Annotated in this window: 60 protein-coding genes and 1 tRNA gene (2 of these 61 running past the window's edge); 31 read left to right on the top strand and 30 right to left on the bottom strand. The window is 63.4% G+C overall.

The genetic code is table 11. The features are described 5' to 3' along the window. The 5 genes in view from ACS0VV_RS11565 to ACS0VV_RS11585 are tightly spaced (at most 18 nt apart) and all read right to left on the bottom strand, a layout consistent with a single transcriptional unit that may run on beyond the window. Positions 1-520 carry the beginning of an NAD(P)/FAD-dependent oxidoreductase gene (locus ACS0VV_RS11565; protein ID WP_483532848.1) on the bottom strand. 704 nt of this gene lie to the left of the window's left edge, so 520 of the gene's 1224 nt are visible here — the first part of the coding sequence; the start codon lies at positions 518-520; its stop codon lies off the left edge, out of view. A gap of 18 nt (positions 521-538) precedes the next feature. After that, a complete protein-coding gene (locus ACS0VV_RS11570) occupies positions 539-949 on the bottom strand; it encodes a protein tyrosine phosphatase family protein (RefSeq protein WP_483532849.1) in 411 nt (136 codons plus the stop codon). Further along, positions 949-1368 (bottom strand): DUF6691 family protein, encoded by a 420-nt coding sequence (locus ACS0VV_RS11575; protein WP_483532850.1) that lies wholly within the window; start codon positions 1366-1368, stop codon positions 949-951. Before ACS0VV_RS11575 ends, ACS0VV_RS11570 begins: the two co-directional genes overlap by 1 nt. Continuing rightward, on the bottom strand, positions 1365-1814 hold the full coding sequence (locus tag ACS0VV_RS11580) for a YeeE/YedE family protein (RefSeq protein ID WP_483532851.1): 450 nt from the start codon (positions 1812-1814) through the stop codon (positions 1365-1367). Before ACS0VV_RS11580 ends, ACS0VV_RS11575 begins: the two co-directional genes overlap by 4 nt. Beyond that, entirely contained in the window at positions 1811-2743 is a 933-nt protein-coding gene (locus tag ACS0VV_RS11585; protein ID WP_483532852.1) for an MBL fold metallo-hydrolase, read from the bottom strand. Before ACS0VV_RS11585 ends, ACS0VV_RS11580 begins: the two co-directional genes overlap by 4 nt. A 75-nt stretch (positions 2744-2818) precedes the next feature. Here ACS0VV_RS11585 and ACS0VV_RS11590 point away from each other — a divergent pair, with 75 nt between their 5' ends. Both ACS0VV_RS11590 and ACS0VV_RS11595 read left to right on the top strand, forming a co-directional pair. Continuing rightward, positions 2819-3478: a peroxiredoxin gene (locus ACS0VV_RS11590; RefSeq protein ID WP_483532853.1), complete on the top strand. Its 660-nt coding sequence runs from the start codon at positions 2819-2821 to the stop codon at positions 3476-3478. Then, positions 3475-3810 (top strand): ArsR/SmtB family transcription factor, encoded by a 336-nt coding sequence (locus tag ACS0VV_RS11595; protein WP_483532854.1) that lies wholly within the window; start codon positions 3475-3477, stop codon positions 3808-3810. Before ACS0VV_RS11590 ends, ACS0VV_RS11595 begins: the two co-directional genes overlap by 4 nt. Positions 3811-3817: 7 nt before the next feature. On the opposite strand, the gene glpD is transcribed toward ACS0VV_RS11595, so the two are convergent. Genes glpD through ACS0VV_RS11620 form a run of 5 tightly spaced genes read right to left on the bottom strand, consistent with a single transcriptional unit; the run spans position 3818 to position 9102 of the window. Further along, positions 3818-5323, bottom strand: a complete 1506-nt coding sequence (gene glpD / locus ACS0VV_RS11600; RefSeq protein WP_483532855.1) for a glycerol-3-phosphate dehydrogenase — start codon at positions 5321-5323, stop codon at positions 3818-3820. A gap of 28 nt (positions 5324-5351) precedes the next feature. Next, positions 5352-5999, bottom strand: a complete 648-nt coding sequence (locus ACS0VV_RS11605; RefSeq protein ID WP_483532856.1) for an ATP-binding cassette domain-containing protein — start codon at positions 5997-5999, stop codon at positions 5352-5354. Continuing rightward, positions 5996-6685, bottom strand: coding sequence for a molybdate ABC transporter permease subunit (gene modB / locus ACS0VV_RS11610; RefSeq protein ID WP_483532857.1), 690 nt, complete (start codon positions 6683-6685; stop codon positions 5996-5998). The genes ACS0VV_RS11605 and modB overlap by 4 nt, the downstream gene beginning before the upstream one ends. Then, positions 6682-7449 (bottom strand): molybdate ABC transporter substrate-binding protein, encoded by a 768-nt coding sequence (modA, locus tag ACS0VV_RS11615; protein WP_483532858.1) that lies wholly within the window; start codon positions 7447-7449, stop codon positions 6682-6684. The genes modB and modA overlap by 4 nt, the downstream gene beginning before the upstream one ends. 42 nt (positions 7450-7491) lie before the next feature. Then, positions 7492-9102 (bottom strand): CHASE domain-containing protein, encoded by a 1611-nt coding sequence (locus ACS0VV_RS11620; protein WP_483532859.1) that lies wholly within the window; start codon positions 9100-9102, stop codon positions 7492-7494. Between the two features lie 271 nt (positions 9103-9373). Between ACS0VV_RS11620 and ACS0VV_RS11625 the strand changes: the two genes are divergently transcribed. From ACS0VV_RS11625 to ACS0VV_RS11635, 3 genes are all read left to right on the top strand, one after another. Then, on the top strand, positions 9374-9556 hold the full coding sequence (locus ACS0VV_RS11625) for a NepR family anti-sigma factor (RefSeq protein WP_483532860.1): 183 nt from the start codon (positions 9374-9376) through the stop codon (positions 9554-9556). After that, the gene (locus ACS0VV_RS11630; RefSeq protein ID WP_483532861.1) at positions 9553-10191 is read left to right on the top strand and encodes a sigma-70 family RNA polymerase sigma factor; all 639 of its coding nucleotides are present in this window, start codon (positions 9553-9555) and stop codon (positions 10189-10191) included. The genes ACS0VV_RS11625 and ACS0VV_RS11630 overlap by 4 nt, the downstream gene beginning before the upstream one ends. A gap of 70 nt (positions 10192-10261) precedes the next feature. Then, positions 10262-11419 carry an AI-2E family transporter gene (locus ACS0VV_RS11635; RefSeq protein ID WP_483532862.1) on the top strand — a complete coding sequence of 386 codons (1158 nt, stop codon included), beginning with the start codon at positions 10262-10264 and terminating at the stop codon, positions 11417-11419. A gap of 80 nt (positions 11420-11499) precedes the next feature. On the opposite strand, the gene ACS0VV_RS11640 is transcribed toward ACS0VV_RS11635, so the two are convergent. Next, complete coding sequence (locus tag ACS0VV_RS11640; protein ID WP_483532863.1) at positions 11500-12111, bottom strand: superoxide dismutase; 612 nt, start codon at positions 12109-12111, stop codon at positions 11500-11502. A 179-nt stretch (positions 12112-12290) separates the two neighbouring features. On the opposite strand from ACS0VV_RS11640, the gene glmM reads away from it, so the two are divergent. Further along, on the top strand, positions 12291-13628 hold the full coding sequence (gene glmM / locus ACS0VV_RS11645; RefSeq protein ID WP_483532864.1) for a phosphoglucosamine mutase: 1338 nt from the start codon (positions 12291-12293) through the stop codon (positions 13626-13628). A 134-nt stretch (positions 13629-13762) separates the two neighbouring features. After that, positions 13763-14530 carry a bifunctional hydroxymethylpyrimidine kinase/phosphomethylpyrimidine kinase gene (gene thiD, locus ACS0VV_RS11650; protein WP_483532865.1) on the top strand — a complete coding sequence of 256 codons (768 nt, stop codon included), beginning with the start codon at positions 13763-13765 and terminating at the stop codon, positions 14528-14530. On the opposite strand, the gene ACS0VV_RS11655 is transcribed toward thiD, so the two are convergent. The 9 genes from ACS0VV_RS11655 to ACS0VV_RS11695 all read right to left on the bottom strand — a co-directional run bounded on the left by ACS0VV_RS11655 (position 14527) and on the right by ACS0VV_RS11695 (position 20881). Then, positions 14527-14730: a hypothetical protein gene (locus ACS0VV_RS11655; RefSeq protein WP_483532866.1), complete on the bottom strand. Its 204-nt coding sequence runs from the start codon at positions 14728-14730 to the stop codon at positions 14527-14529. The two genes, thiD and ACS0VV_RS11655, sit on opposite strands and share 4 nt — an antisense overlap. Before the next feature lies 1 nt (position 14731). Further along, positions 14732-14932, bottom strand: a complete 201-nt coding sequence (locus ACS0VV_RS11660; protein WP_483532867.1) for a hypothetical protein — start codon at positions 14930-14932, stop codon at positions 14732-14734. 73 nt (positions 14933-15005) lie between these two features. Next, on the bottom strand, positions 15006-15260 hold the full coding sequence (locus ACS0VV_RS11665) for a cold-shock protein (protein WP_483532868.1): 255 nt from the start codon (positions 15258-15260) through the stop codon (positions 15006-15008). A 654-nt stretch (positions 15261-15914) separates the two neighbouring features. After that, positions 15915-16916, bottom strand: coding sequence for a hypothetical protein (locus ACS0VV_RS11670; RefSeq protein ID WP_483532869.1), 1002 nt, complete (start codon positions 16914-16916; stop codon positions 15915-15917). 13 nt (positions 16917-16929) lie between these two features. After that, on the bottom strand, positions 16930-17814 hold the full coding sequence (locus ACS0VV_RS11675; protein WP_483532870.1) for an LOG family protein: 885 nt from the start codon (positions 17812-17814) through the stop codon (positions 16930-16932). A gap of 59 nt (positions 17815-17873) precedes the next feature. Beyond that, positions 17874-17947: transfer RNA gene (locus ACS0VV_RS11680), tRNA-Gln, on the bottom strand. A gap of 58 nt (positions 17948-18005) precedes the next feature. Beyond that, positions 18006-18425 (bottom strand): DUF2147 domain-containing protein, encoded by a 420-nt coding sequence (locus tag ACS0VV_RS11685; protein ID WP_483532871.1) that lies wholly within the window; start codon positions 18423-18425, stop codon positions 18006-18008. A 37-nt stretch (positions 18426-18462) separates the two neighbouring features. Further along, positions 18463-19446 (bottom strand): radical SAM protein, encoded by a 984-nt coding sequence (locus ACS0VV_RS11690; protein WP_483532872.1) that lies wholly within the window; start codon positions 19444-19446, stop codon positions 18463-18465. Positions 19447-19462: 16 nt separating this feature from the next. Further along, complete coding sequence (locus tag ACS0VV_RS11695; protein ID WP_483532873.1) at positions 19463-20881, bottom strand: dihydrolipoyl dehydrogenase family protein; 1419 nt, start codon at positions 20879-20881, stop codon at positions 19463-19465. Positions 20882-20971: 90 nt separating this feature from the next. On the opposite strand from ACS0VV_RS11695, the gene ACS0VV_RS11700 reads away from it, so the two are divergent. Beyond that, entirely contained in the window at positions 20972-22021 is a 1050-nt protein-coding gene (locus ACS0VV_RS11700; protein WP_483532874.1) for a methyltransferase domain-containing protein, read from the top strand. Continuing rightward, positions 22021-23016, top strand: coding sequence for an SDR family oxidoreductase (locus tag ACS0VV_RS11705; protein WP_483532875.1), 996 nt, complete (start codon positions 22021-22023; stop codon positions 23014-23016). The genes ACS0VV_RS11700 and ACS0VV_RS11705 overlap by 1 nt, the downstream gene beginning before the upstream one ends. A gap of 211 nt (positions 23017-23227) precedes the next feature. Here ACS0VV_RS11705 and ACS0VV_RS11710 read toward each other — a convergent pair whose 3' ends face one another. After that, on the bottom strand, positions 23228-23950 hold the full coding sequence (locus ACS0VV_RS11710; RefSeq protein WP_483532876.1) for a glycosyltransferase: 723 nt from the start codon (positions 23948-23950) through the stop codon (positions 23228-23230). Beyond that, positions 23947-24531 (bottom strand): TIGR04282 family arsenosugar biosynthesis glycosyltransferase, encoded by a 585-nt coding sequence (locus ACS0VV_RS11715; RefSeq protein WP_483532877.1) that lies wholly within the window; start codon positions 24529-24531, stop codon positions 23947-23949. The genes ACS0VV_RS11710 and ACS0VV_RS11715 overlap by 4 nt, the downstream gene beginning before the upstream one ends. 126 nt (positions 24532-24657) lie before the next feature. Between ACS0VV_RS11715 and ACS0VV_RS11720 the strand changes: the two genes are divergently transcribed. Together ACS0VV_RS11720 and ACS0VV_RS11725 are read left to right on the top strand one after the other, a co-directional pair. Beyond that, complete coding sequence (locus ACS0VV_RS11720) at positions 24658-25896, top strand: Ppx/GppA phosphatase family protein (protein ID WP_483532878.1); 1239 nt, start codon at positions 24658-24660, stop codon at positions 25894-25896. After that, positions 25893-26558 carry an RlmE family RNA methyltransferase gene (locus ACS0VV_RS11725; RefSeq protein WP_483532879.1) on the top strand — a complete coding sequence of 222 codons (666 nt, stop codon included), beginning with the start codon at positions 25893-25895 and terminating at the stop codon, positions 26556-26558. Before ACS0VV_RS11720 ends, ACS0VV_RS11725 begins: the two co-directional genes overlap by 4 nt. Positions 26559-26627: 69 nt before the next feature. Here the strand turns inward: ACS0VV_RS11725 and ACS0VV_RS11730 are convergent, their stop codons facing one another. Then, a complete protein-coding gene (locus ACS0VV_RS11730) occupies positions 26628-27269 on the bottom strand; it encodes a c-type cytochrome (protein WP_483532880.1) in 642 nt (213 codons plus the stop codon). 163 nt (positions 27270-27432) lie between these two features. On the opposite strand from ACS0VV_RS11730, the gene ACS0VV_RS11735 reads away from it, so the two are divergent. The 10 genes from ACS0VV_RS11735 (at position 27433) to ACS0VV_RS11780 (ending at position 37286) form a co-directional block, all read left to right on the top strand. Further along, the gene (locus ACS0VV_RS11735; protein ID WP_483532881.1) at positions 27433-28332 is read left to right on the top strand and encodes a prephenate dehydratase; all 900 of its coding nucleotides are present in this window, start codon (positions 27433-27435) and stop codon (positions 28330-28332) included. A 2-nt stretch (positions 28333-28334) separates the two neighbouring features. Then, the gene (locus ACS0VV_RS11740) at positions 28335-28832 is read left to right on the top strand and encodes a GNAT family N-acetyltransferase (RefSeq protein WP_483532882.1); all 498 of its coding nucleotides are present in this window, start codon (positions 28335-28337) and stop codon (positions 28830-28832) included. Positions 28833-28898: 66 nt separating this feature from the next. Continuing rightward, entirely contained in the window at positions 28899-29573 is a 675-nt protein-coding gene (locus ACS0VV_RS11745; protein ID WP_483532883.1) for a hypothetical protein, read from the top strand. Continuing rightward, positions 29570-30874, top strand: a complete 1305-nt coding sequence (locus ACS0VV_RS11750; RefSeq protein WP_483532884.1) for a DUF4350 domain-containing protein — start codon at positions 29570-29572, stop codon at positions 30872-30874. Before ACS0VV_RS11745 ends, ACS0VV_RS11750 begins: the two co-directional genes overlap by 4 nt. Before the next feature lie 2 nt (positions 30875-30876). Next, positions 30877-31833, top strand: coding sequence for an AAA family ATPase (locus tag ACS0VV_RS11755; protein WP_483533542.1), 957 nt, complete (start codon positions 30877-30879; stop codon positions 31831-31833). 158 nt (positions 31834-31991) lie between these two features. Next, positions 31992-33347, top strand: coding sequence for a DUF58 domain-containing protein (locus tag ACS0VV_RS11760; protein WP_483532885.1), 1356 nt, complete (start codon positions 31992-31994; stop codon positions 33345-33347). A gap of 166 nt (positions 33348-33513) precedes the next feature. Then, the gene (locus tag ACS0VV_RS11765; RefSeq protein WP_483532886.1) at positions 33514-34566 is read left to right on the top strand and encodes a stage II sporulation protein M; all 1053 of its coding nucleotides are present in this window, start codon (positions 33514-33516) and stop codon (positions 34564-34566) included. Then, positions 34563-35450 (top strand): RDD family protein, encoded by an 888-nt coding sequence (locus ACS0VV_RS11770; RefSeq protein ID WP_483532887.1) that lies wholly within the window; start codon positions 34563-34565, stop codon positions 35448-35450. Before ACS0VV_RS11765 ends, ACS0VV_RS11770 begins: the two co-directional genes overlap by 4 nt. A gap of 2 nt (positions 35451-35452) precedes the next feature. Continuing rightward, positions 35453-35971: an N-acetyltransferase family protein gene (locus ACS0VV_RS11775; RefSeq protein WP_483532888.1), complete on the top strand. Its 519-nt coding sequence runs from the start codon at positions 35453-35455 to the stop codon at positions 35969-35971. Between the two features lie 64 nt (positions 35972-36035). Then, positions 36036-37286 carry an EAL domain-containing protein gene (locus tag ACS0VV_RS11780; RefSeq protein WP_483532889.1) on the top strand — a complete coding sequence of 417 codons (1251 nt, stop codon included), beginning with the start codon at positions 36036-36038 and terminating at the stop codon, positions 37284-37286. On the opposite strand, the gene ACS0VV_RS11785 is transcribed toward ACS0VV_RS11780, so the two are convergent. After that, a complete protein-coding gene (locus ACS0VV_RS11785; RefSeq protein WP_483532890.1) occupies positions 37283-39040 on the bottom strand; it encodes a cation:proton antiporter domain-containing protein in 1758 nt (585 codons plus the stop codon). The two genes, ACS0VV_RS11780 and ACS0VV_RS11785, sit on opposite strands and share 4 nt — an antisense overlap. 120 nt (positions 39041-39160) lie before the next feature. Between ACS0VV_RS11785 and ispG the strand changes: the two genes are divergently transcribed. The 6 genes from ispG (at position 39161) to ACS0VV_RS11815 (ending at position 44330) form a co-directional block, all read left to right on the top strand. Beyond that, positions 39161-40312 carry a flavodoxin-dependent (E)-4-hydroxy-3-methylbut-2-enyl-diphosphate synthase gene (gene ispG, locus ACS0VV_RS11790; protein ID WP_483533543.1) on the top strand — a complete coding sequence of 384 codons (1152 nt, stop codon included), beginning with the start codon at positions 39161-39163 and terminating at the stop codon, positions 40310-40312. A 126-nt stretch (positions 40313-40438) separates the two neighbouring features. Beyond that, the gene (locus ACS0VV_RS11795) at positions 40439-41047 is read left to right on the top strand and encodes a thioredoxin family protein (protein WP_483532891.1); all 609 of its coding nucleotides are present in this window, start codon (positions 40439-40441) and stop codon (positions 41045-41047) included. Positions 41048-41063: 16 nt separating this feature from the next. Next, positions 41064-42005 carry a histone deacetylase family protein gene (locus tag ACS0VV_RS11800; RefSeq protein ID WP_483532892.1) on the top strand — a complete coding sequence of 314 codons (942 nt, stop codon included), beginning with the start codon at positions 41064-41066 and terminating at the stop codon, positions 42003-42005. Positions 42006-42029: 24 nt separating this feature from the next. Then, complete coding sequence (locus ACS0VV_RS11805; RefSeq protein WP_483532893.1) at positions 42030-42569, top strand: retropepsin-like aspartic protease family protein; 540 nt, start codon at positions 42030-42032, stop codon at positions 42567-42569. Positions 42570-42574: 5 nt separating this feature from the next. Further along, on the top strand, positions 42575-43519 hold the full coding sequence (locus tag ACS0VV_RS11810) for a hypothetical protein (protein WP_483532894.1): 945 nt from the start codon (positions 42575-42577) through the stop codon (positions 43517-43519). Between the two features lie 43 nt (positions 43520-43562). Next, the gene (locus tag ACS0VV_RS11815; protein WP_483532895.1) at positions 43563-44330 is read left to right on the top strand and encodes a murein L,D-transpeptidase catalytic domain-containing protein; all 768 of its coding nucleotides are present in this window, start codon (positions 43563-43565) and stop codon (positions 44328-44330) included. Between the two features lie 11 nt (positions 44331-44341). On the opposite strand, the gene ACS0VV_RS11820 is transcribed toward ACS0VV_RS11815, so the two are convergent. Further along, entirely contained in the window at positions 44342-45727 is a 1386-nt protein-coding gene (locus tag ACS0VV_RS11820; protein ID WP_483532896.1) for a L,D-transpeptidase family protein, read from the bottom strand. Between the two features lie 130 nt (positions 45728-45857). Between ACS0VV_RS11820 and ACS0VV_RS11825 the strand changes: the two genes are divergently transcribed. Continuing rightward, positions 45858-46751: a DMT family transporter gene (locus ACS0VV_RS11825; protein ID WP_483532897.1), complete on the top strand. Its 894-nt coding sequence runs from the start codon at positions 45858-45860 to the stop codon at positions 46749-46751. Here the strand turns inward: ACS0VV_RS11825 and ACS0VV_RS11830 are convergent. After that, complete coding sequence (locus ACS0VV_RS11830; protein WP_483532898.1) at positions 46748-46924, bottom strand: hypothetical protein; 177 nt, start codon at positions 46922-46924, stop codon at positions 46748-46750. The two genes, ACS0VV_RS11825 and ACS0VV_RS11830, sit on opposite strands and share 4 nt — an antisense overlap. A 165-nt stretch (positions 46925-47089) precedes the next feature. Between ACS0VV_RS11830 and acnA the strand changes: the two genes are divergently transcribed. Next, a complete protein-coding gene (gene acnA / locus ACS0VV_RS11835; protein ID WP_483532899.1) occupies positions 47090-49762 on the top strand; it encodes an aconitate hydratase AcnA in 2673 nt (890 codons plus the stop codon). After that, the gene (locus ACS0VV_RS11840) at positions 49762-50187 is read left to right on the top strand and encodes a rhodanese-like domain-containing protein (protein ID WP_483532900.1); all 426 of its coding nucleotides are present in this window, start codon (positions 49762-49764) and stop codon (positions 50185-50187) included. The genes acnA and ACS0VV_RS11840 overlap by 1 nt, the downstream gene beginning before the upstream one ends. Positions 50188-50263: 76 nt before the next feature. Here the strand turns inward: ACS0VV_RS11840 and ACS0VV_RS11845 are convergent, their stop codons facing one another. Continuing rightward, positions 50264-50425, bottom strand: a complete 162-nt coding sequence (locus ACS0VV_RS11845; RefSeq protein ID WP_483532901.1) for a PEP-CTERM sorting domain-containing protein — start codon at positions 50423-50425, stop codon at positions 50264-50266. Here ACS0VV_RS11845 and ACS0VV_RS11850 point away from each other — a divergent pair. Next, the gene (locus ACS0VV_RS11850) at positions 50376-51719 is read left to right on the top strand and encodes a hypothetical protein (protein WP_483533569.1); all 1344 of its coding nucleotides are present in this window, start codon (positions 50376-50378) and stop codon (positions 51717-51719) included. The two genes, ACS0VV_RS11845 and ACS0VV_RS11850, sit on opposite strands and share 50 nt — an antisense overlap. 443 nt (positions 51720-52162) lie before the next feature. Here the strand turns inward: ACS0VV_RS11850 and ruvB are convergent, their stop codons facing one another. The 3 genes in view from ruvB to ACS0VV_RS11865 are tightly spaced (each overlapping or abutting the next) and all read right to left on the bottom strand, a layout consistent with a single transcriptional unit that may run on beyond the window. Then, on the bottom strand, positions 52163-53203 hold the full coding sequence (gene ruvB / locus ACS0VV_RS11855; protein ID WP_483532902.1) for a Holliday junction branch migration DNA helicase RuvB: 1041 nt from the start codon (positions 53201-53203) through the stop codon (positions 52163-52165). Then, positions 53200-53586, bottom strand: coding sequence for an NUDIX hydrolase (locus tag ACS0VV_RS11860; RefSeq protein ID WP_483532903.1), 387 nt, complete (start codon positions 53584-53586; stop codon positions 53200-53202). Before ACS0VV_RS11860 ends, ruvB begins: the two co-directional genes overlap by 4 nt. After that, positions 53583-54002 carry the 3' portion of a DsrE family protein gene (locus ACS0VV_RS11865; RefSeq protein ID WP_483532904.1) on the bottom strand. It continues 141 nt past the right edge of the window, so the window shows 420 of its 561 coding nt (coding positions 142-561); the start codon falls outside the window, past its right edge; it ends in the stop codon at positions 53583-53585. The genes ACS0VV_RS11860 and ACS0VV_RS11865 overlap by 4 nt, the downstream gene beginning before the upstream one ends.

The raw sequence follows: 54002 nt of genomic DNA on the forward strand, positions 1-54002 counted from the left end.
AGGAGAGATACATCGCCTTTTGCGGCGCGCCCGCACATTTGATCGGCATGGGCGGCTGGGTGAAAATGGCGCGGCCCTGCTTCAGTTTCTGCACAAGTTCCCATGTGTAGGGTGCAAGGTCGTAGCGGTAATTCGAGGTAACGCCGTTCTTGCCGAGGGTTGTTTCCAGACCGTCGATCTTCTCCCACGCAAGGCGTATCCCGGGCGCGACAACCAGCGCATCATAGGTCACCGTCGCACCGCCTTCCAAAGTCACCTGATTGTTGTCCGGCTGGAAGCCTTTCGCCGCTTCCCTGATCCAGGTGACGCCTTTGGGAATGACGCTTGCCATGCTGCGGCGGGTGGTTGCGATATCGAAGATGCCACCGCCCACCATTGTCCAGCCGGGCTGATAGGCGTGCGTTTCCGCCGGATCGATGATCGCGATATCGAGGCCGGGGCGGCGCTTCAGCAGCGAGGCTGCGGTGGCGACACCAGCAGCGCCGCCGCCGACAATCACGACGGTATGGGTGTTGGGCATTCTCTATCTCCGGCGGGTTCAGGCGAGTTGTTCGCGCATATGGGTAAGGTCGTATCCGGCATTGGCAGCGCGTTCGATCCGTGCCTCCGCGCCCAGCCCGTCCGGATTGGCGAGCGTATCGAGCGTGATCGAGCGCGTGCCGGTGCGGCAATAGGCCAGCACCGGCCCGTCTGCGGACTCCCGCACGGATCGAAACGCAGCGACTGCTTCGTCGGGAACGGCGCCGCCCGATACGGGGATATGATGGAAGGCGAGCCCATGCGCCTTGGCCGCCGCCGCGATTTCCGCGACGCTTGGCTGGTCGCATTCCTCGCCGTCAGGGCGATTGCACACCAGAGTGGCGAAGCCCTGCGCAGCGATTGCGGCGACCTCTTCGGGCAGGATTTGCGGTGCGACCGCGAAGGTCTCGGTAACGCGGCGGATTTCCATTACGCATCCTTCTCGAAAAGCCGCACCACCAGCATTCCGGCGAGCATGGCGGCGACAAAGATCGCTGCCGAGAGTGGCTCGATCACCAGCGCGGCAATACCGGGGCCGGGGCACAGGCCAGCCACGCCCCAACCGATGCCGAACAGCGCCGAACCGCCGATCAGCTTGGGCGTCAGATCGGTGCGGTCGGGAATGGCGAATTTGAGGCCAAACAGCGGATGCGCCATGCGCGGCTGGATGCGCCAGGCAATCGCCATCACCAGTACCGCGCCGCCCATGACGAAAGCGAGCGTCGGATCCCAATTGCCGAACAGGTCGAGAAATCCGCGAACGCGCGCCGGATCGGTCATCCCGCCCAGCGCAAGGCCCGCGCCGAACAGGCTGCCCGACAGCAGCGGCGGAAGATATTGCTTGATCATGGCAGCACCACGATGCCTGCGGCATTCATCACCGCGACGGTGGCAATGCCGGTCGCCATGAAAGTGATCGTTGCAACAAGCGAGCGCGCCGACAGACGGCTCACCCCGCACACGCCGTGCCCGCTGGTGCATCCGCTGCCCAGCCGCGTGCCGATGCCGACGAGCAGGCCGGCGATGCCGAGCACGAGCGGGCTGGCGAAACTCGCCTCCAGCCCGCCAGTCAACATGGCGACGACAAACGCGCCGAGCGGCAGGCCAAGGAGGAACATCCACGCGCTCGAAAGCGACATCCCGCTATCGCTGATGCCGGTCGCGCGGGCGGTGATGCCGGAAACACCGGCAATCCGTCCCGCGCCCAGCAGCATCAGCGCCGCCGCCAGACCGATCAGCACGCCGCCGATAAGCCCCTCAAGCGGGGCCGCGTCAGGAAATCCGGGCAGCATCATACGGCGTTCACCGGGATCTTGAGGTAGCGGATGCCGTTGTCCTCGGGGTCGGGCAGATGCCCGCCGCGGATATTCACCTGCACTGAGGGCATGATGAGCGTGGGCATGGCCAAAGTCGCGTCACGCGTCGTGCGCATCGCATAGAATTCGTCCTCGCTCACCCCGTCGCGCACATGGACATTGCCGTCGCGCTGCGCCTTGACCGTGGTTTCCCAAGCATAGGTATCGCGGCCCGGCGCCTTGTAATCGTGGCACATGAACAGCCGCGTATCGTCGGGCAGTTCGAGCAGGCGGTGGATCGAGCGGAACAGTTGCCGCGCGTCGCCGCCCGGGAAGTCTGCACGCGCCGTGCCGAAATCGGGCATGAAGATGGTGTCGCCCACAAAGGCCGCATCGCCGATAATGAAGGCCATATCAGCGGGCGTGTGGCCGGGCACGTGGAGCGCGATGCCCTCGATCGAACCGAGGTGGAACGTCTCGCCATCGCTGAACAGGTGATCGAATTGGGAGCCGTCGCGTTCGAACTCGGTGCCGGCATTGAACAGTTTGCCGAACACTTCCTGCACCCGCACAATCTGCGCGCCGATGGCAAGATTGCCGCCGAGCTTTTCCTGCAGATAGGGCGCTGCCGAGAGGTGATCGGCATGGGCGTGCGTCTCGATCAGCCACGTCACTTTCAGATTCTGCGAAGTGACATAGGCAATAATCGCGTCCGCCGAAGCGAAGGACGTCCGCCCCGCTGCCGGATCATAATCGAGCACCGAGTCGATAATCGCCGCCTCCAGCGTCGCCGGATCGTGCACGACGTAGCTTGCGGTAAAGGTCGCCTCGTCAAAGAAGGCCTTCACCTCCGGACGCAGAGCCGCTTCGGCCAATGCGCGGTCAACCTGCTGCGATGCTGCTTCCAGCGCAGAATCACTCTCAGTCATTTCAATACTCCAATTAAATTACATAAAGTATGTATATGTCTTGCAATCAGCGAGTCAAGTGGTAAGACTTCTCGCATGGACGAAACCACCGCCTCATCCCCTCCGCCCTGCTCGGGCCTCCGCATCGGTGACACGCCGCCCGATTTCGAGGCGCGCAGCACTTTGGGGCCAGTCAAGCTCTCGACCTATCGCGGGCGGTGGCTAATCCTGTTCTCGCATCCGGCGGACTTTACCCCCGTCTGCACCACCGAATTTGTCGAGCTGACGCGCGAGGCGCACAGTTTCGAAGCACGTGACTGCGCATTGATGGCGCTCTCGGTCGACAGCCTGTTTTCGCATTTCGCGTGGCTGCGGCTGATCAAGCAGCGATTTGATATCGAAGTGCGCTTCCCAATCGTCGAAGACCCTACTCTGGTGATCGGGCGCGCTTTCGGCATGGTCGCCCCGCAGGACAATGACAGCGCAACGGTGCGAACCACCTTCTTCATCGATCCTGCAGGCGTGATCCGCGCGATGACCTGCTATCCCGCCAATGTCGGACGTTCGATCCCCGAAATGCTCCGCACGCTCGACGCCTTGCAGGCAATTGACGCGCAGAGCGGGCTCGCTCCCGCCAATTGGCAGCCTGGCGATGCACTGCTGCAATCGCCCACGCATGATATCGACGATGTTTACGCCGCCGACAGCGAAACCGGATGGTTCCTGCGCGAAATGCCGCGGAAGGGCGCGAAATGAGCGACGACGTGATCGAAGAACTGAAAGCCCTAGCCCATCCGTTGCGCTTCCGCATTCTCGAAGTGCTGCGCGGCGGCGAACGCAATGTCGGCGAAATCGAGGAAGCAGCACAGATCGGCCAGCCTGCACTTTCGCAACAACTGGGTGTGCTGCGCAAAGCGGGGCTGGTGGAAACGCGCAAACAGGCAAAGCTTGTCTATTACCGGCTGGAGGAAGCCCAGATCGCCGCGCTGGCCGATCGGATAGAAGGCCTCCTCGGCCCCGATCGCCAGACCGTATCGGCGGCCCGCACGCCCTCGCCCGGCGCGGCCAATTTCGCGCGGCTTACCTGAAGGCAGTTTAGCGGCTGGCGAACCAATCGCGCAGACGCTGCTGTGCGGCCTCGTCAAGATGCAGGCCCAGCTTGCTGCGCCTCCAGAGGACATCATCGGCACCGCTTACGAACTCTTCTGCCACCAGATAATCCAGCTCCGCTGCATACAGATCGCCACCGATATGCTGGCCAAGATCGTTCAAACCCTGCGCCTTGCCCAGAATGCGCTCCATCCGCGTGCCATATGCACGCGCCAGCCGCAGCACGCCTGCCTCGGGGAACCACGGGAAGGCCGCGCACATATCATCGACAAAGGCATCGAAATGCGCCGGATCGATATCACCGCCTGGCAGCGGGCGGCTGGCTGTCCAGCTGTCACCGCCCGAAAGGCCCATCTTCTCCAGCGCGTGTTCGGCCAGCTTGCGGTAGGTCGTAATCTTGCCGCCAAAGATAGAGAGGATCGGCGCACCGCCATCTTCGTCCAGCGCGAAGACATAATCGCGGGTGACAGTAGAATTGTCGGCTGACTTGTCGTCATAGAGCGGACGCACGCCCGAATAGCTCCACACCGCCTGCGCCGGCGTTACGTCGGTTGCGAGATATTCGTTGATGGCATCGCAAATATAGCGCGCCTCCTCGTCGGAAATCGTGATCCCCGCCGGATCGCCCTCGAAACCGACATCGGTGGTGCCGACCAGCGTGAATTCGCGCTCGTAGGGGATAGCGAAGATGATGCGGTTGTCGCTGTTCTGGAAGATGTAGGCGTGCCCGCCTTGGTAGAGGCGCGGGAATATCAGATGGCTGCCTTTGACCAGCCGGACGTTGTCGGCGGGCTGGTCAGGGTTGGAGCGGTTCAGCACCCGGTCCACCCACGGCCCGGCGGCGTTCACGACCTTGCGCGCCGTCACTCTGCTCTGGCCGTCGGCGCTTTCCAGCGTTGCCACCCAGTGATCGGCATGGCGTTCCAGCCCGGTGCATTTGGTGTGGGTGCGGATCTCGGCCCCGCGCTCCTTCGCGTCCATGCAATTGAGCACGACCAGCCGCGCATCCTCCACCCAGCAGTCCGAATATTCGAAACCCTGCGTCAATCGTGCTTCGAGCACGTCCCGGTGCGGCGGGGCGCGCAGATCGACCGAGCGGGTCGGCGGCAGTAGCTTACGACCGCCCAGATTGTCGTAAAGGAACAGCCCCAGCCGCAACATCCATTTGGGCCGCAGCCCTGCATCATGCGGCAGCACGAAGCGCAGCGGCCAAATGATATGCGGCGCCATGGCAAGCAGCCGCTCACGCTCTATCAGGCTCTCGCGCACCAGGCGGAATTCGTAATGTTCGAGATAGCGCAGGCCGCCATGCACCAGCTTGGTGCTGGAGGAAGATGTGTGCTGCGCCAGATCATCCTTTTCGACCAACAGAACCTTGAGCCCGCGCCCCGCCGCGTCGCGGGCAATGCCCGAACCGTTAATGCCTCCGCCGATAATCAGCAGATCGAACTGCGGAGCGTCTTGCTGCGATTCTGCCGATGGCGTGGTCATGGTTTGCGCGGTGCCAAGTCGGCGCGCATTACGCAAGCACCGTATGCGGGTGCAGCTCCACAACCTGCCCTGCAAGCCGCGCGACTTCGTCCGCCGAGTGGCTGACCAGCAGGATCGGAATGTCCAATTCATCGCGGATACGCTCGATCAAGCCGGCAAGCGCTTCAGCGCGCAGCGAGTCGAGCGCGGCGAAGGGTTCGTCGAGCAACAGAAAGCGCGGGCCGCTCAGCAAGGCACGGCCAATCGCCACCCGCCGCGCCTCGCCGCCCGACAGATTGGCAGGCCAGCGCGTGAGTAGATCGCCGATTTCGAGCAGCGCGACGACTTCGTCCTGAGTGATCCAGCGATCCTGCGGCGCGGCAAAGCGCGTACCATAGGCCAGATTGGCGGCAACGCGATAATGCGGAAACAGGCGGGTGTCCTGAAAGACATAGCCCGTCCGGCGGCGCTCGGGCGGAAGGTTCACGTCCGCCGCCGCGTCGAACAGCGTCGTCCCCGCCACACGGATGTGTCCGGCAAGCGGTGTGGCCAGCCCTGCCACGGCGTTGAGCACGCTGGTTTTGCCCGCCCCCGAAGGGCCGACCAGCGCGGTGAGTTTCGCATCGGAGACAATGCGGCAAACGATCTCGCGCCCGCCCGGCGCAAGGATAATGTCGATATTGATACGATGGGTCATAGCACGTGTGCATCCTTACCCTGCGCGCGCCGCACCAGCCATTCGGACAGCACCAGCGCGCCCATCGAGAGGATGATCGACATCACCGCCAGCCGCGCCACCGCGTCCTCGTTCCCCGGCACTTGCAGCCCGGAATAGATCGCCAGCGGCAGCGTGCGGGTCTGCCCTTCGATATTGGCGGCAAAAGTGATCGTCGCGCCGAATTCGCCTAGCGAACGGGCAAAGCCGAGCATGGCTCCGGCAGCGATACCCGGCAGGCTTAGCGGCAAAGTCACAGTCAAAAATGACTGCCAGCGCGTTGCACCCAGCGTCCGCGCTGCGCCGACCAGCTTGCGGTCAACCGCTTCAATGCTCAGTCGGATAGCGCGAACCATCAGCGGCAGGGCCATCACCGCTGCGGCGAGCGCGGCTCCGCTCCAATGAAACACCAGCGCCACGCCGAATGCCTCGTAGAGCCAGCTCCCGAACACACCGTTGCGGCCGAACACGATCAGCAACAGCCATCCGGTAACGACCGGCGGCAGCACCAGCGGCAAATGCACCGCCGCATCAAGCAGCACCCGCCCGGGAAAGCGCCGCCGAGCGAGCAGATAGGCGAGACCATACGCGATTGGCAGCGTTGCTAGCATAGCAACGAGACTGACATGTAGCGAAAGCGCGATCACCGCCCATTCGGCTTCGCTCATAATGCCCCGCCTTCCGCCGGTCCGAAGCCGTGCTGGCGCAGCAATGCAGAGACCTCTGAAGAGCGCAGGAAGCGGTAAAGCGCCTCACCCTCGCCGTGGGTCGATCCACGCAAACGGGCCAACGGATAGGTGATCGGCCCGCCCTCAATGTCGCTCCAGCTCTGTACGATGGCAAGGCTACCAGAGCCGCCGATCATATCGCTGCCATAGACAAAAGCGAAATCCGCCTCCCCCCGCTCCACCAGAGCCAGCGCCGCGCGGACATTCTCGGTGGAGACAATGCGGGCGGCCAGCGCGTCCCATTGACCTCCCGCCACCAGCACGGCCTTGGCATAGCGACCTGCAGGCACGCTGTCGGGATCGCCCATCGCAATGCGGGCTTGGCGATCGGTCAGCTCCATATCCGGCGGTGCATGGCCACTGCGCACCAACACCAAGCGGTTGGTGCCAAGCACTGCGCGCGAACTCTCCAGCAGGAGGCTTTGTTCGTGCAGCCAATCCATCCATTCGTTATCGGCGGTGATGATGATATCCGCCGGCGCGCCCTCGGCCGCTTGCCGCGCGATGGCGGGCGTTCCGGCAATGCTAAGCACTGGGCGCGGATGTCCCTGTGCTTCCCACGCATCGGCCACACCCTCCATAGCTTCCTGCATGCTCGCAGGCGCAAGTATCACGGGACCACGTTCTACAGCAGGGGTACAAGAGGACAGCAGCACCGTGGCGCAAACGCACATCAGCCGCCAGAGATGTACGAACCGCGCCATAGGCTGCCGCTCTAATCTGCGGCGGCCTGGTCGTCCAGCGGATCAGGAATTGGGGGCAGTCGGCTTGGCCGCGCGGATTGCGAATTCGCTGCGCTGGCGCACCGGAATGCGCAACACGCAGCGCACGCCCGCGGGATCGAAATCGAGCTCGACCGGATGCCGCAACTCGTGCGCGACAATGCGTTCGATCAGATCGGTACCAAAGCCCCGGCTGCGTTCCTGCGGAACCGGCGGCCCGCCACGCTCTCGCCATTCCACCTGTACCAGATTGTCTGCCAGCGCGTGCCAGATGACGCTAACCTTGCCCGCGTCCGTGCTGAGGGCACCGTATTTGGCGGCATTGGTGGCAAGCTCGTGCACGGCGAGGCCAAGCGACAGCGCATCATTGGGTGCCAGATCGACCTCTGGCCCACCCATTTCCACCTTCTGGTCTTCACCGAAATTGTAAGGCAACAGTTCGGCCCGGATCACCGCGCCGACCGGGGTTGCACCCCAGTCGGACTGAGTGAGCAGATCATGCGTGGCAGAAAGCGCGCGGATGCGTCCGTCCAGACCCTTTGCAAACTCTTCCAGGTTGTTTGCGCGGCGCTTGGTCAGCGCGATGATCGACAGCACGTTGGCGAGCGTGTTCTTGACCCGGTGATTGAGTTCGCGCGTCAGGGTGTTGCGGATAGAGGCCTGTTCCTCGAACCGCTTGAGCGACTCCTCGTCCTCCTGCGCCTGCTGCGTGAGCATCCGCAACAACAGCATCAGCAGCACGCCCACCAACAGTCCAAAAACCAGCGTAACAACGCTAAGTCGGGTCAAACCCGCCGTCCCGCGTGCGCTGAGCACCAGAACCGATGGATTGTTGGCGATGGTCACCGTCTGCCGCACTTCGCGCAGCACCGTTCCCTGTGCCGGCAATGTGCTGGCCAACAGGCTCGCCTCGCCCGGAGCTCCGTCGAACAATTGCACGCCATAAGCGCCTGCATCTTCCAGCTCGAGCGCGCTTTGGAGGAAATCATTGGCGTTAAATGGGCTGTAGATAAAGCCTTTGAGCTCCCGGTCCCCCGCTGCGTTCACAAACACGGGCATATAGATCAGGAATCCCGGCTCGGGCTCGCCGCCTTCCTGCAACAAGACGATCTTCTCCGACGCGGTGGGACGCGACGTGCGCCAGGCCTCATCCATCGCGGCGCGGCGCACCGGTTCGGAATACATATTGTAACCGAGCGCGCGGCGATTGCGCTCCGTGTCGGGCTGCAAAAAGGTAACCGGCGTCGCAAAGCGCGCGTCACCTTGCGGAACCGGATTAAGCGCGTAACGAACCGGCCCTGCCCGTGCGGCGAAGGCATTATACGCCTCGACCTCTTCGGGCCGCACGACCGGCGCCCAGCCGATCCCTTCGGTACCGCGATAATCGGCATCCAGCCGCAATTCGGAGACGAAACGGCGGAAATCGTCAGCAGGGACATCATCCATCGTCGCCAGCAGAGCAGCTCCGGCGCGCAAATAGGCACTGCTCGCATTCGCACGGCGCTCCAGTGCGGCAGTGATAGCGGTCGCGCGGGCCGAAAGTTGCGCCATATCCCGCTGCGCTTGCCCAAGCTCGATGGCATAAATGCTCACCAGCGTAATCAGCGAAACGAGGCTGAAGACAGCCGCAGGCAAGGCGCGCGGCCAGCGCAGTAGCCACCGCCTCGTCCTGCTCCGTTTCGCGACTGGCTGTAGCAATGTGGCCCTTTCCCTAGCCTGCCGACCGGGCAGGAAAGCGGTGCGGCAGCATTATCCGGCATTGCCGAAAGACATGAAAACAATAAGCGGGGAACCGTAGGGCGGGCATTTCGTTCCTCATGCAACCACTATTGTAATCGCACAAGCACCGTCGGGGTCTGGTCCAATCCCCTCTCTCGGCGGCTTTGGTAGAAAAGCTGACGACACCATGGGATCTTCTGATCACACAAAATCTGTTGCAGGATCGCCCGGAAGGGCAGTTACCGGCAAACCGGACGAACCGGAATGGACGGCCGGCCTGAAGCGGCTGTATGACAGCGTAGTCGAAGAACCGCTGCCGGACAGCTTCAAGGCCCTGCTCTCCAAGCTTGATGGCAGCGAGAGCAAATGAGCGACACCACACCGGCCCGCACGCCGCCCACGCGAAGCGCCGAGGACAAGCGCGCCTTCAAGCGCGAATTGACCGAGGTCGTGCCGCATTTGCGCGCTTTCGCCAGGGGTCTGTGCGGACGCCCCGACATGGCTGACGATCTGGTGCAGGAGGCGCTGCTCAAGGCTTGGGCCGCGCAAGACCGGTTCGAGCCTGGCACTTCGATGCGCGCCTGGACATTCGTTATCCTGCGCAACGCCTATCTCACCGATATGCGCCGCAACCGGTTCCGCGGCGAATATGATGAAGGTGTGGCCGAACGCATTCTTACCGCTCCGGCAGGACAGGAGGAACCAATCCATCTGTCCGACCTGCACCGCGCGCTGCTGACGCTGCCGCCCGAACGGCGCGAGGCCCTGCTGTTGGTTGGCGCAGGGGGGTTTTCCTACGAGGAAGCGGCGAATATCTGCGGTTGCGCCGTCGGAACGATCAAAAGCCGGGTGGGCCGCGCACGCGCGGCGTTAACAAGCATGATCGAGGATGGGGACATTCCCGACCGCTCGATCGACGATCCTGTCGCGCACCGTGCCATTCTGCAGGAACTGGACGATGTCGCCGCCGGGCGCGGCGAGGCTGCGCCGGTCACGTCTGACTGACGGCGGTCGGTCCACGGCGCCCCTAAAGCGCGATTGCCACCCGTAAGCCATCCCCGCTAAAGAATGCGCAATGCAGGTTTCCGATGCCGACTCCAATGTAAACGCCGATGACGCCTCGCTGCGGCAGGAGATGACTTTTGCCGCGCAGGAAGTGCGGCTGGTTTCGGCGCTGGTCGTATTGCTTGCCATCGGGCTGTTTCTGGCGCTACCTTTCGTGCTCTCGATCGGTTCGGTGGTGTTCCTGCCGCTGGTCGCAGCAGTTATCCTGACGATTATCCTGTCTCCGCTGGCCGACAGGCTTTCCAACTGGGGAATCCCCAATTTCCTTGCCTCCTTGATGGCGCTGATGGCATTTTTCGCGATCCTTGCGCTGGCTCTGTCGGCAGTGCTGACCCCGGCGGTTTCGTTGTATGACGAGATTCCCGAAATGGCGGCGCAGGTGGAAGAACACTTCACCCGCATCGCCGCGACGTTCGCTTGGGTGGGAGAACTCAACCGCCAGCTCGCCGCGCTGTCGGGAGAAGGCTCGCAACAAGTGGTGCTGGCGGGGCCGACAATGCTTGAACAACTGGCTTTCGCCACGCCTACCGTGTTGCTGGAAGTCCTGCTGACCTTCCTGCTGGCCTTTTTCATGATTGAAGCGCGGGTGCGTCTGCGCCGTCGCCTGCTGCTCGACCGGCAGGCCGTTGGCGCTAGCCTCAAGGCGGCGCGCGCGATGCGCGAGGTGCAGGACAGGGTCGCCGCCTATATACTGACTGTAGGGATCATCAACATTGGCGTCGGCGTTGTTGTCGCGCTGGGCGCGTGGGCGCTTGGGATGGATGCGCCGGTGATGTGGGGCGGGCTGGCCGCGCTGTGCAATTTTGTGCCCTATATCGGCCCGCTGGCCATGCTGTTGCTGCTCGGACTTTTCGGCATCGGTTCGGCCGATACGGTGCTGGTCGGCCTGATCCCCGCCGGTGCCTATCTGGCGCTGCATACGGTGGAGTCAAACATCGTGACCCCCAGCATTCTGGGCGCGCGTTTCACAATGAACCCGGTGCTCATCCTGCTGGCGCTCGCCTATTTCGGCTGGATCTGGGGCGTGGCGGGCGCGCTGCTATCGGTGCCCATTCTGCTAACGCTTACCGCGCTCGTCGACCATCTGGGCCGCCCCAATTTCATCGGTTTCCTGTTCGGCGAACCGCTGTTTGCAAGCAATGTGCTGGAATTGCGCGAGGCCGACTAGACGCAGACCGCGGACACAAGAAAGGCCCGCGCCGTTGTGGGCAACGCGGGCCTTACCGTCTCGCAAAAGAGCGTTCAGGCTCAGGCAGGGTATACCCAAGTTGTGCCGCGCGCCAGATTGTCGGCAGCGAAATCCCAATTCAGATGGCCGTCAACCACGGCATCGAGATAGGCCGGGCGCGCATTCTGGTGGTCGAGATAATAGGCATGTTCCCACAGATCGATGACCAGCAGCGGGTTCATATCCTGATCGGCGGCGGTATCGGCATCATGCGTGTCGACAACTTCGAGCTTGCCGCCCTTTTCCACCAGCCACACCCAGCCGCTGGCAAAGTGGCCCGCGCCCTTGCTCTTCAGCTGGCTCTTGAGCTCTTCGAGCGAGCCGAAGCTTTCCTCGATCTTGTCCGCCAGATCGCCGCTCGGCCCGGTGCTGGTGGGGGTCAGCGAATGCCAGAAGAAACCATGGTTCCACACCTGTGCGGAGTTGTTGAACAGCCCGGCATTGGTGCCGCGCGACGCCGCGATAATTTCTTCCAGCGACTTGTCCGCATGGTCGGTGCCGGCAATCGCATCATTGGTCTTGGTGACATAGGCCTGGTGGTGCTTGCCATGGTGATAGCTGAAGGTTTCCGCGGTGATCGCAGGCGCAATCGCTTCGGCATCATAGGGCAGCGGCATAAGTGTGAAAGCCATGGGGTATCATCCTTCCTGTGTGTTCGGATTTACGGTCTTGCCCCACCAACGCGTGAAGCCGCGCTGGGTTGCAAGACCATGCAGATTTCCGCCCGCCCCTTTGCCCGCCCGCTTCGCAGGTGACAAGACGGCTTTGACGCGGCAAAGACGGGCAACGCAGCACAGCAGCAGGAACACACATGGGACGCACCTATTTCGGCACGGACGGCATCAGGGGCCGCGCCAATGGCAAGAAACTCAACGCCGCTACCGCGATGAAAGTAGGCCAAGCCGCCGGGCGCCATTTCCTGCGCGGCGATCACAAACACCGCGTGGTGATCGGCAAGGATACGCGCCTGTCGGGATATATGATGGAGAACGCGCTGGTAGCGGGTTTCACCAGCGTGGGGATGGACTGCATCATGACCGGCCCGCTGCCCACCCCCGCCGTGGCGCTGCTGACGCGGGAGATGCGTGCCGATATCGGGGTGATGATCTCCGCCAGCCACAACGCCTATGGCGATAACGGCATCAAGCTGTTCGGGCCGGACGGCTTCAAACTGTCCGATGCCGATGAAGAGGCGATTGAGGCGGCGATGGACGCAGAACCCGTGCTGGCCGAGGGCGACCATATCGGCCGCGCCCGCCGGATCGAGGATGCGCGCGGACGCTATATCCATGCGGTCAAACGTGCGCTGCCTTCCGATCTGCGGTTGGACGGGATGAAGATCGTGGTCGATTGCGCCCATGGCGCGGCTTACAACGTCACCCCCACAGCGATCTGGGAACTGGGTGCGGAAGTCATTGCGATGGGCGTTTCGCCCAATGGCACCAACATCAATGACGGCGTTGGCTCGACCGCACTGGACGCGATCAAGGCGCGTGTGGTGGCGGAAGGCGCAGATATCGGCATCGCGCTGGACGGTGATGCCGACCGGCTGATCGTGATCGACGAGAAGGGGCAGGAGGTCGATGGCGACCAGATCATGGGCCTCATCGGCAGCCGCTGGAAGCTGAAAGGCCTGCTGAAAGGCGACGGGATTGTCGCCACCGTCATGTCCAATCTGGGGCTGGAGCGGTTTCTGGCGGGCGAAGGCCTCAAGCTGGTACGCGCCAAGGTGGGCGACCGCTACGTGCTCGAAGCGATGAAGGCGGGCGGCTACAATGTCGGCGGCGAACAATCGGGCCATATGATCCTGCTCGATCACGCCACCACTGGCGACGGCACGATTGCAGCGATGCAAGTGCTCGCCGCGATGGTGCGCACCGGCAAGCGCGCGAGCGAGCTGCTGCATCTGTTCGATCCCGTGCCGCAATTGCTCAAGAATGTCCGCTTCGAACACGGCGATCCGCTGGCGGATGCCAAGGTGAAGCAGGCAATCGCCTCTGCCGAGGCTGAACTGGCGGGCAGCGGGCGGCTGGTGATCCGCAAATCGGGCACCGAACCGCTGATCCGGGTTATGGCCGAAGGCGATGACGGGCAGCAGGTAGAGCGCGTGGTCGACAGCATTTGCGATGCGGTCGAGGGGGCGGTGTGAGCCTCCACCGCCTAACTAAGACCCGTTCGTCCTGAGCCTGTCGAAGGACTGCTTTTTCTTCTGATCTTTGACCAAGTTCATGAAAGAAAGTGCAGCCCTTCGACAAGCTCAGGGCAGTCGGATAAGGGAAGCAAGTGACCAATCCCCGCCCTCCCCGCATTCTCGTGATCGCCGGATCGGACAGTTCCGGCGGCGCGGGCATTCAGGCGGATATCAAGACCATCACCATGCTCGGCGGCTATGCGATGACCGCGATCACCGCCTTGACCGCGCAGAATACGCGCGGCGTGCGGGTGGTGGAGGCGTGCGATCCCGACTTTGTCGCAGCGCAGATGGATGCCTGCATGGAGGATATCGGCGTCGATGGGGTGAAGATCGGGATGCTCGGCAGCGCGGATATCGCCGAGGTCGTGGCGGACCGGCTGGAAGACCTGCCCTGCCCGATCGTCTTCGACCCCGTGATGGTCGCCACCAGCGGCAGCGTGCTGGCGGATGCGGCGACGATCGAAGTGTTCGAATGGCTGATGGAATTGGCAACGCTCACCACCCCCAATGTTCCCGAACTGGAGGCGCTGGGCGGCGTTAGTGCGATGGCGGAGCGCGGCGTGGCCTATCTCGCCAAGGGTGGCGATGCCGACGGGCCGATGGTCGAAGACCGTCTGGTGCGCCCAGGAGCGGACGACGTCGTGTGGAGCGAGGCGCGCATCGTCACCAAACACACCCACGGCACCGGCTGCACGCTATCGAGCGCAATCGCCACGCATCTCGCACAAGGATTGCCCTTGGAAGAAGCCGTCGCCCAAAGCCGCCGCTTCGTCCGCGAAGCCCTGATGCACGCACCGGGCTTCGGCCTCGGCAATGGCCCGCTGGGGCATCAGGCGGTGCGGTACCTGGATCATTAGTCAGACTGGCGGTCAAGCTGCGCCATGGCATCTTCGATCCGGGAATATGAGTACGGCCCAACGCGAAAATGGACTGAAGTCACGGCGATTATCCCTTCGGGAAGTCCGCTGCTTGTGCCCGGCTTAAGGGAGCCGCCTTCGCTTTCCCATTGGCTGGTTCCGGCCTGGTCGGAAACGCTTTCGATTGTTGTTGGGCTCATGTCAGCCGTCCTTGCTCACAGGTTGACGCTCGTCATGCGGCCATCCCAGATTTGATAAACCGTTTGCCAATCGCCAATGCGTAATCTGCTTTGCCCGATCCCCCAACAATTCGACAGCCGCCGAGTTCTCGCGCTCGGAGCCCGGGCGGGCAGCATTCATAGCCGCAAGCTGGTGATCGAATAGGAGCTTGTTCATCGGCATGGCGTATGATCCTTTTTGGTGAGATGGCACTAGGGGCCGGAAGCAGTCAGCCCCCGGCCCATAGTGGGTGGTGTCAGCCCTGCTGATTGCGGGCCTGATCCTTCTGGCTCGCGCCTTCGCCCTGCTGGTGCTGCAGGTTCACAGCGTGCTTCTTGCCGCCATCGACTTCGCTGGTTTCGTAACTGAACCGCTGATCGACCTTCGGCATCTCGGCTTCCTGCTGCAGATCCGCCTTCTTGAAGCGAAGTGCATCTCCGCCCCCTTCGGGCGAGATTGAGCCGGTGCCGGAGCTGCTGTCATAGCTCTTGATCTTGCCAAAATGTGTCATGGGAGTTCCTCTTTCTTTGGCGCAGGCGATCAGTAGCAACCGCTTATGCGCGGGCTAAGAGGCGAAAAGGAAAGAAGAGAGGGTTAAGTATTGGCCCTCAGGACCGTCGATTGCGACTGGTAGCTGACTATTAAATGGGAACTCCAAGCCAAAATGACAACCCGTATATCATCAATTAATCGGATAAATATTCACAAATATCCCAATTGCCATGCCCACATAGGTGACCGAAATCACAAAAATTATGATGCGCCTTTGTGTAGTCATGTCTTTCCCTTCACGCGCGTGCAACGTGCCATGATTGGCGCGGCTGCAACTAAGTGGCGGAACTGAAGGAAAGAGCCTCCGAATGGCGGAGGCGGTGACCGTCTATTGCGACAGGTAGCAGTGCAGGAGGTAGCCATGCCGGGCCATCATTACAACCGCAGCTTGCGGTGAAGGTTTCGAACCGGGTCAAGGTTCGCACATCGGATCGCAATCAGAAGATGCAGATCACCTCACAAACCATACAACGCCAGAATCGCCGCTCACTTGGCGCAAGGATTCATGCTGGAAGAAGCCGCAGCCCAAAGCCGCCGCTTCGTCAGCGAAGCGCTGATGCACGCGTCGGGCTTCGGGCTAGGCAACGGCCCGCTGGGGCATCAGGCGGAGAGGCTAAAAATCAGGCATAAAGCTGTATTCGACATTCTCGACATCGACGCCCCGCGCCTCGGCCTGTTCGGGGAAGCGGACGAATTCGTCGAAAGTCATGTAATAGGTCTGCATCGAGAAAATCCGCTCGCCGCGGAAGTAGATCATGGAAAACAGGCGGCGGTTGGATTCTTCGAGCCGCCATTGGCAAAACACCGGCCAGAGAACGTCGCTGCCCGATGCTCCTTCGCAATCGGAAGCGACAATCGCGCCGACATCCTCGCGCGCCTGCTCCATTTGCGCGCGCAATTCGGCCATGCCTGCTCCCTCGCGCAAAACGATATCAACGCCGAAAAACGGATCGCGAATGCGATAAGCGAAATGGCTGTCGGTTGCGAAGTGGATTGCCACAGATGACAGGTCTTCGCTCTGGAGCGCGAGCGCAATCTCCGCAATTGCAGAGTCGCGCCGATCGGCCAACAATTGCCGGGCCTCGGCTGCACGGGCGCGTTCCTTTTCGCTCATCGGCTCTGCCGAAGTGGTCGCAAAGAAACGCGGCGGAGGCGGAGCAGGAACATTTGTTTGCTGGCGCAGAAGATTCGCCGCCAGCATCCGCTCGTCAACCAGCCCCACGATTGTAACATAGGGGCTGAGCGCATTGTCTTCGGCCATTAGCAGCAATTGCAGGCGTTCGCCTCCGCAATCGAGATTGGCAGTTCGCATCAGCGTGCCCGGCAAACCGATAGTTTCGATGCTCTCCGTCCGGCAATCGGCGACAGCCTGCAAAATGGCTTCACGGTCGCGGAGAAGGAAATCGAATTCCCAGTTTCCCGACAGCGGAAAAATGTTGGCGATTTGACCGCGCGCAGCATCGATATTGCCATCGGCCAACCGTTCAAGAAAAAGCTGCGTCGCGTCCGGAGATGGCGCGCTTTCCTGCGCCGAAGCGCGCAAGGGGAGCGTGGCCAAAGCGCCAAGCGCACACAGGCCGACGAGGGCAGAACGCGTCCGGCCGCACCGGATCATGCTGCGCCTGCGTTCATAAGTCGTAAAACGCCGCAATCGCCGCCCAACCTTCTTCAGCGGTTTCGCACCACGTAATCAGCTCAAGGTCTTTCGGCGAGATCGTTCCTTCTTCCGCAAGCGCGTCGAAATCGATCACCCGCGTCCAGAAATCCTTGCCGAACAGCAGGATCGGGATCGGCTTCATCTTGCCCGTCTGCACCAGAGTCAGCAGTTCGAAAAACTCGTCAAACGTGCCGAAGCCGCCGGGGAACACCGCCACGGCGCGGGCGCGCATCAGGAAGTGCATTTTGCGCAGCGCGAAGTAATGGAAATTGAGCGAGAGGTACGGTGTCACATACTGGTTGGGCGCCTGCTCGTGCGGCAGGATGATGTTGAGGCCGATGCTTTCCGCCCCCGCGTCGCTCGCGCCGCGATTGGCCGCTTCCATGATCGACGGCCCGCCACCCGAACACACGACGAACTGCCGCTGTCCTTCCTCGACGATCGACATTTCGCTCACCATCTTGGCGAAGCGATAGGCTTCTTCGTAATATTTGGCCTTGGCGGCGAGACTGGCGGCCACCTTCTGGTCGTACTCGCTGCCGTCTTTGGCCGCGTCGATTTTCGCCTGCGCCTCTTCGGGCGAGGGAATGCGCGCCGAGCCGTACATCACCAGCGTCGAGCCGACGCCTGCTTCTTCGAGCAGCATTTCGGGCTTCAGCAGCTCCAGCTGGAAGCGCACGGGGCGCAATTCCTCGCGCAGCAGGAAATCGGTGTCGCGGAAGGCCAGCTTGTATGCCGGATGGCGCGTTTGCGGCGTGGATTGCGGAATGGAATCGGCGAACTTGGCTTCGCGGTCCGCGTGGTAAAAGCGATGATCTTTCAATTCGCTGTCTTTCTTGGATAGGTCTTCGCTCACACGGCTCTCCTCACAGGCAATGACTAAGCCCTAGAGTGCGTTGGCGATGAAGGGAAGGATGGATGCCCCGCAAGGACTCGAACCTTGATTGACGGAGTCAGAGTCCGCTCTCTTACCATTAGAGGACAGGGCAATACCAATGGAGGGCGGGCCATTATCCCGCGTGCCGGATTCGGTCAAGGGGCTAGTGGTCAGCGCGCCGGCCACGTCACTGTGCGGCAGAGCACCGTCACGCAGCCCTGCACGCTGAGTGCGCCATTGCGGCCCGGACGCACGACCGCGCGGTAGGTGCCGCCGTCTTCGGGATTATACACTTGCCCCCGCCATGCGCCGTTATCCCAGCGTAAATTGCTGAGCACGCGGATGCCAGTGATCGGGCGATCCCGCAAAGCAGGATCATCATTGTGCCGGTCGCGGTTCGTTTCGCCCGGCTTGTTGCGGATAATCCGCGTGATCGTGCCGCAGCGGGCATTGCCGCAGGGTGCCACGCGGATTTCGACATAGCCGCCCTGGTCGGTATAGGTGCCGTCAATCGCGGTTTGCGCCGCGGCTGTGGCCGGGAAGGCGAGAGGCAGCGCGAGCGCGGCGGCAGTCATGAAGGTTTTGGTCATATGCACAGATACGTCCGATAGGAGCGGAAGGTTTCACTCAGGCTGAACAACTCGCCCCGCCCAGCACGCAAAAGCGCGCGCAATGCGGGTGGTTGAGCGGGATATCCCGGTCAGCCTCGGCAAGGCTCGCGCCGAGATCGAACTCCGCATCATAGGGTAGCAGCGTGCAGGCAACGACGCGCGCCTCGGGCTCGCCCTTGCGGCGGACGACCATGCGCTGGCTGGCGCACATCACATCGTCGGGCGATTTGCCGAGAATATCCCAGCACGCGGTGGTGATTTCGGGCACGTCCGCCTTGGCATCCATTTCAGGAAAGAGCACCAGACGCGCCGGGTTGGTTGCATCAATGGCGATGCCCTCGCGCTCGAACAGTGCGGCATAGGCCAGCCGCGCCTGTTCCTGCGTTTCGCCCGGGAGCGAGCGCCCGGCGGCAGCGATGGAAAAGCCGTTGGCCGAGAGCCAGCGCAGGCCCTCCAGCATCGGTGCCCAGCTGTTCGGCCCGCGCTCTGCCTCGTGGAAGGCTTGGGTATAATGGTCGATACTCACTCGGATCGTCAGCTTCGCGCCATAGGTCTCGCGCAGCCGCAGCAGCGCCGCCTCGTGCCGTCGCATCGGCTTCATCGCATTGCTCAGCACCAGCACATCAAACCCGCGCGCCAGAGCGTCCTCCACCATCGCGATGATGTCGGGGTTCATAAACGGCTCGCCGCCGGTGAAGCCGATTTCGTGGGGGCGGAGGCGCGGTGGCCCGGCTTCCACTTCATCGAGGAAGCGGGAAACTTCGTCGGCGGTTAGGTATACTAGCGCATCATTGGTCGGGCTGCTTTCGATATAGCAATTGGCGCAGGCGAGATTGCACAGCGTGCCGGTGGCGAACCACAAAGTCTCCATCTGCCGCAAAGCGACGCTGGCGCGCGGTTCGCCCTTGGCGGTGACCAACGGATCGGCGAATTTCTCCGCGCCAAGGCGTTCGGCCTCGACCGCAAAAGGCGATGCTCCAGTCGGAGCGTTCCGGGACAACGAGCGCGACGCCATATCAGAACATCCGCCGCATTTTGGCGAGGAATGCAACCCAGCGTTTGGGCCATTTGCCGAACACGGTCGGCTCCCACGCGGTGAACGCCGCGGCCTTGGTGATTTCCGAGCGGGTCGGGTAAGAGATGATCGCGCCGCCGACATCGAACGTGCCCGCTTTGCCGGTGATCATCTGGGTGAAAGGCAGCAGCAACTCGCCCGCATTCGGCCCGCAAATGCTCGCGCCGACGACCTTTTTGCCGTTCAGCATCACTTTGCAATGTCCCTCGGTCACGCCCTCGGCGATGGCGCGCTCATTATGGTCGAAGCCTTCCTTCACTACGGTCAGCTTTTCGCCGTATTTCTCCCGCGCCTCGGCCTCGGTCAGGCCGATCTGCGCGACTTCGGGCTCGGTATAGGTGCACCACGGCAGAGCGCTGTAATCGACCTTGCTCGGCAGGCCGAGTGCAATTTCGAGCACGACGCGGCTGCCTTCGTAACCCGCCGCATGGGTCAGGCGCGGCCCTTCGCGGCAATCGCCGATGGCGTAGATGTGTTTGAGGTTGGTGCGCCGCCGCGCATCGACCGCAATGCCGTTGCGGCCCAGTTCCACGCCGATCTCTTCCAGCCCGTAGCCCTTGGTGCGCGCTGTGCGACCGACCGCCACAAGCAGGTGCGAGCCCGCAATGTCCTCGCCGCCATCGGTGGTGACGGCAACGCCGCCGCCCTCGCCCGCAGTGACTTTCTCTGCCTTGCCCTTCACGAAGCGCACCCCTTCGCGCTTCATAGTTTCGACCACAACGGCGACAGATTCTCGATCATCGCGGCCCATCGGTTCGCCCGGCTCGATCACTGTCACCCGGCTACCGAGGCGGCAGAAACTCTGCGCCATTTCCATGCCGATCACCCCGCCGCCGATAATGACGAGATGTTCGGGCTGCTCGGCCAGATCGAACAGGTTTTCATTGGTGAGATAGGGCACATCATCGATGCCGGGGATCGGCGGCACAAACGGCCCGCTGCCGGCGGCGATCACGATGCGCGGCGCGGAAAGCGTGCGTCCGCCGACTTCCACCGAATGCGGGCCGGTGAATTTGGCGTAGTCCTGAATGACCTCGCAGCCCATCTCCTCGAACGTCTCGACCGAATCATGCGGCTCGATATCGGCGATCGCCTTGTGGACGTGCGCATGGACGCCTCCCCAATCGACGATGGGCGCGGCGAGTTGCACGCCCGCCCGCTTCTCCTCGCGCGCCTCGGCCGCACGGCGGGCGGACGCGATCAGCGCCTTCGACGGGACGCAGCCATTGTTAAGGCATTCGCCGCCCATTTTATGGCCTTCGATCAGCGCCACTTTAAGCCCGAACAGCGCGCAGCCGCCCCCTGCGGTAAGCCCTGCGGCCCCGCCGCCAATTACGATAACGTCATGCGTGTATTCCATGGATTTCCCCCACGTAACCTATTGTTGCTGGGAAACGAAACGCTTCCTGTCTATGGCCACCAACTTCGCAGTGAAGGGATGAAGAGTTTCATGAACCTCCAAAATTCGCAGGACTATTACGGCAAAGTGCTGGGCGGCTCGGCCGATCTGCGCACCGATGCCTGCTGCACGTTCGAAATGCCCGGAGAAGCGGTGCGCAAGGCGCTGAAGAACGTGCATGAGGAGGTGAAAGCGCGCTATTACGGCTGCGGGCTGGTGACGCCGCAGGCGCTCGAAGGGTGCAAAGTTCTCGATCTGGGTTCGGGCAGCGGGCAGGATGCCTATCTGCTCGCGCAACTGGTCGGGCCGACCGGCAGCGTAACCGGCGTCGATGCGACGCCCGAGCAGCTTGCCGTGGCGCGCGAATATCAAGGCTGGCACGCCGAACGCTTCGGCTATGCCAATGTCGATTTCGTCGAAGGCGATATCGAGAAGCTCGACGAGCTTGGCCTTGAAGAAGGCAGCTTCGACGTCATCGTCTCCAATTGCGTCATCAATCTGGTGGCGGACAAGGAGGCGGTGTTCCGTGCCGCCTATCGGCTGCTGAAGCCGGGCGGAGAGCTGTATTTCTCCGACGTTTACGCCGACCGCCGCGTGCCCGCACATTTGCTCGGCGACCCCGTGCTGCACGGCGAATGCCTGTCGGGCGCGCTCTATTGGGGCGATTTTGACCGGATCGCCAAAGCCGCCGGTTTCGCCGATCCGCGTCTCGTCACCGACCGGCCGATGGGCATCAATGACGCAGAAATCGCTGCCAAACTGGACGGGATCAATTTCGTCTCCGCCACTTATCGCCTGTTCAAGCTCGACGGGCTAGAGCCGCAATGCGAGGATTACGGGCAAGCCGTGCGTTACAAGGGCAGCGTTGCGGGCGAGGAGCGGATGTTCCTGCTCGATGCACATCACGCCATCGAGAAGGGACGGATTTTCCCGGTTTGCGGCAATAGCTGGCTGATGCTCGCCGAAACGCGCTTTGCGGAGCATTTCGAGTTTCTGGGCGATTTCGCCACGCATTACGGCGTGTTCCCCGGCTGCGGAACGGCGGTTCCGTTCGGCCAGTCCGACGCCAATCCGACGAAGTCCGAAGCGCCCTGCTGCTGATGCAGATACTCGTTACCGGAGCCGCCGGGCTGATCGGCGGCGAAGTCTGCGCGCGGCTAGCGGCGCGCGGGCACGAGGTTGCGGGGCTGGTTCGCCGCAATCCGGATATCCGCGGAAATGACGGCGCGCTGGTTGAGGGCGCAAGGGCGCTTGCGGGCGATGTGACCCAGCCGTTGATGGGGCTCAAAGCAGAGCCCTTCGACCTTGTCATCCATTGCGCAGCGAGCCTCGAATTCGACGCGCCCGAAGAGGAGCTTCGAGCGGTCAATGTCGAGGGCACACGCAACGCGCTGGGCTTCGCCGCGGCGGCTGGGGCGCGCTTTCTCCATGTCAGCACCGCCTATGTTTGCGGGCAACGCGACGGGGTGATCGCAGAAGAGGCCGTGCCCGAGGGCACAGTTTTCACCAATCGCTACGAAGCGAGCAAGGCGGCGGCAGAAGCGGCGGTGACCGCAAGCGGCGTGCCCTTCGCAGTGGCACGTCCAAGCATCGTGCTGGGCGACAGCGCGAGCGGCGCAATCCGCGACTTCCCATCGCTGTGTAACGTCTTCCGCCTGATGGCGCGCGGCAAGGTGACGCAATTCCCCTGCGTGCCGGGATCAACGCTCGATCTGGTGCCGCTCGATCACGTCGCGGCGGGGATCGTCGCGCTGGCGGAGCGGATGGAGGAGGCGGAGGGCGGCTATTTCCACCTCGTCGCCCGCGATCCACTACCCGCTGCCGCGCTGGCACATGGCGTGCAAAGGGTAGCGCACTTTCCTGACCCGACGGTGGTCGCACCGGAGGACTACGATCTCGAAGCCCTGTCTCCCACGGAACGCCTGCTGGCGGGCCGGATGCTGGGGACGTTCGGCGCGTATTTCACACGTTCGCCGGTTTTCGATGACGCGCAGTTTCGCAGCGTGACCGGCCTCGAATGTCCGCCGACAGACGATGCGTGGCTCGACCGGTTGATCGCCTACGGGATTGCGCGGGGGTATTTGCCGTCGGCGTAATTTCCCTTCCAAGTCACCCCGACTTGTTCCGGGGGGTTGGAAGGAAGTACCCCCCTCCCTTGTGGGAGGGGCAGCGAGACTTGGCGGCTTGCCGCTTAGTCGCAGCGGGGTGGGTTTGCAGCGCTTCTTGATCGGGCGGCGGAACCCCCATCCCCCAAACCCCTTCCCCAATGGGAAGGGGAGTTTTGGTCGGTTCCTCTACTACCTCCCACTACCGCACATCGGGATAATACCGCTCCAGCCGATCGCGCGCGCCCAGTCCCCAAAGGAAGCCCACTTTCAGGTAAATCCAGTTCGCCTTCAACGCGCCCCATTCGGCGATGCGCCTGTCCGAGGTTTCGATAAGGCGCCGCACCAGTTTCACCCGGCCAAAGCGCGTCATGCGGATGCACAGGTCTGCTTCCTCCATCACCTTGGCCTCGGGATCGCAGCCGCCGCATTCGAGAAATTGCGCGCGGCGGAAGAACATCGCGTGGTCTCCGAACAGCAGGCGGCATCCTTTGACGAACAGCAACGGGCGGAAGAGCAGCGGCGCGTAATAGGTCTTTGCCCAATTGTGGAAGCTGGTACCCCAGCGCGTTTTCTCCGGCCCGCGCAGGATCGGAGTGAACCCCGCGAGCGAAATGGCCGGGTTCGATAGCGTCTCTTCGATCACCGCGACCATATCGATGGGTGGGACGGTATCGGCGTGGAGCACGACCATATTTGCGCCCTTTGCTGCTTCGGCCCCCGCATTAATCTGCCGCCCGCGCCCTGCCGGCGTTTCGACAACGCGCCAGCCAGCCTCGCGCGCCAGCTCGACCGTGCGGTCTGCGCTCCCGCCATCGACTGCAACCACTTCGAGCGGCGGCGGATCGAGCGCGGCGATGTGGCCGATGAGCGCGGGCAGCGCCTTAACTTCGTTGAGCATGGGGATGACAATGCTGGTGCTCATCGCAAAAGCTCCGGCCATTTGGCCAGGTCTTCGGGCCGGTCGCAATCATCGAGTGTTTGAAGCAGACGATAAGAGATGCCGCGCGCTTCCAGCCGCGCTTCGGTCAACGCGCGCACCTGTTCTGTGCCCCATGGCATATCGTCGAAAAGAAACGGCACAGGCTCACGAAAGCCGAGCAGATAGTATCCGCCATCGCTCGCAGGGCCGATCACCACCGGCACCTCCGCCAGCGCGTCCGCGGCTGCCTGCAAGTGCTCCGCCGACACGTCGGGAATATCCGCACCCAGCAAAATCGCCGGTGCGGGCACCCGCGCAAGCCTTGCCCCAAGGTCGCCCTCGCCTTGTGCGGTCATCGGCACATCCTCGCCCAGCCACTGCGCGAAGGCGGCGTGCTCTTCGCCCGTCGTCCAGACCGCAAACGGCAAGCCCGAAGCGCGCATAGTGGCGAGCGTCCGCTCCACCAAAAGCCGGTGCAAATGCGCAGCGCCATCGGCCCCCAGGGACGGGATCAGCCGCGTCTTCGCTTTGCCCGCCACGGGGTAGCGGGCGAACAGGGCAATGGTGGGGAGCGGGGCGGTCATCGCGCTGTCCTAACCGCTCACAACCGCAGCTGCTACAGCTTAACTTGTATCGAACCCGCCTCTGGTATAGCTTCATGTCAGGTTCCGCTCGATTGTGGCGGGTTATGAAGATTAGAGAGTTCAGAAATGGCGGATTATTCTCCGCCGGATGGACGCGCAAAGCCCGAAGGAAAAGCGGGCGGCAGGAAGCAGGGCAAATCCGCCCGCCGCCGCGAAGCAAAGCAGGGCAGAAAGCGCGCTCCCGGCACCAACGGGGCAGACGACCCGACCCACGGCCCGACCAGCAGTACTGCTGGCGGTGCGAATGGCGGTCCGTCCCAAGTCAGCAACTGGCGGCGTCCCCCACACGCGTCCTACAAGCAATCCTATGCAGCCATTGATCTCGGCACCAACAACTGCCGCCTGCTGATCGCACGACCGGCGGGCGAGAACTTCGTCGTGATCGATGCTTTCAGCCGCGTCGTCCGTCTGGGCGAGGGGCTGGCACAAACGGGCCGGCTGTCAGACAAGGCGATGGAGCGCGCGCTCGGTGCGCTCAAGATCTGCGCGGACAAGTTGAAGAAACGCAATGTCCACCTCGCCCGCTCGGTCGCGACCGAGGCGTGCCGCCGCGCGAGCAATGGCGCGGCCTTTATCGAGCGGGTACGCCGCGAAACCGGCATCGTGCTCGATATTATCAGCGCGCAGGAAGAAGCGCGGCTGGCGGTGCTCGGTTGCCATATCCTGCTTGAGGACGGGCGCGGCCCGGCGGTGATCTTCGACATTGGCGGCGGCTCGACCGAGTTGGTGCTGATCGAACCCGGCGCGCCGGTGCCGCGGATTATCGACTGGCAGAGCGTGCCGTGGGGGGTCGTCTCGCTGTCGGAAACGGTGGGCCATGAAGGTGGCGACGAAGCCGCCCGCCTCGCCCGCTATTCCGAAATGAAGGCGCTGGTGCGCGAAAGCTTTGCCGAATTCGCCCGGCGCATCGCGCCGCATCAGGATGAAGAGCAGCGGCTGCTCGGCACCAGCGGTACGGTGACGACGCTGGCCAGCGTGCATCTCGGCCTTGAACAATATGACCGGCGCGAAGTCGACGGGCTGATCGTGCGCAGCGACGATATGCTCGCCGTGTCCGAACGGCTATCCGCGATGTCGATCGAGGACCGCGGCGCGATCGGCTGCATCGGCAAGGAACGCGCCGAGCTGGTGGTGGCGGGCTGCGCGATTCTGGAAGCGATCCTCGAAATCTGGCCCGCCCCGCGCCTTGGCGTTGCGGATCGCGGGATTCGCGAGGGCATCTTGCGCAGCCTGATGGCCGCCGATGCCGAGGGTGCACAGGCGCAGGCCGCCAAGCGCCGCGACCGTGCGTGGAACGCCCGATGACCCGCGCCGGACAGGATTCGCAGCGCCGCCTCAAGAGCGGCAAGAAGCGCAAACCGTCGAGCCAACGCTGGCTTGAGCGGCAGTTGAACGATCCTTACGTCAAGAAAGCCAAGGACGAAGGCTGGCGCAGCCGCGCGGCGTTCAAGCTGATCGAGCTGGACGACCGATTCGGCCTGGTCAAAGGCAGCACTCGTGTGATCGATTTGGGGATTGCGCCTGGCGGCTGGAGCCAGGTCGTCCGCAAGCGTGCGCCCAAGGCCGCGATTGTGGGCATCGATCTGCTCGAAACCGAACCGATCGAAGGCGTCACCATCCTGCAAATGGATTTCATGGACGAGGCTGCACCCGCTGCTCTCGAAGCCGCGCTGGGCGGACCAGCCGATCTGGTGCTCTCCGACATGGCAGCGAATACCGTCGGCCACAAACAGACCGACCATTTGCGCACCATGGCGCTGGTGGAAGCCGCCGCATGGTTCGCGGTCGAGAACCTGACCGAAGGCGGCGCGTTTCTGGCAAAGGGGTTCGCCGGTGGGACCGACAAGGATCTGCTCGACCTGCTCAAGAAGCATTTCAAGACGGTCAAACACGCCAAACCGCCCGCCAGCCGCAAGGGGTCGAGCGAGTGGTATGTTGTGGCGCAGGGCTTCAAGGGGCGCGGCTAGCGCCACTCAGGAACAAAAAAGGCTCCGGCGCAAACCGGAGCCCCTTTTGGTCAGGCGTTAACGCCCGGATTATTCGGCAGTAGCCGCAGCCTCTACTTCCGCTTCCGCCGCTGCAGGAGCAGCTTCGGCGGCACCGGCTTCCGCGCCTTCGGCTGCGGGCACAGCTTCCTCACCTGCGGGAGCCGCTTCGGCAGCCGCCACTTCGGGAAGCGGCAGATTGCTGCCCATCGAATTGAGATAGGCCATCAGATTGGCGCGGTCTTCAGGGTTACCCAGACCGGCAAAGCTCATCGACGTGCCATCGGCGAATGCACGCGGACTGGTGAGCCAGGCGTTCATGTTTTCCCATGTCCAGTCACCGCCATGGCCCGAAAGCGCAGCCGAATAGCTGAAACCGGGCATATGCTGACCGATGGGCAGGCCCATAATGCCATACAGGTTCGGGCCGATGCCGTTGGCGCCGCCCTGCTCTATGGTGTGACAGGTCGAACAACGCGCAAAGACCTGCTCGCCCGCAGCCGGATCGGCCACTGCGAGAAGCTCTGCAAGCGAAGGGCCGCTATCGGCCACCGCGCCTTCTTCCTCGGCCACGATAACATAGCCTTCGCCTTCGATCGGCTTGAAAACCTTGCCCGCGATGATCGACCCGCCGAGGGCGATGCCGAGGCTGGCGAGCACCCAGCCGAAAATCGTGTTCATCTGATCGTTCATGATGGACCAATAAATTGCTAAAACGGTTCTGCGGCGCGCTCTAGTGCCCAGCGGCGCGCGGTGCAAGGGGACTTTCGTCGGGTTTGCGCAAGTTCGGCCATGCTTTCGCACGCCATGCTGGTGCTTGTCGGCAAGGCACGGGGCGGCTAGGCGCTCCTTCCTGATGCAGAGTTTCCCAACCCCCGCCATCGCCATGGTCGAACAGATGCAGGCCGCCGCCGCTGCCGAGCCGGATCGCGCCATCGCTTTCCAGGGCGCGCCGGGCGCCAATTCGCACCGCGCGGTGAATGAATGGGCGCCAGAGGCACTGCCCTTGCCGTGTTTCAGCTTTGCCGATGCGATTGACGCGGTGAAAGACGGGCGCGCGGGCTGCGCGATGATCCCCATCGAAAACTCGCAAGCCGGGCGCGTCGCGGATATCCATTTCCTGCTGCCCGAAAGCGGGCTGTCCATCGTGGGTGAGCATTTTCTGCGCATCAGCCACGCGCTGATGGCGATTCGCGGCGCGACGGGGCCGTTCCAGGCCGCCTACAGCCACCCGCACGCGCTGGCGCAGAGCCGCCACTTCCTGCGCGAACGGGACATAGTACCGCTAAGCTTCGCCGATACGGCGGGCGCGGCGGCCTATGTGGCGGAGAAGGGCGATCCGTCGGTCGCGTCGATCTCGCCCGCACTGGCCGCCGATCTCTACGGTCTGGATATCGTGGAGGAAGCGGTCGAAGACACGCATGACAACACCACGCGCTTCGTCATTCTGGCGCGCGAACCGCTCGACCCTGCGCAGCTTGCCGGGCAGGAAGCGATGACCACCTTCGTGTTCGAAGTGAAGAATATCCCCGCCGCACTCTACAAGGCGCTGGGCGGCTTTGCGACCAATGGCGTCAATATGACCAAGCTGGAAAGTTACCAGCAGGGCACCAGCTTTGCCGCGAGTATGTTCTACGCCGACATTATCGGCGCGCCGGGCGATCCGGCGGTCGATCGGGCGATGGAGGAATTGGCCTTCCACTGCACGCAGGTGTCGATGTTCGGCACCTATCCGCTGGCGCGCAAACGGGGGTAAGCATGGGGCAAGCTCCGGCATTTGTGATCGCGGAAGAGCCGCCCACCACGCCGGACATTCTCGCATTGCTGGACGCGCATCTGGCGGAAATGCACCGCTGCTCGCCAGCGTGCAAAGTCAACGCCCTTCCTGCTCGCAAACTGGCTAATCCCAATGTGACCTTCTTTGCCGCACGGTCGCAGGGCGCGCTCGCAGCCATCGGTGCGCTGCGCTGGCTGGACGAGGTACGATGCGAAATCAAATCGATGCGCGCGGCGCAGGCATGGCGCGGCAAGGGGGCAGGCAAGGCCATGCTCCAGCATCTGCTTCGCACCGCCAGCGAGAATGGCCGGCTATGGGTGGGCCTCGAAACCGGTCGCCATCCGGTGTTCGAGCCTGCGCAAAGGCTTTATTCGGCAGCAGGCTTTGCCGAGTGCGAGCCGTTTGACGACTACGTGTCGGATGATTTCAGTATGTGCATGGCTATGCGGCTCGACCCTGCCAATTTCCTGTTATCGTGAACAAAAGATTGGCACAGCGCCAGCAAGGCGTTGCGTAGTGCGCCATGCCGTGCAACTCTGCCAAGCGTGACAGCCGTTCAGGGGATTCCGGTCGACAGTAACGACGCGCCGCCAGCGCCCGCCGACGGCTTCGCCGAGGCGTGGGAGGATGTGCGCAGCGACGAATCGATCCAGTTTGCCGAAGTCGAAATACCGGAGGCCGATCCGCCGCCCGACTGGCTGACTGATCTGCTGGAATGGCTTGGGCAGGCCTTCCGGCCCGTCACCAGTTTTCTGGTCAATGCCTGGCCCGTGCTCAAATGGGTGCTGCTGGCGCTAGCGATTGCGGCGGTGCTCTATGCTGTCATCCGCATCCTTGCCCCCGATCTGCTCGCACGCCGCCGCCGGGTGGTGACCGAAGGCGAATGGGTGCCGGAGCAAAGCGAGGCGCTGGCCTTGCTCGAAGAAGCCGACCGGCTGGCGGCAGAAGGCAAATATGACGAAGCGACGCATTTGTTGCTCAAACGCTCGGTCGGGCAGATTGCGGCGGCACGGCCCGAGATAGTCGAACCGTCGAGCACGGCGCGCGAACTCTCCGCCGAACCGCGCATCCCCGAAAAGGCGCGCACCGCTTTCGGCATTATCGCCACGCGGGTGGAGCGCAGCCTGTTCGCGCTGAGTGCGCTCAATCGCGAGGATTGGCAGGTGGCACGCGATGCCTATGCCGAATTCGCCTTGCAGCAAAAGGCGCTCAGCGCATGAGCGCGGCGGCTCCCATAGTTTCGACGCGGCGGCGCAATCCGTTCCGCGCGGGCACCGTTCTGGCGGTGCTGGCGATCGGCGCGGTGGCGTTTCTGCTGATGCTCTACGCCATCGGGCAAGGCTGGACAGGCAATGACGAGCGCAATGGCGGCGAACACGCGACGTCCACCGCCATTCCCGGTTTCAAGGGCTTGCACGATCTGCTCGAAAACCAGGGCTATGATGTGCAGCTTTCGCGTAGCCAGGCTGGTTATGACGAATACGGCTTGCTGGTGCTCACGCCGCCCAAATTCTCTAGTCCGGAACAGATTGCCGACCTGCTCGAACAACGGCTCGAATCGGGTATGGGGCCGACGCTGCTGATCCTGCCCAAATGGACCGCGTTCGAAGTGCCGCCGCAGGCGCAGGAACAAAGCGGCGCGCAGGATGGCTGGGTCTTTCTCGCCGATGCGTCCCCAACCGGCTGGTTTGACGACCTGCCCTTTGCCGAAGGGGTAGAGCTCGCGCTGGGGCGCACTGGCGGCTGGAGCGGGATGCAGCGGCGTGGCACCCTGCCCGCGCCCGAGCAGGTGCAAGCCTTGCAGAACCAGCCGGACGAGGCGAAACTTACGCCCCTCGTTACCGACCGCGAAGGCGATATGCTGGCGGGCGCATATGCCGACCCTTCCGCGCTGTTCGATACCGGTTACGGCTATTATGACGGGCAATATCCCTTTATCGTCGTGTTCGAACCTGATCTGATGAACAATTACGGCATGGCAGACCGCGCCCGTGCCGAACTGGCGATGGCAATCATCGACGAGGCGATGGCGGGCGATCCCGATATGCCGGTGCTGTTCGACATGACGCTGCCCGGCCTCGGTTCGAGCGAGAACCTGCTGACGCTCGCTTTCAGCCCGCCTTTCCTCGCCGCAACCCTGTGCCTGCTCTTCGCCGCGCTGGTGATTGCGTGGCGCGGGTTCAACCGCTTTGGCGCGCCCGTGGCTGAGGCGCCCACCCGCGCGCAGGGCAAGCGCGAGCTGGCGCGCAACGGCGCAGCCTTGGTCGCGCGGGTGAAGCGTTTCCACCTGCTTGCCGATCCCTATGCCGCGCTGATGGGCAAGCGCATTGCCGCGCAACTCGGTATCAGGGACACCAATCCCGAAGCCCGCGCGCAGGCCATCGACCGCGCCTTGGCGCGGCGCGGCCATGAAGCGGCTTTCATCGCCCGCGCCAATGATCTGCGCAATGCGGGCAATCCCAAGGACATTATGCGCGCTGCAGGCGCCCTCAAAGACATCGAAAGGATGCTGAAACGATGAGCATGACGCTGGAACAGACCGCAGAAATGGCGGCGTCGATCCGCACCGAGGTGGCCAAGGCGATTGTCGGCATGGACGAGACGGTCGAGCATCTGCTGATCGCGCTGGTGGCGCAGGGGCACGTGCTGCTGGAAGGCCCTCCCGGTACGGCCAAGACGTTTCTCGCCAACTGCTTCGCCCACGCAACCGGCCTCGATTTCGGGCGCATCCAGTTCACGCCTGACCTGCTGCCGGGCGATATTCTCGGCTCCAACCTGTTCAACTTCCAGACCAGCCAGTTCACCCTAACGCGCGGGCCGATTTTCTGCGAGCTGTTGCTTGGCGATGAAATCAACCGCACGCCGCCCAAAACGCAGGCCGCGCTCTTGGAAGCGATGCAGGAACGCAAGGTGACGCTGGACGGCGAGACGCACCAGCTGTCCGAACAGTTTATGGTCGTGGCGACGCAGAACCCGATCGAGAACCAGGGCGTCTACCCGCTGCCCGAAGCACAGCTCGACCGGTTCGCGTTCAAGCTGCTGGTGCCTTACCCCAGCGCCGAGGAAGAAGCGCAGATCGTCAAGCGCTTTGGCGAGCGCAGCGGGCCGCAAAAGCCCGCCGATTTCGGTATCGAGCGGGTCGCAACGCCCGAAACGATTGGCGCGGCACAGGCGGCGGTGAAGAGTGTGACGCTCGCCCCCGAAGTTATCGACTACGCAGTGTCGCTGGTGCGCGCCACCCGCGAAAGCGCCGATCTGGCGAGCGGGGCGAGCCCGCGTGCCGCCGTGCTGCTCGCCAATGCCGCCCGCGCCCGTGCCGCGCTGCAAGGTCGCAATTACGTGATCCCGGACGATGTGAAGGCGCTCGCCACCGCCGTGCTGCGGCACCGCCTGCTGCTGTCTCCGGCGGCGGAAATCGAAGGCAAGTTGGTGGAAGACTTGGTCGCTGGCATGATCGAACAGACCGAGGCACCGCGGTGAGCTCTTTGGCAAAATCCTCCCTCCTCTTTAGGGGAGGGATAACGAGACTTGGCGGCTTGCCGCCTAGTCGCAGTAGGGTGGGGCTTGCAGCCCCAGCGAGCCTGGCGGCTCGCCCCCACCCCTTGATCCCCTCCCCCGAAGGGGAGGGGAGTAATTAAGTGAAGTTCCTCCGCCGCCTCAAACCTCCGGCCTCGCCGATAGTCCCCACCGGGCTCACGCTGGGGCTGCTGGTGCTGCTCGCGCCGCTGGCGGTGGTGGTGGCGGCGACGGCCCCGCAAGCATGGATTATCGCTCCGGCGGCGGCAGCGGCGCTGCTGCTGGTTGCGCTGATCGATGGCTGGCTTGCGGGGAGTATGCGGCATTTCGAATATAGCGTGCCTGCCGATGTCGAAGTAGGCCAGCCAGCGCGAATTGAAGTCACCGCGCGAATTGAGCGCGATCGTGACGCCCGCGCACCCGAAGCCTCGCTCGGCTTCGATCCGCGGCTGGGCAAGGACGGCAAGGCCGAATTCACGCTGCAAGCCGCGGACAAGGCAGAGACTTTCGCGGGTTTTGCCGAGGCGGTGCCGGTGCGGCGCGGAACGGGCGAGCTGCACGATCTGTGGCTGCGCTGGCGCGGACCTATGGGGCTTGCCGTCCGGCAGAAGCACATCCCGCTCGCCGCCGAAATCCGCGTCTGGCCCGATCTCTCGCCGGTGCGCTCCCCCGTTCTCCAAGCCTTCATGCGCGACGCGCAATTCGGCATCGTCGCGCGGCGCATTCGCGGCGAGGGCACGCAGTTCGAGGCGCTAAGCGAATACGAACCCGGCATGGACCGGCGCCGTATCGACTGGAAAGCCAGCGCCCGCCACACCGCGCTCTATGCCCGCGAGAATGAAAGCGAGCGCGACAATCAGGTCGTCCTCGCCTTCGATTGCGGGCAGTCGATGTGTGAGCCTGTCGACGGTCTTCCAAGGATTGACCGGGCAGTCTCGGCGGCACTCACCGCCGCATACGTCGCGCTGAAAGGCGGCGACAGGGTGAGCCTGTTCGGCTTTGCCGATCACCCGCAGGTGATGACGCCCTTCGTCACCGACACCCGCGCGTTCCACCGCCTGCAAAGCGCGGCGGCAGAGCTCGATTACACTCCGCGCGAACCCAATTTCACGCTGGCGCTGGCGACTTTGACCGCGCGGCTGAAGCGGCGTTCGCTCATCATCCTGTTCTCCGACTTTACAGATCCGACCTCGGCAGAGTTGATGGTGGAAAGCGTCGAGCGGCTGGTGCGTCACCACCTCGTGATTTTCGTCACCATGGTCGATACCGAGCTGGAGGAACTGACCTCGGGCGAGCCCGACAATATGGGCGATATCGCGGTCGCCGTCAGCGCCGATGCCCTCGCCACCCAGCGCGCACTGGTGCTGCAACGGCTGCGGCGGCTGGGGGTGAATGTAATCGAAGCGCCGCATGACGCGATCGGGTACCAGCTGATCGACCTCTATCTGCAAACCAAACGCGCGGAGGCGATCGGGTGATGGCTGCTATTCGCTCTCTTTTTCCCCTCCTCTTCAGAGGAGGGGCAGCGAGACTTGGTGAGCGTAGCGAGCCTAGTCGCAGCGGGGTGGTGCTTGTGGCGGGTGCGACCTTGCGGTCGCAATACCACCCCCCTGCCCCCTCCTTTGAAAAGGAGGGGGAGCTGTCATGATCAACCTTCCCTTCCTCAAATCCGCCGAAATCACTCCGCCCGCCGATATCGAGGCCGCGAGCCTGCGGTCCGACCGTTTCCGGCTGGAGCGCGAAGTCGACTGGCAGCGGCTGGAGCAAATCGTCACCGCGCTCGAAAAGGGGCGTCCGGGGCGGATCAATGATGATGATCTGCTCGAACTCCCCGTGCTCTATCGCAAGACCGCCTCCAGCCTGGCGGTCGCACGCGAGACGTCGCTCGATGCGGCAACACTCGACTATCTCGAAGCGCTGGTGCGGCGCGCCTGGTTCCAGATTTACGGGCCGCGCATTGGCCTGTTCGGCTGGCTGCGACGCTTTTTCGCCGGTGGCTGGAGCGCGGCGATCCGCGATATCTGGCTCGACATCTGCATTTCCTTTGCGGTGATGGTGGCGGGCGCGCTGGTCGGCTGGCTGCTGGTCGCGCGCGACAATGACTGGTTCTTCGCGCTCGTCCCCGGCGAAATGGCGGGCGGGCGCGTGCCCGGCGCAGACCGCGCAATTCTGGAAGAGACTCTTGCGCATCAGGGCGGAGCGGAGGGGCTGACCGCTTTTGCCGCCTCGCTTTTCTCCAACAATACCGGCGTTGCCATCATGGCCTTCGCACTGGGTTTTGCCTTTGGCGTACCGACCTTGCTGCTACTCGTTTACAACATGGCCTTGCTCGGCGCGATGATGTGGGTGTTTGCCGATGCGGGGCTTGGCTGGGAATTTGCCGCATGGCTCTCTGTTCACGGCACAACCGAAATCGGCGCGATTATGCTGGCTGGCGCGGCGGGGCTGCATATCGGGCGGCAGATGGCCTTCCCCGGCCAGCGCGCGATCCTCGCCGCGATGCAGGATGCAGGCGTGCGCGCGGCGGTGGTGATGGTGGGTGTGACGGTGATGATGATCATTGCCGGCCTGCTTGAAGGCTACGCCCGCCAGCTGGTGGATGACACCGGCGCGCGCTTTGCCATTGGCGGCACGATGCTGGCCTTCTGGATCGTCTATTTCGCAGTGCTCAAACGCCCGCGGGAGAGTGACACATGAGCCTGTCCGACGCCCTCTCGCGCGACGCCAATACCAAACGGGACCGCGTGCTGGTGACGCCCGAGGGCCTTGCCCTGCCGCTGCGCGTGGGCAGCAAAGGCGCACGTGCGGGGGCGCTGCTGCTCGATCTGACGATCTGGTTTGTCGGCCTGATCATCTTCTTCCTTGCGATGGCGGCCATCGGCTGGGGCCTGTTCGATCTGGAATCGACGCCCGAGACCAACCCCGTCCTCGAATTGCTGTTCGTGATCGTGGTGCTGTTCCTGTTCCTCGCCCGCTACGGCTATTTCATGATTTTCGAACTCGGCCCGCGCGGGGCGACGCCGGGCAAGCGCGTGCTCGGCCTGCGCGTGGCGGCGCGCGATGGCGGGCGGCTGACCGCGGAAATGGTGATCGCGCGCAATCTGATGCGCGATGTCGAAGTATTCATCCCGATGTTCTTCCTGCTCGGCGGCTCGCAAGAGGCAGGCGTTGCCGGCATCGCCGCCTTCTTCTGGCTCGCCGTGTTCGTGCTGTTTCCGTTCTTCAACAAAGACGCGCTGCGGGCAGGCGATCTGGTCGCGGGCACATGGGTGGTCGAGGCGAAGAAGGCCAAGCTAAAGGAAGCAATGTCGCTCGCCCCCGACCGGACCAAAGACTACCGCTTCGGCGAGGCGGAGCTGTCTGTTTATGGCGAGCACGAGCTGCAAGTGCTCGAAAACGTGTTGCGGGAGGACAATGCGGACGCGCTGCGCGATGTGGCCGAAGCGATCACCAGAAAGATCGGCTGGACAATGGGCAGTGGCGACGAGCGCGAATTCCTCGAAGCCTTCTACGCCGCATTGCGCGGCCATCTGGAAAGCGGAATGCGGTTCGGCAAACGCAAGAAGAACAAGTTCTCCTGACGATGCTGCTGCGCGCTGCTGTTTCCGAAGATGCCGAAAGCCTCGCCCGACTGGGACGGGAAAGCTTTTGCGCCGCTTTCGAGCATCTTTACCGGCCCGAAGACCTCGAAGCGTTCCTGCAGCAGGTTTATTCGGTAGAGGCCGTCGCGGGCGAAATCGCCGATCCGGCGATCACCCACCGTCTGGCGCAGGAGAACGAAAACGGGCCGCTGCTGGGCTTTATCAAGATCAAGCAGCCGAGCGGCTATGAGGAATATTCCGACGCAGCCAATCCGCTTGGCCTCGGCCAGCTCTATTGCGCCCCCGACGCCACCGGACGCGGGATTGGCGCTAAGCTGATGGACTGGGCACTTGCCGAAGCCAAGGCGCGCCAGTGCGATGCCATCCAGCTGTCGGTCTATGCGGAAAATTTCGGCGCGCAGCGGTTTTACCAGCGATACGGCTTTGCCAAGATCGCCGATATCGGCTTCTGGGTGGGCGAGCAGCGCGACGACGAATTCCTCTACGAATTGCGCCTCTGACCGGCAGTTTGCCGCGCTATAAAGTTAAGTCCGCCTTAGGGGTTTTCTGGCACTCAGGTCCACTATGGCCACAGCCCCCATCCTGCTGCCCGAATTCGAGGCACCCGCCACCCCGCTTGCCGACGAGCTGGTGAACGATCCCGCGATCGAGCGCGTGCTCGCATCGGTTCGCGGTCACCTTGGCGTCGAAATTGCCTTCGTCTCGCGCTATGTCGAGAACGAGCAGCGCGAGCTGACCCATGTCAGCAGCGATCTCGATCTGCCGATGGGGCCGGGCTTCCGTGAGGACCGGGCGGACTCCTATTGCTGGCATATCCTGCAAGGGCGCTTGCCCGAACTGATCCAGGATCCGGCCGACCATCCGCTGACCGCAAAGCTGGCGATCACCGAGTTTCTTCCCGTGGGTTGTCACATCAACACCCCGCTGCGCCTGTCAGACGGCACCGTCTGGGGCAGTTTCTGCGCGCTTGGCCGCCAGCCCGACCGGACGTTGACCGAGCGCGATTTGAACGTGCTCAAGAGCTTCGCCGGGCTCGCTGCCGAACGCATCGAAAGCTCGCTCGCCGGGCATATGGCCCGCGAAGATGCACGCAAGCGGGTCGTATCCATGCTGGACGGGCATGGCGTTTCGACCTTCCAGCAACCCATCGTGTCGCTGGAGACGGGCAAGCCCGTGGGTGTCGAATGCCTCAGCCGCTTCCCCGATGTGACCAAACGCGGCCCCGATGCGTGGTTCGAGGACGCCGAACTGGTGGGCCTTGGCAAGGAACTGGAGATGACCGCGGTGCGCGTCGCGCTGGAGACGCTGGGGCATATTCCCGAAGGGATGTACGCCACCATCAATGTCTCGCCGCAAACCGTCGTTTCAGGCGTGCTGCGCGAACTGCTCGCGCAATCGGAACCCGCCAATCTCGTGGTCGAGATCACCGAACATTGCCAGGTCGATGATTTTGACGCGCTGGCCCAGGAAATCGCGGCGCTGAAAGCCTATGCGCGCATTGCCATCGACGATGTCGGCACCGGCTATTCGGGGTTACGGCACATTGTCGATCTGCAACCCGATATTCTGAAAATGGATATGGTGCTCACACGCGGCATCGAAGCCGACCCGGCACGCCAAGCCATGACCAGCGCGCTTGTGCGACTAGCCGGCGAAATCGGCTGCATCGTGGTTGCCGAAGGGATCGAGACCAAGGACGAAGCCCGCACGATGAAGCGGCTCGGCGTCCAATGCGGGCAAGGCTATCTCTATTCGCGGCCCCTACCCGTAGTGGCAGCGCAGCAATTCCTGCTGAGCGGCGGGAACGCGGCCTAACCCTCTTCCCGCATCGCGCGCTGCTGTTCGCGCGTCATATCCTGCGCAGCGTAAATATCGCCGCCTTCGATCTGCACCTGCATCCGTTCGGCATCGAAGCTGCGGAATTTCGCTTCCGCTGCGTCAATCTGCTGTTCACCGACCTCAAGTTTTTCGAGCGCCATCCGCGCCATCCGGACGGCGGATTCGAAGACTTCACGCATCACATATTCGGCGGGGCTTTGGGCAAGCTCGATCACCGAGCGCCGGTCAAACCCGCGCACATAGATTGCGGCTTTGGGGAAGGCTTCTTTCACCGATTCGAGCAGATCCACTTCGGGCACTTCGTCGATACAGAACATGATGAGCTGCGCGTCTCCGCCGCCCGCCTGCCGCAGCAGATCAAGCCGCGTGCCGTCGCCATAATAGACCTTGCTGCCGAACTCCTCGGCAATATCGATTTGCGAGGCCTTCTTGTCGATGGCGGTCACCGACAACCCTGCCATGCGCAACGTTTGCGACACGCTTTGCCCGAAGCGGCCATAGCCGACCACCACCGCGCTGGCGGACTGGTTGTCGGGCGCTTCGCGTTCCTCCGCCGCGCCATCGGGCTCGCGGCGGATGCGCGCGGTCGCCATCATCAGGAACGGAGTGGCAGCCATGGAGAGGGTGACGATCGCGCCGAAAATGCTCGCAGATTCCGCCTCGATCAGCATAGCCGTCTGCGCCTGTGTGTAGAGGACAAAGGCGAATTCCCCGCCCTGGCTGAGCAGCAGACCGAGCGCGAGTGCCGCGCGCCACGTCATCTTCATCAGCAGGCCGAGGCCGAAAATGATCGCGGCTTTGACCGCTATCAGCAGCACCGCAAAACCGACAACGAACAGCGGCCGCTCTGCCACCGCGCCCAGATCGAGCATCATCCCGACCGAGACGAAGAACAGGCCGAGCAGGATCGAACGGAACGGCTCAATATCGGCCTCCAACTCGTGCCGGTAGGGCGTATCGGCGAGCATCACGCCCGCGATAAACGCGCCCAAGGCCGCCGACAGGCCCAAGGATTGCATCACGAAGGCGCTGGCAATCACGGTGAAGAGCGCCGCGACGATGAACAACTCGCGTTCCCCCAGCCCGCCGATCAGGCGGAACAGCGGGCGGATCAGCAGCCGTCCCGCAAGGATCAGCCCGATAATCGCGCCTGCCGCCATCAGCGCCAGTACCCAGCCCGCAGGGCCTTCGCCAGCATCGGGATTGCGGCTCATCGCGGCGATGATGGTGATGAGCGGAATGATCGACAGGTCTTGGAACAGCAGGATCGAGAACGCCTTTTCGCCGAACGGCGTCTTCAGGCGGCCCGCCGATTGCAGCATCGGCAGCACCTGCGCGGTGGATGAAAGGCCCAGCGGCAGGCCGATCGCCAGCGCGGCTTCCAGCGTGTAGCCGGTGAGCGCCAGAATGGTCGCCGTGACAGCCAGCCCGCAGGCGGTCACCTGCGCCAGACCCAGCCCGAAAATCGCCGATTTCATCCGCCAGAGGCGCGCCGGGCTGAGTTCAAGACCCACGACGAACAGCAGCATGACAATGCCCAGTTCGGCCACCACCGCCATCTGTTCGGCCCCGCTCACCAGCGCAAAGACTTGCGGCCCCAGCAGCGCGCCCGCGACCAGATAGCCCAAGGTCGCCCCCAGCCCCGCGCGGCGGAAGGCGAGCACCGCTACCAAGGCAAAGCCCAGCATAAGCAACGCGTCGCGCAGCATCAGGCCGTGTCCGTGTTCCATTTGGCGGTTTCCTTTGTGATGCGTCCGGGAGGTGCGGCACGGCTATGCCGCAAACAGGCGCGACTGTCATTGTCCCTTCGCGCAAGCGTGTCTATATGCAAGGCCATGTCAGCAGACGCTATTTCGCAAATCCGCCCGTGGCGCATGATAGAGCGCCGCAAGTGTCGTCAGATTATGGTCGGCAATGTGCCGGTAGGCGGCGATGCGCCGATCACCGTGCAGACGATGACCAATACCCCGACAGAGGATGTGGGCGCGACCATTGACCAGATCCGGCGGTGCGAGGATGCGGGCGCTGATATCATCCGCGTCTCCTGCCCCACGGCGGAATCGACGGCGAATTTCGACCAGATCACCAAAGCAGCGAACATCCCGATCGTTGCCGATATCCACTTCCACTACAAACGCGCTCTGGAAGCCGCCGACAAAGGCGCGGCGTGTTTGCGCATCAATCCGGGCAATATCGGCTCGTCAGACCGCGTTGCCGAAGTCGTCCGCGCGGCCAAGGCCAATGGCTGCGCAATCCGTATCGGTGTGAATGCCGGCAGTCTGGAAAAAGACCTGCTCGAGAAATATGGCGAGCCTTGCCCTGAAGCGCTAATCGAAAGTGCGCTCGATCATATCAAGCTGTTGCAGGATCACGATTTTCACGAATTCAAAGTGGCGGTGAAGGCAAGCGACGTGTTCCTCGCCGTCGCTGCCTATCATGGCCTTGCTGAAACGGTCGATTGCCCGCTGCATCTCGGCATTACCGAGGCAGGCGGGATTATCGGCGGCACAGTGAAGAGTTCCATCGGCATCGGCTCACTGCTGTGGGCAGGGATTGGCGATACGATCCGCGTCTCGCTCTCGGCAGAGCCCGAGCAGGAAGTCAAAGTCGGCTTCGAAATGCTCAAAGCTCTGGGCTTGCGCACGCGCGGTGTGCGCGTCGTCTCCTGCCCCAGCTGCTCGCGGCAGGGTTTCGACGTTATCCGCACGGTCGAGGCGCTTGAAGCTCGGCTGGAGCATATCAAGACGCCGATGAGCCTCTCTGTGCTCGGTTGCGTCGTCAATGGCCCGGGCGAAGCGCGCGAGACCGATATCGGGATTACGGGTGGCGGCGCGGGCAAACATATGGTTTACCTGTCGGGTGTCACCGACCACCATGTGGAGTCGGAACATATGCTCGACCATATCGTCGCTCTGGTCGAGAAAAAGGCGGCGGAGATCGAAGCGGGCACGGCCACGGCTTTCGATCCCCATGCCGCCAAGGCGCAAGAAGCGGCAGAGTAAGCGAAGGGGGATATACCATGAGCGAAGACAAGAAGACCACGCAGCTTTCGCCCGAGGAAGAAAAGCGCATCATCGCGGAAAAGAACGCGAAGGCAGCTGCTGACAAGGGCGCGAAGAAGTAAGCGAATGGCGGGTGCAGGCTTGGCGGGCAGAAGCTCCGCGCGAAAACTGGCTGCACCCGCATTTGCGCTCGTGCTGGCTGGCGCGCTGGGAGGCTGCGTTAGCATCACTTCGGTCTCGAATGCTGCACCACCAGCGCCGCGCGCAGCGGTCGCGCACCCCGAAGCGACACCCTATACGGTTTCCTCCGATCCCATGGCCGAGATTGACGCAGCGCTCGCGCTAGCAGCCGCGCGTGATGCCCGGCTGCTGCTGGTGATGGGCGCGAACTGGTGCCACGATAGCCGTGCGCTGGCCGGATGGCTGGAAACAGAGCGCTTCGCCGCGCTCGTCGCCGACCATTACGAGCTGGTCTACGTGAATATCGGAATGCCCCAGACTGGCGACGGCCACAATCTCGACATCGCGGCCCAGTTCGGCTTGGAGCAGCTGCCAGGCACGCCCAATGTGCTCGTCGTGACTCCCGAAGGCCTGCTGGTGAACCCCGAGACTGCCACCACCTGGCGCAACGCCGCCAGCCGCAGCGAAAACGCGATCTATGACGAGCTGCACCGACTGGCGCATCAGCCGGTGGACATGACAATGCCAACCGACGGGGTTGAAACCGCTGAGTAAATCGCAAGTTTAGCGGATGCTCCACGTCGTCCACCACGCCGACTACATGGCGCCGCGTCCTGAGCGCGGGACGTTCAAGTTCGACAAATACTATCTCGTCATGGAGGCCCTGCGCGCCAGCGGCTTTGCGCTGACCGAGCACGCGCCCGATCCGATGCCGCGGCGATGGCTTGAGGCGGTGCATGATCCCGCATATGTCGACGAGGTTTTCCGCGCCGAGGTTCCGCGCGAGAAGGAGCGGCGTATCGGTTTTCCGGTCACCCCGCACATTTCCAGCCGCGTGCGGCATACCAATGGCGGCACATGGCTCGCTGCGAAGCTCGCGCTGGACCACGGCTATGCCGCGAACAGCGCTGCAGGAAGCCACCACGCGCTGCACGAAACCGGCGCGGGCTATTGCGTGTTCAACGATCTTGCGGTGGCCGCCAACCGGCTGCTGGCCGAAGGCGATGCGCAGCGTATCCTCATCATCGACCTTGATGTGCATCAGGGCGACGGCACGGCCAGCCTGCTGGCAGGGCGCGAGGATGTGTTCACCTTCTCCGCCCATGCGGCGAAGAACTTTCCCGCGCGCAAGGCACGCTCCAGCTGCGATGTCGAACTTCCCGATGGCATGGGTGATGACGACTATCTGGCCATGCTCGACCGCCATCTCCCTGCAATCATGGCCGATTTCGCGCCCGATCTGGTGCTGTATCAGGCGGGGGTTGATCCGCATGAGGGCGACAGGCTGGGCCGTCTCGCGCTCAGCGATGCAGGGCTGGTGCGGCGTGACCGCTATGTGCTCGATCTGACGCGCAACCGCAGCCTGCCAATCGCCAGCGCGCTGGGCGGCGGATATGGCGAGGATCAGCGCCTCGTTGCTGCGCGCCATGCCCGCTCCATGCTCGCCATGGCGTTCCCGGAGGCGAGCATCGAACAGCTTGCCGCGACCGAGGCAATCTTTACCGTGGTTTAAGGCCATGCGCCTAAGGCAGGCGTGATGGATATGCGTATTCCCCTTGCCGGCGTGCTGGTCGCAGGCGGCCTTGTCGGCCTTGCTTGGCCGGTTGTCGCGCCGGAAGCCGGTTCTGCCGCGCCCGAGGCCGAACAGACCGAAGCGCTCGACACCGCATTGCCGGTCATCGCCAACAGTAATGAACCCGCCACCTGGAGCGAGGATGTGACGCTCACCCGCGAAGGCGACGGGCATTTCTACGCCGATGTCAGCGTGGACGGGATCACCGCACGGATGCTCGTCGACACCGGAGCCAGCGTGATCGCGCTGACGGGGGCCGATGCAGCGTCCATGGGGCTCCACTGGAACCCGAACGAAGTCGTTCCGGTGGCGCAGGGCGCGAGTGGCACGGTTTACGGCGTCAACACCACGCTTGCCACTGTCCGCCTCGGCAATTTCGAAGCCACCAACGTGCCCGCCATGATTATTCCCGAAGGCCTGCCGATCTCGCTGCTCGGCCAATCCTTCCTCTCGACCATCCGCACCGCGCGGATCGAGGGCGACCAGATGGTGCTGGAGAACTGACCGCGATGAATATGACTTCGTTTCTCCCGCATCGCTGGCGCGCCAAGCGCGAAGCCACGCGCCATGCCGAGGCGATTGCGGGGATTCTCGACACCGCGCCGATCCGGCCCAAGCAGGACGGGCTCGTGCTGTTCTCGATGATCGGGACCGCCGTGCTGCTGCCCTATCTGGTGGCGGTGAAAAGCCTGTGGAACGAGCTGGAGCGCGGGCGCGTCGCGATTCTCGACGATGGCACGCTGACCGCGCAGGACCGCGCCATTCTCGCCCACCATTGCGGCGATCCCGAAATCATGCGGATCAGCGACGTTGTGCTGAACGAATTTCCGGCGGGCGGCACGTGGGAGCGCTTGCTGACCATCCTCGACCGCCGCTCGAGCGAATACTGGATGCAGATCGACAGCGACACGGTGGTGATCGGCCCCGTCCCCGAAGTCGAGGAAGCGATTGCGCGCAACCGCAGCTTCATCCTGCTTGGCGAGGAAGAGGCCGAAGGACCAAAGGCGCTTCCCGAATTCGTGCGGCATTTCTACCCCGGTGGCGAAGAGGCCGAAGGCCACGTGCAGGGGCGCATCGAATCCTGCATGGGCCGCATCGATCCCGCGCGCGGCTGGCGCTATGTGCGCGGATGTTCGGGCTTTGCAGGCTTCGCAGCGATGGGCGCGGGCCGTCCGCTCGCCTCCGCCTTCCTCACCGAAATGAAAAGCATGATCGGCGAGGCGGATGTGACGATCTGGGGCACCGAGCAGGTGACATCCAATTTCGTGCTCGCCAACGAAACCGCACCGGTCGTGCTGCCTTATGACCGCTATCTCAATTATTGGGCGCAAGCCTGGGGCGAAGATGCGCGCTTCCTGCATTTCGTGGGAACGCACCGCTATCACGGCGGCGCCTACGCGGCGGCGAGCCAGCTCGCCATCGAGCGGATCAAGGCCAAAGCCCAGGCGCGCTAAGCGTATGGACAAGGTTCATCGGCCGTGTGCATTATTGCAGGTGATGAATCGGAGAGAACTGCTCACCACCGGATTGGCCGCCAGTGCTGCACTGACTGCCCCTGCACGAGTCTTTGCGCGCCCCGCACCGAGCGTGCGCGACCAACGCCTGCTCGATATTGCCGCGCGCGAAGTCGAGCGCAATGCGGCCTCGCTATGGCACCGCGATGTGGTGGGCATTTGCGATTTCGGCCTGCATTCCAGCCAACCGCGCTTCCATTTCGTCGATCTGCTTTCCGGCCAAGTGAATAGCGCGCTGGTGGCGCATGGCAGCGGGTCCGATCCCGAACATGACGGCTGGCTCAACGATTATTCCAACCTGCCCGATAGCTGGGCGACCAGCCGCGGGGCCTATATCACTTGGGAGTGGTATGAAGGCCGCTATGGCACGTCGGTGCGGCTGGGCGGGCTCGACGAGACCAATTCAAACGCCTTCCCGCGAGCCATCGTGATGCATCAGGCCAATTACGCCGCGCCCGCCCATGTCGAGCGGTGGGGGCGTTTGGGCCGGTCAAACGGCTGTCCCGCTTTCGGGCCGGAAACCTTCCCCGAGGTGCTTTACCGCCTGCGCGGCGGGCGGCTAATCTTTGCCGAGACTTTGGGCATTGGTCTGGATGGCAGCGACGTGGAGATACCGCCGCAAGCGCCGGTCGATTTCGAAGCCGCGATTGCCGAGCGGCGCGCGGCTGGCCAGCAAGAACCCGAACCCGCCGAGGACGAATTGGAGCGGATTTACCGCGAGGCCAATCCGTCCCTCACTCCCGCCGGGTAACCGGCTAGCGATTAGCTCGCCGTCGTACGAATATCGTCGACGATCTCGATCACTTCCTCGCTGGTCGCGCGGGCGCGGTTGCCCTGACGCGGCGCGTCGAGCGCGGCAAGCACCGGCGCGTCGCGGCCGTAAATGTCTTCGAAGCTGCGCAGATTGCCGTCAATATCCACGCCCATGGTGAAATAGGTGATGTAGACCGGCATCGTCCGTTCCACCGGAACGCGGGTGTATTCGCCGCTGGTGGAAATCTCCACCGCCTCGTCCCGCGTCGCACCGCGGCCAAGAATTGCCACGGTCATGGCCAGTTCCAGCGCCCGCTCGACGCGGATGCAGCCGTGGCTGCGCGCACGGTTGGCAGAATCGAACAGGTGGCGCTGCGGCGTGTCGTGCAGGAAAATCGCGTGCGGATTGGGCATATCGAGCTTCATCCGGCCGAGCGAATTGTTCGGCCCGGGCTGCTGCACCACCGTTACCCAACCATTTGCGCCGCGCGTGGCGGAATAGCCGTTGGCACGCGCCCAGGCCGGATTGTTGAGCACTCGCGCGCCCAACCCTTCCCCGCGCACAATGCTTTGCGGCACCGTCCAGGTGGGGTTGAAGACCACGCCTTCCACGGTTTCCGCGAGCTGCGGTGTGGCAGTGCGGCCGGGTGCGCCGACAATCGTGCGATAAGTGCGGATGATCTGGTTGTTCACTGTCAGCCGCAACTGGTATTCGGGGACATTGGTGATGAGATACTGTCCGCCGAGATCGCGCGCGAGCCAGCGCCAGCGATCCATATTCGCGCGCAACATCCGGATGCGGCGCGTGTCGCTGGCCGGCGTTTCCGCCAACGCCGCGCGCAGGGCAGCGTAATCGGGATGGGTGGGGTTGAGTTCGGTGAGGACGCGGGCGATTTCGCCGGTTGCCAGCGCTTCCATCATCACTTCGCCGGTGGGGAGCAGATCGGGATCGGGATCAACCACGAACCACTGCCGGCGCGCCTCCATCGGCGTGCGGCCATCGCGCAGATCTTCAACCAGCCACGCAAACACACCGCTAGCGCGGCGGTTGAGCGCATCCCGATCGCCCGCAGCAATCGCCTCGCGCAGCAGATCGGGGCGGTAATCGGCGGGGTCCAGCCCCTCGGCGCCGATGCCTTCGATGAAAGCGAGCAGTGCGTTGGCATTGTCAATCGACCAGTGCGCCACTGCGGGATTGGCAGAAACGTCTTGCACCACGTCGCCGGTGGGCGAGCCGGGTGTCGCGGTGACTTCGGCGGCATCCTCGTTGCCGAGGACGTCTTGCGCAAACAGCGTCTGCGCCGTCCCCGGCGCGGTGAGAGCGGCGGTTGTGGCAAGTGCGCCGAAAAGGCCGACGAAACGCATCAGAATCAAGTCCCTGTTAACCATGGTCATGCGGCGATATTGCCGCGTATTGCCCTATCTATCAAGCAAGCCCGCTTTCACAGGGCTGAACCGCTCTTTTGAGCCGTTTTTTGCGCATCCGGCGTGACCTTCGCATCGGTGCGCAGTACGGGTTCGGGCGATGGAGCCGAACCCGCGCCTGATCCTGCCCTTCCTGGCCGCGATTGCGGGCGTTGCCTTGCTGTCGCTGATGGACGCGCTGATGAAAGACGCGTCGCTGGCGACGGGCGTTTACACCGCATCGCTGCTGCGTTCGCTTATTGCCGCAGTGATGGTCGCACCGTTCTGGCTGGCGAGCGGCTTCGTCTGGCCGCGCGGCGCGGTGCTCAAACTGCATATCGAGCGCGGCTGCGTGTCAGCAGCAATGGCATTGAGCTTCTTCTACGCGCTCACAAAGCTGCCGATTGCCGAAGCCATCGCCATCAGCTTCGTGGCTCCGCTGCTCGCGCTGTATCTGGCGCACTGGCTGCTGGGAGAGCGGATTGAGCGCAAGGCAATCTGGGCGAGCGTGATGGGCTTTGCGGGAACGCTGGTCATCATCAGCGGGCGGCTGGGGCGCAGCGATTTTGACGAGGGCGTGGCATGGGGGCTCGCCGCCCTGCTGGTCTCGGCAACGCTCTATGCTTATAATTTCGTGGTGATCCGCAAGCAGGCTCAAGTCGCTGGCCCGCTGGAGGTTGCCACTTTCCATTCGGGCGTGGGCGGGCTGGTGCAATTGCTCGCCGCGCCTTTCTTTTTCGTAATGCCCGACAGCGCGGCTTTGCAAACGATCACCGGCGCGGCGGTGCTTACGGTGATCGCCTCGATGGGCCTTGCCTGGGCTTATGCGCGGGCAGAGGCGCAGGTGCTTGTGCCTGTGGAGTATACGGGGTTTCTCTGGGCCGCCCTTTTCGGCTGGCTGATGTTCGGCGAGAAAGTGACGCCAACCACGCTCGCGGGCGTGGTCATCATCGTGATCGCCTGTCTGATCGCTGCGCCAAAGACAAAGCGGAAGCCCAATCCGGCACAAGCCTAACGCGCTGCTCGCTCCCGGGTCACGACTTCCTCTTCCGGCTCTTGCGAAAACCAGTCGGTGCTTTGCCAGACAAGGCCGATAACCGCACCCAGAAAGGCGGCGATTACAAGCGCCAAGGCCATGGCGAAAATACCCAGCGACTGGCGATTCGGATTCGGATTGCGCAATGCCATAAACCCTTCCTATCTTGCGCGAGGGGCAAAGAAAATTGCCAAAAGCCGCGTAATGCCATCGTCTACTTGACGTGAAGGCACCAAACGCGCAGGTCGCCCGCAAACATGGCCGCCCTCGTGCAGGGCTGCCAGGTCCGCAACACTTTCAATGAGGAAACCTCGCCCATGACTCAGGTCGGCGCCAACTCGCTCGGAACCCGCAAGACGCTGGATGTGAACGGCACCAGCTACGCCTATTATTCGCTCAAGGCCGCTGCCGAGAAATTCGGCGATGTGTCGCGCCTGCCGCACTCGATGAAAGTGCTGCTCGAAAATATGCTGCGGTTCGAGGATGAAGGCTTCACCGTCGGCGAAGAGCACGTGAAGGCGATTGTCGACTGGCAGAACAACCCGACCACCGGCGAGGAAATCCAGTACCGTCCCGCGCGCGTGCTGCTGCAGGACTTCACCGGCGTGCCGTGTGTCGTCGACCTTGCAGCGATGCGCGACGCCATCGGCAAGCTGGGCGGCGATACCGCGAAGATCAATCCGCTGGTGCCGGTCAATCTCGTCATCGACCATTCGGTGATGGTGGACGAATTCGGCCATCCCAAGGCGTTCGAAAACAACATGGCGCTGGAATATGAGCGCAATGCGGAACGGTATGACTTCCTCAAATGGGGCGCGAAGAGCCTCAAGAACTTTTCCGCCGTGCCGCCGGGCACCGGTATCTGCCACCAGGTGAATCTGGAGCATATCGGCAAGGGCGTGTGGTCGTCGGTTGACCAGCATGGCGAAACGGTCGCCTATCCCGACACCTGCGTCGGCACAGACAGCCACACCACCATGATCAACGGCCTCGGCGTGCTGGGCTGGGGCGTCGGCGGGATCGAAGCCGAGGCAGCGATGCTCGGCCAGCCTATTTCGATGCTGATCCCCGAAGTCGTCGGCTTCAAGCTGACCGGAAAGATGGCCGAAGGCGTCACCGCAACCGACCTCGTGCTCACCTGCGTGCAGATGCTGCGCGAACACGGCGTGGTCGGCCGCTTCGTCGAATTCTACGGCGAAGGCGTAGCCAATCTCAGCCTCGCCGACCGTGCGACCATCGCCAACATGGCCCCCGAATATGGCGCGACCTGCGGCTTTTTCGGCATTGACGACAAGACGCTCGATTATCTGCGCCTCACCGGTCGTCCGGAAGAAACGATCGCGCTGGTGGAAGCCTATGCCAAGGAACAGGGCATGTGGTTCTCGCCCTCGGACGAGCCCGTCTTCTCGAGCACACTGTCGCTCGACATGGCGGCAGTCGTCCCCAGCCTTGCTGGCCCCAAGCGCCCGCAGGACAAGGTCGCGCTTCCTGAAGTGGACGAGCTGTTCAACGGCGACCTTACGAAAGTCTACGGCAAATCGGCCGCTGCCCGCGTGGCGGTGGAAGGCAAGGATCACGATGTCGGCGATGGCGACGTGGTGATCGCGGCCATTACCAGCTGCACCAACACCTCCAACCCCGATGTGCTGATCGCCGCCGGTCTTGTCGCCAAGAAGGCGAATGAAAAGGGCCTGAAGCCCAAGCCATGGGTCAAAACCAGCCTCGCGCCGGGATCGCAGGTGGTCACCGATTATCTGGTGAAGAGCGGGTTGCAGGCGCATCTCGATGCCATCGGCTTCGATCTGGTCGGCTATGGCTGCACCACTTGCATCGGCAACTCCGGCCCGCTCGCGCCGCCGATTTCGGCAGCGATCAACGGCAATGATATCGTCGCTGCCAGCGTCCTTTCGGGTAACCGCAACTTCGAAGGCCGCGTTTCCCCCGATGTGCGCGCCAACTTCCTCGCCAGCCCGCCGCTGGTGGTGGCCTATGCGCTGAAGGGCACGGTGACGCAGGACATCACTACCACGCCAATCGGGCAGGACCAGGATGGCAACGACGTGATGCTCGCCGATATCTGGCCGTCCAACCAGGAAATTGCCGAGCACCGCGCCGCCAATATCGACCGTTCGATGTTCGAAACGCGCTATGCCGACGTCTACAAGGGCGACGAGCATTGGCAGGCGATCAAAGTCGAGGCGTCGGACACATACAACTGGAACCCCGCCAGCACCTATGTCGCCAACCCGCCTTATTTTGAAGGGATGGGGATGGAACCGGCGCCCGTCACCGATATCGTGGGCGCGAAGCCGCTGGCGATCCTCGGCGATTCGGTAACGACCGACCACATCTCGCCGGCAGGATCGATCAAGGAGGATTCGCCGGCTGGCGAATATCTGCTCGGCCATCAGGTGCCCAAGCAGGACTTCAACTCCTACGGCTCGCGCCGCGGCAATCACGAAGTGATGATGCGCGGCACCTTCGCCAACATCCGCATCAAGAACGAAATGGTGCCCGGCGTCGAAGGCGGTTTCACCACCTATGGCGGCGAGACCATGCCGATTTACGACGCGGCGATGAAGCACAAGGCCGACGGCACCCCGCTGGTCGTCATCGGCGGCAAGGAATACGGCACCGGCTCCAGCCGCGACTGGGCGGCCAAGGGCACGATCCTTTTGGGCGTGCGCGCGGTGATCGTGGAGAGCTTCGAGCGTATCCACCGTTCCAACCTTATCGGCATGGGCGTGTTGCCCCTGCAGTTCAAGGATGGCGACACCCGCGAAACATTGGAGCTGAACGGCGATTGCAGCTTTGCGATCAAGGGTCTTGCCAGCCTCAGCCCGCGGCAGGATGTCGAGGTGGAAGTGACCCGCGCAGATGGCACCACCTTCACCTTCACCGCGCTGTGCCGGATCGATACCGCCAACGAGCTTGAATATTACAACAATGGCGGCATCTTGCATTACGTCCTGCGCAAGCTGGCGGCGTGATGATGCGTAGCGCGGCTTTTGCCCTCGCGCTGGCGACGGGAGCGGGCCTTGCTGGCTGCGCTCCCGTTTCCCCCGCTCCCATCGCTGCGGTGCAGCCGGGGGCGCAGGTGGCGTTCGTTTCGTTCGAGGAGCTGGCGACGATGGTCGATAGCGGCCAAGTCGTGCTGATCGACGTGCGCACGCCGGAGGAATTTGCCGCCGGTCGCCTGCCCGGCAGTCTCAACGCGCCGTTGCAGACGTTTGATCCGCAAAGCATTCCGATCGAAGCTGCCCGTGAGACAATCCTCTATTGCGGCAGCAGCCGCCGCTCGGCTGTCGCGGCAGAGCAGCTGGCAGCCTATCTGGACCGCCCCGTGCGGCATCTGGAAGGCGGCATCCAGGCGTGGCAGGATGCAGGCGGTGAGGTGATCCGCTCGCCCGAATAAGAGCACAGGAAAGTCCAAGCAAAAAGGGCGGCCCCTCGCGGAGCCGCCCTTTTTCGTTGTTCGCTAAGGCTTTGGCTTAGGCCGTAGCTGCCTCCGGCGTACCGTCCTTCTTCGCGCGGCGGCGACGCAGGAACACCGCGCCCGCGCCCGCACCGAAGAGCAGCAGCATTCCGGGCGCCGGAACCGGCGTGCCCGATGTGGTGGTCGTGGTTGGCGTTCCCGAACCACCCGAAGTCACGACACCGCCCGAGGTCGAAGTCGAGCTGCTCGTGCTGGTCGAGGTTGACGAGCTGGTGCTGGTCGAGCTGGAACCCGAAGTCGAGCTGCTGACATTGCCCGAGCTCGAGCTGGTGCTCGTTACAGTGCCGCTGGTGCTGGTCACCGTGCCGCTCGTGCTGGTGATCCCGCCCGAGCTGGTTGTCGTCGTGGTCGATACGCCGCCGGTGCTGGTAGTGGTACCGCTCGTCCCGCTTGTGCCCGAAGAACCGCCAGTCGTCGTTGTGGTCGAGGTGATGCCGCCGCTGGTGCTGACATTCCCACTGGTCGTCGAGACACCACCGGTCGTCGTCGAGGTGGTGTTGCCACCTGTCGTCGAGCTGGAGGCCACATTGCCGCTCGTAGTCGAAGAGCTGGTGCTCGTCGTCGAGGAGCTGGTCGTGGTGCTCGAGCTGGTGATCCCGCCCGTGGTGGTCGAAGTGCCCGATGCGCCGCTGGTGCCCGAAGTACCCGACGTGCCCGAACTCGTCATGCCGCTGGTCGTGCCGGGATGGCCGGTCGTGCCCGATGTACCGCTAGTGCCCGAAGTGCCCGACGTTCCGCTCGTGCCCGAAGAGCTGCCGCTGGTCGAAGTGCTCGACCCGCTGCCGCCCGACGTGCTCGACGAACCCGAAGTCGAGGACGACCCGCTGGTCGAAGACGAGACATTGCCCGAGGAGGAACCGGTGCTCGACACCTGGCCCGACGTGCTGGTCACCGTGCCGCTGGTGCTGGTGATGCTGCCGGTCGAGCTGGTCGTGGTGCTGGTCAGGCCGCCGGTCGAGGACGAAGACGTGCTCGTGATCGTGCCCGAGGAACTGCTGACATCACCCGAAGTGGAGCTGCTGACATCGCCCGAGGTCGAGGTCGAACCACCCGAAGTCGAGGTGGAGGTCGAACCACCCGAAGTCGAGGTCGAAGAACCGGTGCTCGAATTGTCGATATCGATGATGATGTCGCCGCTCGAACCGCCGCCTTCACCGCTGGTCGTGGTAGTGGTGCTCATATCGACAATTGCGCTGGCGCTGCCGCCACCACCGCCGCCGCCGAAGAAGCCCCCGAAGAAGCCGCCGCCAAAGCCGCCGCCGAAACCGCCGCTGCTACCGCCGACGATCACCTGCTGGCCGCCACCGCCGCCGCGCACCGGTGCGCTGGGGAGAGGCGGAAGCGCGATGGGCGCTTCGGCATACTGTTCTTCCGCACAGCAATCTTCGGTGCGCTCGATCGTACGGCGCACGCGGCGCTGGGCGCGTTCATGTCCGCGATCGGGGACGTAGCGTTCGCCATAGCCGCCGCTGGAGCTGGAGCTGCCGCCCCGCGTCTTTACGTCGATCAGTTCGCCCGAACCGCCGTTGTCGCCGGATTTGTAGCGGACAACCGAAGTTTGCGGTTCGGCCACGTGTACGGCGCCCCCGCCAATGATGGCACCGCCTGCGGCAGCGACACTCAGTTTCGCAATAGCCATGCGTACGGACATGAGCTGGTCTCTCTTACAGTAGCAGACGCAGCCTGCAGCCCCCTCAATGGCGCCGACGGCTTTGTCCGGTTGCTGGCAAGAGAGCGTGCTTATTCACGGGCCGCAATCCCGTTAACCATGTTTGCGGCACCCCAAATGCAAATAAATCGGCGATTTCCGCGCCGCTTTGCCGGGTTGTCCCACAATGGAACCGAACGGGGGGCGAAAGAGAACAAAGCCTTAACGGCAAAAGGGGTTTGCGGCCTATTTCCCCCCGTCACCCGCACTATCGAAAAGGCCGCTTTGCCCCCCTGTTGGCGCCGCGAGCCCAAGGTGATTCCATCCGCGATCATTCAAGCAGCGCCCGCGCGCGGTGCGAGCGATCAGGCCCAGCTGGATGAGGTAAGGCTCGATCACGTCCTCCACCGTATCGCGCGGCTCTGCAAGGCCTGCGGCGAGCGTTTCAACGCCGACAGGACCGCCCTTGTAGGTCTCGGCAATCATGGTGAGATAGCGCCTGTCCATCGCGTCGAGGCCGAGCGAATCGATCTCCAGCCGGGTCAGCGCCTCGTCCGCGATGGGCGCGGTGACGGTGCCCTGCCCCTTCACTTGCGCAAAATCGCGCACCCGGCGCAGCAGCCTTCCGGCGACGCGCGGGGTGCCGCGTGAACGGCGGGCGATTTCACGCGCGCCTTCCTCTGCGATGGCAATGCCGAGCAGCCGCGCGCCGCGCGTGACGACAAGGCTCAGCTCGTCCTCGGTGTAGAAAACCAGCCGTACAGGAATGCCGAACCGGTCGCGCAAAGGCGTGGTGAGCAGGCCCTGCCGTGTCGTGGCACCGACCAGCGTGAAGGGCGGCAGATCGATCCGCACGCTGCGCGCCGATGGCCCCTCGCCGATGATGAGAACGAGCGCGCGGTCTTCCATCGCCGGATAAAGCACTTCCTCGACCACCGGATTAAGCCGGTGGATCTCGTCGATGAACAGCACGTCATTGGGTTCGAGATTGGTGAGCAGCGCGGCAAGGTCGCCCGCCTTGGCGATGACGGGGCCGGACGTGGCGCGGAAGCCTGCGCCCAGTTCCTTGGCAATGATCTGCGCCAGCGTCGTCTTGCCGAGGCCGGGCGGGCCGAAAAACAGCGTATGGTCCATCGCCTCGCCACGGCTTTTGGCCGCGTCGATAAAGACGCGAAGATTATCGCGCGCGGCTTCCTGCCCGATAAATTCGGTGAGCGACTTGGGCCGCAAAGCCGCGTCGGGGTCGTCCGGCTGGCGCGAGGGGGAGTGGATGGGTTGGTTGGTCATTTGGCCCGCCATGGCAGAATGGCCTCGCTGGTCAACGGAGCCAAGTCGATGCCGCTGGCGCGTTCGGGGTGAATCCACCTCGCTTCGGCTATTTCGGCGCCACACTTGACTTCACCAGTGTAGTCGAGGCTGAAAACCGACGCCTTTACGCGCTCACCCGGTTCGTTGGCAGCCGCGGCTTCTGCCTCGCCGAGGTAGGTCAGGTCGGAGAGCGGAATGTCGAGCCTCAGCTCCTCACGCAGTTCGCGCACGAGTGCATCGGCGGCCGTTTCGCCAAGCTCGAGCTTGCCGCCGGGCTGCATGAACGCGGCTGTAGACCTCTTTCGCACGAGCAGAACCTCGCCGCGCTCGTTGGCAATCCGGGCTACCGCAATGCAGATCAAAACGGGTTCACCGTATAGCCCTGCTGTTGCAGCAGCGCGTGGGCGGTCATCGCGGAGAGGGCCATTTCGACGCCGGGGATCAGGTCTTCGCGGGTTACGCCTTGCGCGCTGGCGCTTTGGCCGCAGACCACGAAGCGCACGCCGTGGTCGAGCATCGCGCGCACCATCGCCGCGCTGCCATTGATCGGCGCGTCCTCATCCTCCCCGCGCGGGCGGGCGGCGAGTGCTTCGCCGGTCAGCAGGTCGAGCACCGCGCTGCCATGCACCACCACGGCTGTATCGATGCGCCTGACATCGACACCTGCCGCCGCGTGCATATTGATAAACCGCGCCGCGCTCTCGAACCCGCGATTGCGCGTGCCTGCATCGGCGCGGGCTGCGACATCGAAGCTGTGGCGGAACTCGGTCGGAAGCGG

The sequence above is a fragment of the Aurantiacibacter sp. KMU-128 genome (assembly GCF_056933515.1).

Excerpts from the sequence above, each read along its gene's own strand:
- ACS0VV_RS11570 (WP_483532849.1), bottom strand. The coding sequence starts at position 949 with ATGGAAATCCGCCGCGTTACCGAGACCTTCGCGGTCGCACCGCAAATC.
- ACS0VV_RS11575 (WP_483532850.1), bottom strand. The coding sequence starts at position 1,368 with ATGATCAAGCAATATCTTCCGCCGCTGCTGTCGGGCAGCCTGTTCGGC.
- ACS0VV_RS11580 (WP_483532851.1), bottom strand. The coding sequence starts at position 1,814 with ATGATGCTGCCCGGATTTCCTGACGCGGCCCCGCTTGAGGGGCTTATC.
- ACS0VV_RS11585 (WP_483532852.1), bottom strand. The coding sequence starts at position 2,743 with ATGACTGAGAGTGATTCTGCGCTGGAAGCAGCATCGCAGCAGGTTGAC.
- ACS0VV_RS11590 (WP_483532853.1), top strand. The coding sequence starts at position 2,819 with ATGGACGAAACCACCGCCTCATCCCCTCCGCCCTGCTCGGGCCTCCGC.
- ACS0VV_RS11595 (WP_483532854.1), top strand. The coding sequence starts at position 3,475 with ATGAGCGACGACGTGATCGAAGAACTGAAAGCCCTAGCCCATCCGTTG.
- glpD (WP_483532855.1), bottom strand. The coding sequence starts at position 5,323 with ATGACCACGCCATCGGCAGAATCGCAGCAAGACGCTCCGCAGTTCGAT.
- ACS0VV_RS11605 (WP_483532856.1), bottom strand. The coding sequence starts at position 5,999 with ATGACCCATCGTATCAATATCGACATTATCCTTGCGCCGGGCGGGCGC.
- modB (WP_483532857.1), bottom strand. The coding sequence starts at position 6,685 with ATGAGCGAAGCCGAATGGGCGGTGATCGCGCTTTCGCTACATGTCAGT.
- modA (WP_483532858.1), bottom strand. The coding sequence starts at position 7,449 with ATGGCGCGGTTCGTACATCTCTGGCGGCTGATGTGCGTTTGCGCCACG.
- ACS0VV_RS11625 (WP_483532860.1), top strand. The coding sequence starts at position 9,374 with ATGGGATCTTCTGATCACACAAAATCTGTTGCAGGATCGCCCGGAAGG.
- ACS0VV_RS11630 (WP_483532861.1), top strand. The coding sequence starts at position 9,553 with ATGAGCGACACCACACCGGCCCGCACGCCGCCCACGCGAAGCGCCGAG.
- ACS0VV_RS11635 (WP_483532862.1), top strand. The coding sequence starts at position 10,262 with ATGCAGGTTTCCGATGCCGACTCCAATGTAAACGCCGATGACGCCTCG.
- ACS0VV_RS11640 (WP_483532863.1), bottom strand. The coding sequence starts at position 12,111 with ATGGCTTTCACACTTATGCCGCTGCCCTATGATGCCGAAGCGATTGCG.
- glmM (WP_483532864.1), top strand. The coding sequence starts at position 12,291 with ATGGGACGCACCTATTTCGGCACGGACGGCATCAGGGGCCGCGCCAAT.
- ACS0VV_RS11655 (WP_483532866.1), bottom strand. The coding sequence starts at position 14,730 with ATGAGCCCAACAACAATCGAAAGCGTTTCCGACCAGGCCGGAACCAGC.
- ACS0VV_RS11660 (WP_483532867.1), bottom strand. The coding sequence starts at position 14,932 with ATGCCGATGAACAAGCTCCTATTCGATCACCAGCTTGCGGCTATGAAT.
- ACS0VV_RS11665 (WP_483532868.1), bottom strand. The coding sequence starts at position 15,260 with ATGACACATTTTGGCAAGATCAAGAGCTATGACAGCAGCTCCGGCACC.
- ACS0VV_RS11670 (WP_483532869.1), bottom strand. The coding sequence starts at position 16,916 with ATGATCCGGTGCGGCCGGACGCGTTCTGCCCTCGTCGGCCTGTGTGCG.
- ACS0VV_RS11685 (WP_483532871.1), bottom strand. The coding sequence starts at position 18,425 with ATGACCAAAACCTTCATGACTGCCGCCGCGCTCGCGCTGCCTCTCGCC.
- ACS0VV_RS11695 (WP_483532873.1), bottom strand. The coding sequence starts at position 20,881 with ATGGAATACACGCATGACGTTATCGTAATTGGCGGCGGGGCCGCAGGG.
- ACS0VV_RS11700 (WP_483532874.1), top strand. The coding sequence starts at position 20,972 with ATGAACCTCCAAAATTCGCAGGACTATTACGGCAAAGTGCTGGGCGGC.
- ACS0VV_RS11705 (WP_483532875.1), top strand. The coding sequence starts at position 22,021 with ATGCAGATACTCGTTACCGGAGCCGCCGGGCTGATCGGCGGCGAAGTC.
- ACS0VV_RS11710 (WP_483532876.1), bottom strand. The coding sequence starts at position 23,950 with ATGAGCACCAGCATTGTCATCCCCATGCTCAACGAAGTTAAGGCGCTG.
- ACS0VV_RS11715 (WP_483532877.1), bottom strand. The coding sequence starts at position 24,531 with ATGACCGCCCCGCTCCCCACCATTGCCCTGTTCGCCCGCTACCCCGTG.
- ACS0VV_RS11720 (WP_483532878.1), top strand. The coding sequence starts at position 24,658 with ATGGCGGATTATTCTCCGCCGGATGGACGCGCAAAGCCCGAAGGAAAA.
- ACS0VV_RS11725 (WP_483532879.1), top strand. The coding sequence starts at position 25,893 with ATGACCCGCGCCGGACAGGATTCGCAGCGCCGCCTCAAGAGCGGCAAG.
- ACS0VV_RS11730 (WP_483532880.1), bottom strand. The coding sequence starts at position 27,269 with ATGAACGATCAGATGAACACGATTTTCGGCTGGGTGCTCGCCAGCCTC.
- ACS0VV_RS11735 (WP_483532881.1), top strand. The coding sequence starts at position 27,433 with ATGCAGAGTTTCCCAACCCCCGCCATCGCCATGGTCGAACAGATGCAG.
- ACS0VV_RS11740 (WP_483532882.1), top strand. The coding sequence starts at position 28,335 with ATGGGGCAAGCTCCGGCATTTGTGATCGCGGAAGAGCCGCCCACCACG.
- ACS0VV_RS11750 (WP_483532884.1), top strand. The coding sequence starts at position 29,570 with ATGAGCGCGGCGGCTCCCATAGTTTCGACGCGGCGGCGCAATCCGTTC.
- ACS0VV_RS11755 (WP_483533542.1), top strand. The coding sequence starts at position 30,877 with ATGACGCTGGAACAGACCGCAGAAATGGCGGCGTCGATCCGCACCGAG.
- ACS0VV_RS11765 (WP_483532886.1), top strand. The coding sequence starts at position 33,514 with ATGATCAACCTTCCCTTCCTCAAATCCGCCGAAATCACTCCGCCCGCC.
- ACS0VV_RS11770 (WP_483532887.1), top strand. The coding sequence starts at position 34,563 with ATGAGCCTGTCCGACGCCCTCTCGCGCGACGCCAATACCAAACGGGAC.
- ACS0VV_RS11775 (WP_483532888.1), top strand. The coding sequence starts at position 35,453 with ATGCTGCTGCGCGCTGCTGTTTCCGAAGATGCCGAAAGCCTCGCCCGA.
- ACS0VV_RS11780 (WP_483532889.1), top strand. The coding sequence starts at position 36,036 with ATGGCCACAGCCCCCATCCTGCTGCCCGAATTCGAGGCACCCGCCACC.
- ACS0VV_RS11785 (WP_483532890.1), bottom strand. The coding sequence starts at position 39,040 with ATGGAACACGGACACGGCCTGATGCTGCGCGACGCGTTGCTTATGCTG.
- ACS0VV_RS11795 (WP_483532891.1), top strand. The coding sequence starts at position 40,439 with ATGGCGGGTGCAGGCTTGGCGGGCAGAAGCTCCGCGCGAAAACTGGCT.
- ACS0VV_RS11800 (WP_483532892.1), top strand. The coding sequence starts at position 41,064 with ATGCTCCACGTCGTCCACCACGCCGACTACATGGCGCCGCGTCCTGAG.
- ACS0VV_RS11805 (WP_483532893.1), top strand. The coding sequence starts at position 42,030 with ATGGATATGCGTATTCCCCTTGCCGGCGTGCTGGTCGCAGGCGGCCTT.
- ACS0VV_RS11810 (WP_483532894.1), top strand. The coding sequence starts at position 42,575 with ATGAATATGACTTCGTTTCTCCCGCATCGCTGGCGCGCCAAGCGCGAA.
- ACS0VV_RS11815 (WP_483532895.1), top strand. The coding sequence starts at position 43,563 with ATGAATCGGAGAGAACTGCTCACCACCGGATTGGCCGCCAGTGCTGCA.
- ACS0VV_RS11820 (WP_483532896.1), bottom strand. The coding sequence starts at position 45,727 with ATGACCATGGTTAACAGGGACTTGATTCTGATGCGTTTCGTCGGCCTT.
- ACS0VV_RS11825 (WP_483532897.1), top strand. The coding sequence starts at position 45,858 with ATGGAGCCGAACCCGCGCCTGATCCTGCCCTTCCTGGCCGCGATTGCG.
- ACS0VV_RS11830 (WP_483532898.1), bottom strand. The coding sequence starts at position 46,924 with ATGGCATTGCGCAATCCGAATCCGAATCGCCAGTCGCTGGGTATTTTC.
- acnA (WP_483532899.1), top strand. The coding sequence starts at position 47,090 with ATGACTCAGGTCGGCGCCAACTCGCTCGGAACCCGCAAGACGCTGGAT.
- ACS0VV_RS11840 (WP_483532900.1), top strand. The coding sequence starts at position 49,762 with ATGATGCGTAGCGCGGCTTTTGCCCTCGCGCTGGCGACGGGAGCGGGC.
- ruvB (WP_483532902.1), bottom strand. The coding sequence starts at position 53,203 with ATGACCAACCAACCCATCCACTCCCCCTCGCGCCAGCCGGACGACCCC.